Origin of the sequence: Cupriavidus pauculus, assembly GCF_008693385.1 — a bacterium.
In the GTDB taxonomy this organism is placed as follows: Bacteria; Pseudomonadota; Gammaproteobacteria; order Burkholderiales; family Burkholderiaceae; genus Cupriavidus; species Cupriavidus pauculus_D.
The window spans coordinates 1,638,964-1,695,447 of record NZ_CP044067.1 but is presented as its reverse complement, the minus strand read 5'-3'; the positions used below and the strand labels follow the sequence as shown (position 1 = coordinate 1,695,447).

Here is a 56,484-nt window from a genome sequence, read left to right as displayed (position 1 = left end):
ACCAGGGCATGCGCGTCTCGCTCGCGGCCAATGGCCAGCAGATGCGCGCGGTGCTGGACAAGGCCGCCGTGGACCTCGTCGTGCTCGACCTGATGCTGCCCGGCGAGGACGGCCTGCAGCTGTGCCGCGACATGCGTGCCGGGGAGAAGCGGCATACCCCGATCCTGATGCTGACCGCGCGCAACGAGGAGACCGACCGCATCCTCGGGCTCGAGATGGGCGCGGACGACTACCTCGTCAAGCCGTTTGCCGCGCGCGAGCTCCTGGCGCGCATCCGCTCGGTGCTGCGCCGCACGCGCATGCTGCCGCCGAACCTGCAGGTGACGGAAGCGGCCACGGTGCTGTCGTTCGGCAACTGGCGGCTCGATACCACCGCGCGGCACCTGCTCGACGATACGGACGTGATCGTCTCGCTGAGCGGCGCCGAGTACCGGCTGCTGCGCACGTTCCTCGATCATCCGCAGCGTGTGCTCAACCGCGATCAGTTGCTCAACCTGACGCAGGGCCGCGACGCCGAACTGTTCGAGCGCTCGATCGACCTGATGGTCAGCCGTCTGCGGCAACGCCTGCGTGACGATGCGCGCGAGCCGCGCTATATCAAGACCGTCCGCAACGAAGGCTACGTGTTCTCTTCCGCGGTCGAAATCCGTGAGGCCCGCTCATGAACCTTGCTGCCCGTGCAGGGAAGCTGTGGCCGCGCACGCTGTTCGCGCGCCTGATGGTGATCCTCGTGGTCGGTCTCACGCTGGCGCAGGGCCTGTCCTTCGGGGTCGTGCTGATCGAGCGCATGCAGGCGGCCAACAAGCTCATGCTCGGCAACCTCGAGCTCGACGTCGCGGGATCGGTGGCCATTCTCGACCGCCTGCCGCCGGCGGAGCGGCCGATGTGGGTAGAACGGCTCAACCGCGGCAGCTATACGTACCTGCTCGATGCCGGCACCGCCGGCCCCGCGCTCGCGTCGCCAATGTCGCAGCGCGCGGCCACGGCGATCGTCGGCGTGCTCGAGCCGCGCTACAGGACCGCCGTCAACGCGGTGCCCGGCCCAGGCGAACATTTTCAGGTGCATCTGACGCTCGCCGACGGCAGCCCGCTGACGGTCGATGTCAAGCCGAGCGGCATCGTGCTATCGACGTGGCTGCCTGTGCTGTTCTGCGTGCAGCTCGCGATGATCGGTGCCTGCGCGTGGCTCGCGGTCCGTCTGGTCACACGGCCGCTCAAGCAACTGGCTGCGGCGGCGGAAAACCTTGGCCCCGATCTCAAGGGCGACCGGATTCCCGAGCAGGGGCCGGACGAAGTCGTGCACGCGGCCACGGCGTTCAACGCGATGCAGGCGCGCATCGCGGGATATCTGTCCGAGCGCATCCAGATTCTCGCGGCGATCTCGCACGACCTGCAGACGCCGATCACGCGCATGCGGCTGCGGCTGGATCTGATGGAGAACTGCGAAACGCGCGCGAAGCTGCATGGCGACCTGCGGGAGATGGAGCATCTGGTGCGCGAGGGCGTGACCTACGCGCGCACGCTGCACGGTGGCGCGGAAACGCCGGTACGCATCGATCCCGATGCATTGCTGGACAGCATCGCCTGCGATTATCGCGATGGCGGGCAGCCGATCGCCATCGACGGGCACCTCGACGCACCCGTCGTCACGCGGCCGCAGGCCTTGCGGCGCATCCTGACCAATCTGATCGACAACGCGCTGAAGTTCGGCGGCGACGTAAGCGTGGCTGTCGATCGCACGCAGGACGGGCAGCTCTCGATCGCCGTGCGCGATCGCGGACCGGGTATCCCCGACGCGGAGCTCGAGCGCGTGCTGCAGCCGTTCTATCGGCTCGAAGCGTCGCGCAACCGTGGCACGGGCGGCACGGGGCTCGGTCTTGCGATCGCGCAGCAGCTTGCGAATGCACTGGGCGGCAAGCTCGCGCTGGCCAACCGCACGGAAGGCGGCCTGGAGGCGCGGCTCACGCTGCCGGCCTGAGTTTGTACACGGATGTATCAGGCGATTCCGCTGATACGTCGGCTCACGAAATCGCCGCGATGTCGATACGGGCGCGATACGTCGGTGTCATTAAATAGCTTCCATGGCGACGACGCACTGACCGAGTCGCCGAACCCATCGACCGAATATCAAGGATACGCATCATGAACGCCAATTTCGCCAAGCAAGTTGTTCTCGCCGTCGCGCTCGCCGCTTCCGCCGTCGCCGCCCAGGCAGCCGTCTCCGGCACGCGCGACCCGTACACCGACGGTGCCCGCTCGGTCACGGAACAGCGCAGCCCGTACTACGACGGCGCCCGCACCGTGAGCGAGCCGCGCAGCCCGTACTCGGACGGCGCGCGCAACGTGGATCCGTACTACGACGGCGCCCGCGCCGCATCGGTCGGACTCGTCGCCGGCCAGGACCACACCGGCGTGTCCGCGCCCCCGGCACGCAGCGTCGATCCGTATCTCGACGGCGCCTACGCCTGAGCTTCAACCTTTTCCAATACAACGAGGAGCACATCATGACCCGCATCGACAAAGTTCTTTACACCGCCAAGGTCCACACCACGTCGGGTGGCCGCGATGGCGAAGCACGTAGCGACGATGGCCGTCTGGATATCAAGCTGTCGTCGCCGGGCACGTCCGGCGCCGGCACCAACCCCGAGCAGCTGTTTGCCGCGGGCTGGTCCGCCTGCTTTATCGGCGCGATCGGACTGGCCGCCGCGAAGCAGAAGATCAAGCTGCCCGAGGACCTGAACGTGCATACGGAAGTGGATCTGGGCAAGAACGGTGACGCCTATCTGCTGCAGGCCCGCCTGAACGTGCATATTCCGGGCGTGGAGCGGGAAGTCGCGCGCCTGCTCGTGGATACCGCGCACCAGACCTGCCCGTATTCGAAGGCCACGGCCGGCAATATCCACGTCGAGATCAATCTGGTCTGAGACGACCCGAGGCCTCGATGAACAACGCCCCCTTGCGGGGGCGTTGTCGTTTCATGAGCGCCGGGGTTTGCCGGAGATGCCTTCCCCCGCCTCCGGCGACAGCGTCGCGAACATCGGCAGCGAGGCGAGGACCACCACCGCGATGGCGAGGAATGCGCATGCGAAGTCGAAGCGGTTCGCATGCGTGCGCCCGCCCCACAGCATCGTGATCTGTAGCGATCCGGCGGAGATGGCCACGCCGACGGCCTTCATCATCTGCTGCGCGGTGCCCTGAAACGAGGTGGCGGCCGAGAGGCGCGGCTGTGGCACGTCGGCAAATGCCAGCGCCCCCATCGAGGCAAAGCTTAGCGAGCGCGACAAACCGCCCACGAGCAGCAGCACGAAGATCGCAGCGGCCGGCCATGCTGGCGACAGCGTCGTGCAGGCGAGCAGTACCGCGCCAAACGACACGCTGCCGGCCATCAGCACGGTGCGCATCGACAGCCGTGCGAGCGCGAACCGTGTCATCGGGCGCATGCAGAACGAGCCCAGCGCGCTGGCCAGCGAAATCATGCCGCTGACCGAGGCACTGAGACCGAAGCCGATCTGCAGCGTCAGCGGCACGAGGAAGGGCAGCGCGCCGGCGCCCGCGCGGAACAGGCTGCCTGCGACGGTGGCGGCATGGAATGTCGGAATGCGCAGCAGCGAGAAATCGATGGCCGGATCGTCGCGGCGCTGGCAATGCCGGACCGTGAGCCAGAACAACAGCAGGCCGACCACGATGGCGGCCACGGGCAGGACGTCAGGGAGCAGGCCGCGGCCGATCGTTTCCACGCCCAGCATCAGCGTGGTCAGCGACGCGCCGATCAGCGTCATGCCGACGAGATCGGGCGCGGGCGGATGCTCGGGCGCGGATGGCGGGATCAGCCATGCCGTCAATGCGAGGCCCACGATGCCAACCGGCACGTTGATCCAGAACACCGCGCGCCACGACAGCGCGTCGGTCAGGAAGCCGCCGACGGGCGGCCCCAGCACGGGACCCAGCAGCGCTGGCATCGTCAGCCAGGTGGTGGCCGTCAGCAAATCTTCGCGCCTGACGCCGCGGAACAGGATCAGCCGGCCCACCGGCACCATCATCGCGCCGCCGATGCCTTGCAGGATACGCGCGGCGATCAGCGTGGGCAGGCCATTCGCGAGCGCGCACAGCACCGAAGCGATCGTGAAGGTGGCGATGGCCGCCATGAACACGCGGCGCGCGCCGAAGCGGTCGGCAATCCAGCCGCTGACCGGAATGAACGCGGTCAGGGCGATCAGGTAGGACGTAATGGCGCTGCTCAGGTGCACGGCGCTGACCTGCAGATCGCGTGCCATGCTGGGCAGCGCGGTGGCGACGACCGTGCTGTCGAGGTTCTGCATGAACAGCGCGCTGGCGACGACAGCGGCGGTGACGCGGAAATTGGTGGCGGTCGGCATCGCGAAATTATATCGGCCGACATTGCGTAATCCCCGCGCATGGGTTCCAATGTGCGCTCACCAGATGGAATTCCCCCGCAACGCATGGCACCCGAGTCTCCCGCATCCCGTCCGCCGATCCGCGCCCTGACACCGATCGAGGGCCGCGTGGTGGCCGTCTTGCTCGAGAAGCAGTACACGGTACCCGACACGTATCCGCTGACGCTGAACGCGTTGACGGCCGGCTGTAACCAGAAGACCGCGCGCTCGCCGGTGATGAGCGTCAGCGAGGACGAAGTGCTGACCGCGATCGATGGCCTGAAGTCGCTCAGCCTCGTGTTCGAAGGCAGCAGCAGCCGCGTGCCGCGCTTCGAGCAGAACCTCGGCCGCGTCATTGGCGTACCGAGCCAGTCGGCGGCTCTGCTCGTGACCATGCTGCTGCGCGGCCCGCAGACCGCGGCCGAATTGCGGCTTAACTCCGCGCGGCTCCATTCGTTTGCCGATATCTCGTCGGTGGAGGCCTTTCTCGACGAGCTCGCGGCCCACGAGCCGCCGTTCGTCGTCCGGTTGCCCCGCGCGCCGGGGGAGCGCGAAAGCCGCTGGATGCATCTGCTGTGCGGCGAGGTGGCGATTCCCGAGCAGGGCGCGGCCATGACGGGCGGGGCCGGCTCGTCGTCCGTCCCCCCGTCGGAGTTCGAGGCCCTGCGCATCAGCCACCTGGCGCTCACCGACAAGGTGGCCCGGCTCCAGGCGCTGGTGGAGGAAATGGCGGGTCAGCTCGGCATCGCCGTGCCGAAGGACGGCGAGTAGTCGGCGGCGGCGCGCGCCAGCGGGACGTTCGAGTACCGTAATCGGCATATTTTCCGTCCCTCCCTAAAGCTTCCTCTTCCCCGCACCGTTAACCCTCGCGCCCGCTCATTCCCCAAACAGGCGCGGATTTCCCTCCCTTTTCCTCCTAATGCCCGCCCCGCCGGGATTTGATAATTCACGCTAACGAAGGGCCGTCCGCGCGCTTCGTGTCTGACGTCGTAGGAGCGTGAGTGTCCGAGGAAAGCGATCTCGAGAAAACCGAACCCGCCACAGCCCGGCGCCTTGAAAAGGCGCGCGAAGAGGGCCAGGTGGTGCGTTCGCGCGAGCTCGGCACGTTCATGATGCTCATGACCGGCGTGGCCACGCTGTACCTGTTCGGCGGCACGCTCGGCCGTCAGCTCAACATGGCGATGCACGCCGGACTGGCGTTCGAGCCGGCAACCGCGTTCGATACCCATCGCATGCTCTCCCAGTTCGCCGTGATGGTCTGGGACTGCCTGCTCGTGTTCCTGCCGATCCTGCTGATTTTCGGCGCGGCCGCTCTCGTCGGGCCGCTGGCGCTGGGCGGCTGGCTGTTCTCGACCAAGTCTCTGGCTCCCGATTTCTCGCGCCTGTCGCCGCTCAAGGGCATCGGCCGCATGTTCTCGTCGCAGTCGCTCGTGGAGCTCGCCAAGGCCATCGCCAAGTCGCTGCTGGTCGGCGGCGTGGCGTCGTGGATGCTGTGGCGCCGCCTGCCGGAGGCCATCGCGCTGATGAGCGCGCCGGTCAACGAGGCCCTGCTGCACATGGCCGAGCTCGTGCTCTACGTGTGCGCCGTGGTGGCCGGCTCGCTGCTGCTGGTCGCGGCCATCGACGTGCCCTGGCAGTTGTGGACCTTCTACAAGAAGCTGCGCATGACCAAGGAAGAGGTCAAGCAGGAAATGAAGGAAAGCGATGGCGACCCGCATATCAAGGCGCGTATTCGCCAGCAGCAACGCGCGATCGCGCGCCGCCGGATGATGGCCGAGGTGCCGAAGGCGGACGTGGTCGTGACCAACCCGACGCACTTTGCCGTGGCGCTCAAGTACGAGGAAGGCCGCATGAGCGCGCCTCGTGTCGTGGCAAAGGGCGCAGACGAAGTGGCTGCTCGCATTCGAGAGCTGGCCGCCGAGCATCGCGTGCCGATTCTGTCCGCGCCGCCGCTGGCGCGCGCGCTGCATCGGCATGTGGACATCGGCCGGGAAATCCCCTCGGGCCTTTACACCGCCGTGGCCGAGGTCCTGGCCTGGGTCTTTCAACTCAAGAACTGGCACTACACCAACGGTCCGCAGCCGGGCGGCCCGACGGAACTGTTTGTGCCCGATGAACTCGCCGTACCGGAAGCCCGCGCATGAACGCACTGACCAACTTATTCAACATGCCTGGCGTCCGATCGGGCGCGCAGATGAAGGCGCTGGCCGGACCGCTGCTGATCGTCATGATCCTCGGCATGATGATCCTGCCGCTGCCGGCCGTCGTGCTCGACCTGCTGTTCACCTTCAATATCGCGCTGTCGATCATGGTGCTGCTGGTGGGCATGTACACCCAGAAGGCGCTCGACTTTGCCGCGTTCCCGGCCGTGCTGCTGTTCACGACGCTGCTGCGCCTGTCGCTGAACGTGGCGTCCACGCGCGTGGTGCTGCTCGAGGGCCATACCGGGCCCGACGCGGCGGGCAAGGTCATCGAGGCGTTCGGCCACTTCCTGGTCGGCGGCAACTTCGCGGTCGGTATCGTGGTGTTCGCGATCCTCGTGGTGATCAACTTCATGGTGATTACCAAGGGTGCGGGCCGTATTGCCGAGGTGGGCGCGCGCTTCATGCTCGATGCGATGCCCGGCAAGCAGATGGCCATCGACGCGGACCTGAACGCGGGCCTGATCAACGAGGAAGGCGCGAAGAAGCGACGCGCCGAAGTGGCGCAGGAATCGGACTTCTACGGTGCGATGGACGGTGCCAGCAAGTTCGTGCGCGGCGATGCCGTGGCGGGCCTGCTGATCATGTTCATCAACATCGCCGCGGGCATGGTGGTGGGCATGGTGCAGCACGACCTGGACTTCTCCACCGCCGTGCGCAATTACACGCTGCTGACGATCGGTGACGGTCTGGTGGCGCAGATTCCGGCGCTGATCATCTCGACCGCGGCCGGTGTGATCGTGTCGCGCGTGTCGAACGAGCAGGACGTGGGCCAGCAGCTCACGGGCCAGCTGTTCTCGAACCCGCGCGTGATGTTCCTGACGGCCGGCATCATCGGCATGATGGGCATCATCCCGGGCATGCCGCATTTCGCCTTCCTGCTGCTGGCCGGTTCGCTCGCCTGGTTCGGGCGCTATACGATGCGCCGCGACGCCGCGGCCGCGCAGACGCAGATGAAGCGCGACGAGCGCGCGCCGACCGTCGCGCCGGAGACGACCGAAGCCACGTGGGACGACGTGACCCTGGTCGACCCGCTCGGCATGGAAGTGGGTTACCGCCTCATCACGCTGGTCGATCGCGCGCAGAACGGCGAACTGCTCGGCCGCATCAAGAGTATCCGCAAGAAGATCGCGCAGGACATCGGCTTCCTCGTGCCGGTGGTCCACATCCGCGACAACCTCGAACTCAAGCCGAACGCGTACCGCATCACGCTCAAGGGCGTGGAGATCGGCCAGGGCGAAGCCACGCCGGGCCAGTGGATGGCGATCAATCCGGGCCAGGTCACGGGCACGCTGCCCGGCGCCGCCACGCGGGACCCCGCGTTCGGCCTGCCGGCCGTGTGGATCGATGCCGGCCTGAAGGAACAGGCACAGGCCTACGGCTACACGGTGGTCGATGCCAGTACGGTCGTGGCCACGCACCTGAACCACCTGATCCAGCTCCACGCTTCGGAACTGCTCGGCCGCCAGGAAGTGCAGTCGCTGCTGGACCGCATCGCGAAGGACTCGCCGAAGCTGACCGAAGACCTCGTGCCGAAGACGATCTCGCTGACGGGCCTGCAGAAGGTGCTGCAGAACCTGCTGGACGAAGGGGTGCCGATTCGCGATATGCGCACGATTCTCGACGTGATTGCCGAACATGCGCCGAAGATCAGCGATCCGACCGAACTGACCGCGCTCGTGCGCATGGCACTGGGCCGCGCGATCACGCAGCAGCTGTTCCCGAACAACGCCGACCTGCAGGTGATCAGCCTCGACGCGGGTCTCGAGCGTGTGCTGACGCAGGCGTTGTCGAACGGCGGCGGCATCGAGCCGGGACTGGCCGATGCGCTGCTGCAGCAGGCGCAGGGCGCCGTGATGCGCCAGGAGCAACTGGGGCTGGATCCGGTGCTGCTGGTGCCGTCGCCGCTGCGTCCGCTGATGGCGCGCTTCCTGCGCCGGACGCTGCCGCAACTGAAGGTGCTGTCGCATGCCGAAGTACCGGACAACCGCAATATCCGCATCACCGCGATGATCGGCGGCGCTGCCTGAGGAACCTACGAACATGAGCGTGGCAAAGTTTGTGGCGGCGAATGGCCGCGAAGCGATGCGCAAGGTGCGCGAGGCCATGGGCCCTGACGCCGTGGTGCTGTCCAACCGCACCGTCGAGGGCGGCGTGGAGATCGTCGCCATGCGCGATGCCGATCTCGGCGCGGTCTCCGCAACCGCCATCCAGTACGTCGATCCGACGCCGGTCGTGGCGCAGCCTTCCGCATCGCTGCTCGCCACCGCGCCGCAGGACGGCGCCGAGCTCGGCGATCTGCGTGGCGAGCTGGCGTCGATGCGCGCGATGCTCGAGCGTCAGTTCGCGGGTTTGTCGGGCGGCGCCCCGGGCGTATCGGGCGTATCGGGCGTATCCGCGGGCGATCCGCTGCGCGAATCGCTCTTCGAATGGCTGGTCAACGCGGGCTTCTCCGGCCAGCTGTCGCGCACGCTGCTCAGCAAGCTGCCCGTCGGCTACGATCGCCCGGCCGCGATGGGATGGATCCGCCAGGAACTCGCGCGCAAGGTACCGGTGCTGTCCGACGAGGACACGCTGTTCGCGCAGGGCGGCGTGCTTGCGCTGATCGGCCCGACCGGCGTCGGCAAGACCACGACGACGGCCAAGCTGGCCGCGCGCTTCGTGCTGCGCCATGGCCCCGAGCAACTCGCGCTGCTGACCACCGATAGCTTCCGGATCGGCGCCCACGAGCAGCTGCGCATCTATGGCGACATTCTCGGCGTGCCCGTGCACGCGGTGAAGGATGCGGCCGACCTGCGCTTCGCGCTCAATGCGATGAAGGACAAGCACCTCGTGATCATCGACACGGTGGGCATGAGCCAGCGCGACCGCAGCCTGTCGGACCAGATCGCGATGCTGGCTGGCGTACAGGCCCCCCTGCAGCGCGTGCTGGTGCTCAACGGCGCGAGCCATGGCGACACGCTCAACGAGGTCGTGCACGCCTATCGTCACGATACCGCCCCGAACGCGGGTGCCGGCCTGGACGGCTGCATCATCAGCAAGCTCGACGAGGCCACGCACCTGGGCTCCGTGCTCGACGTCGTGATTCGCCATCGCCTGCCGGTGTTCTATGCCTCCACGGGCCAGCGCGTGCCCGAGCACCTGGAACTCGCGCAGGGCGCGGCGCTCGTCGAGCGCGCGTTCCTGACGCCGCGCCGCGGCTCGCTGTTCGCGGATGCCGATGCCGCGCGCCGTCAGGCCGCCGCAGCCGTGGATGAAGCGCGCGCGCCCGCCGCCCCGCAGGGCGGTGCCGACGACATGCTGCGTTCGCTGACCGACAGCGCCAACGCGGTTGGCGTCTGCGTCGAGGAACTGAACGCCGCGCAATACGGATTCGAACTCGCGCGCTCGCTGTGGCAGCAGCGCGCGGTCGGTGGCCCGGCCCTGCGCCAGGCCGCGCAGCAGGTCCGCCTGACGATGTGCCGCGACGCCGCGCGCGCGTGCGAACGCTATGTGCTCGCCGTGACCGGCACCACCACGCTGCCCACGCAGGGCCGCCGGGCGCCGCAACTGCTGCAGCAGACGCTGTGGCTCGCCGACCGTGACGGCATGCCGCTGGCCACCACGCTCGTGCCGTCGTCGCGCACGCGCCAGTCGCTTGCCGAGGCGGAAGCCGAAGCCGAAGCCGCCACCGTGCGCGCGACGCTGGCCGCCGCACGGACGGTCGTCAACCTGCATGCGTCGCTGCCCACGACGACCACGCTCGCGCGCTGGCAGCAGACCGGCGAACGCTGGGTGGCCGGCATGCGCAAGACCACGCGCGTGATCGCCAACGGCGTGGCCAACAAGCTCGACACCATCGCCGACACGCTGACGTTCCACGCGATTGGCGAACAGCAGTGGCGCGACCGCGATGCCGTGCAATGGCTGGGCCACTGCATGGTGCGCGTGCCGGAAGGCCAGGTACGTACCGCCGCGCGTGTGCGTACCGACGGTTCGGAAGCCGGCATCGAGGCTTGCCTCGTGGTGTCGCGTCTGGTCGATCGCGCTACCGGCGAGATGCTCGCCACCGAATATATGCTCTGCGACGCCGCACTGGCCGGTGACGCGGCGCGGGTCGCGCGCTGGTCGCGCTGGGCCGATGCGGCCGAGGAGCAGTTCCGTACGTTGCGCCACGCGGTGGAACACTTCGCGCAGGAAGCGGGCCGGGGTGGCGACGCCGCCGACGGCTCCGCATCCGATGCATCGACCTATGGTCACCTCGTTTCGATCCAGCTGGGCCTGACCACGCTGCGTCTGCAGCATACGCCGAGCCCGACCGCGCCCGCATTCCTGTCGCGTCTTGCCGGCCGCGCGCTCGCGCGCGTCAATGCCCCCGTGCAGGGTTCCGTGCTGAACGAAGGCATGGGCCGTCTGCTCGCGCTGCTCGACGTGCTGGAGAACTATCCGGGCCGTTCGATGGCGGCGACCGGCGCGCCCGCGAGCGAGCCTGCCCCGCAGTCGACCGCACTGGCCGCAACGCAGTTCGCCCGGTCGATGGATGCCGAATCGGCAGATGCCATGCAAATGGCATCGATGGGAGAGTAAGCCTTGTCCATCCTCGGTTCCGATCAGGCCGAAAGCCTGCGCCGCATGCTGGCACCGCGCGTGACGCGGCGCATCGCGGTCGTGGCCAGCGAACCCGGCGCGGGTGCGACAACGGTCGCGCTCGGCTTGTCGAACGCGCTCTCGCTCCAGGGCGAGCGTGTGCTGCTCGTCGATGAAGACCGGCACGGCGCGCGCGCCACGCGGCTGGCCGGGGCCACGCCCCACGCGTCGCTCGCCGACGTGCTTGCCGGACGTACGGCGCTGGCCGAAGCGCTGGGCACACGCCCCGCGAGCGGACTGGCCGTGTTACCGGCGGGCAGCGTGGCGGCCGGCGTCGGGTTCGATGGCCGGGCACTGCCCGACGTGCGCACGGTAGTCATCGACGCGCGCGCCATGCAGGACGGTTCGCTGTCGCCGCTGGCGGGCGCGGCCCATAACTTCGTGATCGTGATGCGGCCCGGTGCCACATCGATCACGGCCGCTTATGCGTGCATCAAGCGGCTGCACCATCTTTATGCGTGCCGGCGCTTCCATCTGGTCGTCAACATGGCGACCAGCGAAGCGGCCGTCGCGGCAATCACCGGGAACCTGGCGCGCACGGCGGGCCAGTACCTCGGTGTGGAAGCGAGCAGTGCGGGCGCGTTGCCAGTCGATCCGCTGGTCGTGCGCGGCCTGCACCTCGGACGCTGCGTGGTGGAGGCCTTTCCGGCCGCCGCGGCCACCACGGCGTTGCGTCGCATGGCCGGCGCCGTCAATGGCTGGCCCCTGCGCGCGGACGCGGCAGCATCGCGAAGCATGGCTGCCGCCATGCCCGCGTAAGTACGACAGCAGTCAACAAGCAGTCAACAAGTAGTCAAGAAAGAAGTCGACAAGAACAAGACCGACCAAAAGCCAGCCGGTACTTCGAACAACGAGGCGCCGGCAGAGTAACCAGCATTAACCGAGAGTTCCACCATGTACACGATTCAGGGAAAGCTCGAACAGGCAGACGTGGTCAAGACACATGCGCCTCTGGTGCGACGCATCGCGTTGCAACTGGCGGCCAAGCTCCCGGCCAGCGTTCAGATCGACGACCTGATCCAGGCCGGCATGATCGGCCTGCTCGATGCGGCCAAGCGCTACGAAGACAACCATGGCGCGCGTTTCGAAACCTACGCGAGCCAGCGCATTCGTGGCGCGATGCTCGACGAGGTGCGCGCGAACGACTGGCAGTCGCGCAGCCTGCGGCAGTTCACGCGCCGCATCGAACGCACGCAGCGAAGCCTCGAGCAGAAGCTCGGCCGCACGCCCGTGGATTCCGAAGTGGCTGCCGAAATGGAATTGCCGCTCGAGGAATATCAGCAACTGCTCAACGAGGTGTACGGCTGCCAGCTGCTGCACTACGAAGACTTCGAGCGATCGGGCGAGGAAGATTTTCTCGACCGGCATCTCGGCGTGACCGACGATGCGAATCCGCTCACGGTGCTGATGGAAAGCGGCATGCGCGAGGCGCTCATTCGCGCGATCGAGAAGCTGCCGGAGCGCGAGAAGCTTGTGCTGTCGCTGTGCTACGACCAGGAACTGAACCTGCGCGAGATCGGCGCCGTGCTCGAGGTGACCGAGTCGCGGGTCTGCCAGATCCGCAGCCAGGCCATTACGCGCCTGCGCAACCAGCTGCGCGGCCTGCTGTGATGCGGCGGCCGGCTCCTGCACCCGCGCTTCTTTGCGCGGCCGTGCTGGCCGCGGCAGCCTCGGCTGGCGCGCTTGCCGCCCCGCCCGACGGCATGACCCGCACCACGCTCGAACTCGGATCGCGCCACGCGTGGAATGCGTCCGTCGTCGGCCCGACCATCACCGGCCGCGGACAGCGCACGCTGTCGGCGCCGATCCAGCCTAGTGGCATGATGCCGCAATCGGAGGGCGTGATCACGTCGGTGCGATGGCGCTACAGCTTCGTGCGTGTGCCGCCGGTCGATCTGCAAGCGTATCTCTGCAATGCCGAGCGATGCGTGCTGCTGTCTTCGCCCGAAGGGAAGACCGATGCATTCCGCGGCGACGATGCGGCGAAAGGGTTCGTGTTTGCCTTTCGCGTCCCCGGACAGGGCATCCTGCCGGCGCTGCAGGGGCGCAGCAACGAGGTCACGGTCAACTACCGCTGATCCAGCGTCATTCGAGCTGTCCTAACGGCAGCGTCAGTCGTGCCTCGAGACCGCCGGCGTGGCGGTTCTCGAGTTGCAGGTCGCCACGCATCGCCAGCGCCAGTCTGCGCGCGATCGCGAGGCCCAGCCCCGTGCCCGGCACGCGTGTGGCCGTCGCCGGCGCGCGATACCACGCGGCAAACACCGCTTCCATTTCCGCGGGCGCGATGCCCGGCCCCGAATCCTGGACGGCAAACTCCAGGCCTCGCGCGTTCACGCGCACGCACAGCCTTACGTGACTGCCGTAGTGCAGCGCGTTGTCGATGAGGTTCACGAGCACACGCCGCAGCGCGTGCGGGCACGTGATCACGGGTTTGCCGACGCGGCCATGCAGTTCGACGACGCGGCCCGTATCGCGATAGTCCTCGACGAGGCGGACGATCAGGCCGTCGGCATCCACGCGGCGCATCGGTTCGGTGGTGCTGCGGCGCAGCCGCGCGCAGGCGAGGCTGGCCTCCACGAGGTCGCGCATCTCGATCAGATCGCGCGTCATCGCGCGGTGCATGTCCTCGTCATCGAGCAGATCGCAGCGCAGCCGCATGCGCTGAAGCGGGGTACGCAGGTCATGCGCGTAAGCGGCCAGCACCTCGAGCAGTTCGGTCTCGCGCTGCGCATTGCGCGTGCGGCAGCCGTTGATCGCGCGCGCGAGCCTGGCCACGGCGGTCACGCCCGTATCGGGCAGCACGGGCGGGCTGCCCTCGCCGCCGTGCGCTTCGATGGCCTTGGCGAGCCGCACGATCGCCATGTGCTGGACGAATGCATGCATCGCGGCGAGCACGCCCAGGCCAGCCAGCGCGGCCAGGATCATGCCCGGCAGGTCCGGATGGAATGTCATGATGGTCTCCTCGTGCCGTAAACGGATCAATCGGATGGATCAATCGGCACGGTAGCGATGACACCACGGGACGCGGCGACGCACCAGCAAACGAGGGTTCGGAGACCCCTTACCAAAGTGTGAGGGCGCTAGGCGGGAGGTCGGAACCCCAGACCGAGCAACTGCATCTTGTGCATGAGATCGGCCACCGAGCAGGCGTCCATCTTGCGCATGGCTTGCCCGCGATGAAGCTTGGCCGTAATCAGCGCGATGCCCATGACGTCGGCAATCTGCTTGTTCATCAGTCCCTTCGCCACGAGTTCCAGCACCTCGCGCTCGCGCGGGGTCAGCGATTCCCAGCCCGCGCGCAGGTCCTTGAGCGAGCGCTCGACCTCGAGGCGCGCCGCATCGCGTTCGATCGCCGATACCACGGCATCGATCATGTCCTGGTCGCGGAAGGGCTTGGCCAGGAAGTCCACGGCCCCGGCCTTCATCGCCTTGACGCTCATCGCGATGTCGCCGTGGGCGGTCATGAAGACGATCGGCATATGCGATTCGCCGCTGTCGGCCAGTGACTTCTGAAATGCAAGTCCACTTTGTCCGCGCAGCCGCACGTCGAGCACGAGGCAGGATGGCGCGTCCGGATGGCGCGGCGCGGCCAGGAACTCCTCGACGGAGCCGTACGCGCGCACTTCCAGGTGGATCGATCGCAGCAGGCTGCTTAGCGCGCCGCGCACGAGCTCGTCGTCATCGACGATATAGGCTACCCGGGCCTCCGCCTTTTCAGGCGTACCGGCCGCGCCGCCCGTGCGGCGGGTGATGCTCCCCGCGGGGCGGGGCGACGGTGCGTGGGTCATGGTGAGAGGAATCAATGCGTGAGGGTGTGAGTGGCAACGGTATCAGAAAGCGCGCCCGGCGGTCACGTCAGGTGTGCGGGCCGTTGCCTGGGCAGCGAGACCGTCGCGCGCGTGCCGCCGTGCTCGCGCGGCACGAAGGCGAGCAGGCCGCCGTGCGCATCGACGATCGAGTTGACGATGGCGAGTCCCATGCCCATGCCATTCTGCTTGGTCGTGAACAACGGCTCGAGCAGGCGGTCCGCGATGGCAGGGTCGATGCCGCACCCGCTGTCCTCCACGATGATGCGCACGACCGCGTCGCCGCGGGCATCGGTGCCGGACACGCAGGTGAGCGAGAGCCGCCGGGCATCGCGGGGGATGCCGGCCATCGATTCGGCGCCGTTCATCAGGAGGTTGATGGCCACCTGCTGGAGCTGGATGCGGTCGCCATGCACGGTCAGGGGCGGCTCCGGGATATGCAGGCTCAGCAGGACACCGAGCGCTTCGAGCGGGCGCGCGACGAAGGTGATGGCCTCATGCAGGGCGTCGCCGAGGTCGATGGGCTCGAAATGGGGCGCCGTCGTGCGCGATTTCGCGCGCAGGTTCTGGAAGACGGCGTTGGCGCGTGTCGCGCTCGCACCGATATGCGCGAGCATCTGGCGCGTCTCGACGATATCGGGTGGATCGTGGTCGAGCCACCGCAGCGCCGCGCTGGCGGAGGTGCTCACGGCGGCCAGCGGCTGTCCCACCTCGTGCACGATGGATGCCACGAGTTCGCCCATCGCGCGGAGCCGGCTGGCGCGCTCGAGCTCGTCGAGCGCCGTGCGCAACTGCGCCTCGGCCCGCGTGCGTTGCGCGTTCTGCTCGAACAGGGCCTCGTAGAGCCGCGCGTTCTCGAGCGCGAATGCCGCCTGCGACGCGATGACCTCGAGCACGCCGGCCTTGGCCGCGGTGAAGACGTTGGCCGCGAGGTTGTTCTCCAGATACAGCACGCCGACGAGCGTCGCGTAGCGCATCAGCGGCACGCACAGGATCGAGCGGGGCTGATGGCGGCGGAGGTACGCGTCCTGCGCATACGTGGACGCATGCGCGTTGGCATCGCGCACGTCGTCGATGACGAGGCGTTCGTGGGTCCGCGCGACGGCCTGCACGATCGATACCGGCAGCACGTCGAACCCCAGCACGGCGGGTTCCTGCGTGACGACGATCGCGCCATCGACCACTTGCGCGCGCGCGGGAACCTGCCACACGCCGTCGCGCACGAGCACGAGCACGCCCTGTTCGGCACCCGCGCTTTCCAGTGCCGTCTGCATCAGCGTATCGACGAGCCGCGCGGGAACGATATTGCTCGCCAGCGCGGTGGAGATGCGCAGCACCGCCTGGACGTCGAGTTCGCGCAGGCGGCCCGCGCCCGGCGTGCCCGTGTCGGTATCGAACAGCCCCGGATGGCGCATCTCCAGCTGACGTACCTTCGCTGTGGCGCCCCAGCGCTCCCATGCGCCGCGCGCGTGGCGCAGATAGGCGTGCGCGGCAATCTCGTCGCCACGGTGCGCATGAAAGTCCGCGGCGAGTTCCGCCGCCAGCGCTTCCACTTGCGTGAAGCCGTGCCGGCGCGCGTGCTGCACGGCGCGCGCATAGGCGTCGCTGGCATCGCCGGGCCGGCCCTGCAGGCGCGAGAGCTGCGCGCTGACGAGCTCCTTGCGCGCGGTGAAATTGTCCGGGCATGCGTGCGCCCAGCGGGACAGGTCGGCGATATGGCGCTCCAGCGCCGCTTCCTGATCCGGATGGCGGAAAGGCAATGCGAGCAACGCCAGCGCGCCATAGAAGGGCAGGTCGCCCGTCTCGACGAACGCACGCGCGGCATCGCCGCACGCTTCCGCGCGGATGCGTGCGGCAAGGGCGTCATCGAGGTCGCCGAACAGCAGGCCGACCTGTAGCCGATGGACCCAGTACGCGCAGTCGACGAGCGTGGCGGGCTGGTCCATGGGCGGTTCGGGCGGCAGCGGTTCCTCGTTCGTGACCGCGTCCTGCAAGCGGCCGAGCAGGGCCCATTGCGCGAGCAGCGAGTTCACCACGAGCTGGAAGTTCGCGTCGCGCGCGATTGCGAGTCCGCGCACGACCGTCGCGCGGACGTCGTCGAGCGCATCGCCCGCGAACAGCATGACGCTGGCCTCGTTGCGCGTGCAGTACACCGCGAACGTATGGTCGCCGCTTTCCACTGTGATGTCGTACGCGCGGCGGATGTAATGGCATCCGGCGCGGGCGGGCATGATCCACGGCACGACGAGCGCGCCGAATGCCATGTACACGCGACCGCGATAGCGCTCGAGGCGGCGCTCGTCGACCAGGTGCAGCGCAAGTTCGCCGAATGCGCGCGAGGCTGCGTAGTCGTCGTAGCGCATGCCGACGATCATGTTCATGCAGACGTAGACGTACGCCGATCCGTCGCAGTGTCCGTAGGCGATGGCGAGGTTGACGCCACGCAGCAGCAACAGGTCGAACATGCGTTGGTCCGTGAACAACGCGGCGGGAACCAGGTCGGCGACGATATCGGTCAGCGCATGCCGTAGCGGGTCGGTGGCCACAGGCAGCGCGCGCAGTCCATGGATGCCGTGCCGGTCGAGCCAGCCGCGCAACTGGGCATGTTCGCGCGCGACGTCGTCGTCGGCAGCCTGCGGCGGCAGGTGAATGCCGGCGCGCGCGAGAAACGCCTGGCCGACGCACAGGGCCATCTCGTACGCGCCGAGCGTCGTGTACAGCGCCACGCGCAGGCGCGCGAGGCCGGCGCCGAATACGCCGTCGCCGGCCGCGGCTTCGAGCGCGGACAACCGTGCCTCCGCGGCCGCGAGCGCACCGGTCATGAATTCTGCTTCGCCGCACAGCATGCGCGCGGTCAAGCCGTCCTCGCTCGCGTCGTCTTCGCCCAGAAAGGCGAGTGCCGTGCGGAAGAATGCGAGCGCCGAATGGTGGGCCGTGGCGGCTTTCGCGTGCAGGCCCGCATCGATGTTGAGCCGCGCGAATGCGCGGCGTTCGTCGGGATCGTCCACGACGGATCGTGCGAGACCGACCTGCGTCGCCATCGAGAAGACGTCGGCCTGCGAGACGGGATGGGCGAGCAGCCGTCGCGCGATGCGCAGATGCCAGGGCGCGCGGGCCTCGAGCGGGATCGAGGCGTAGGCCGCTTCGCGGATACGGTCGTGCGCGAACACCCAGTCGCTGCCATCGCGGTGGATCGCGCCGGCCTCGGCCGCGATGCGCATCGCGCGCTGCGTGGCGGCGGCATCCAGATTCGCGGCGATGGCGATCGTCTCCGTCGATGCGCGATCGCCCAGGCAGGCCAGCAGACGCAGCATGCCCTGCGCGCTGGTCGGCATTTGCTCGAGCCGATGCGCGAGCAGTTCCAGGACGGTGCCGATGCCTGGGTGCGTGACGATCCGATCGAGCTGCCAGCGCCAGCTGGCCGATGCCTCGTCGAACGTCAGCAGTCCGTCGTCGGCCAGCAGGCGCAGCAGCTGCAGCACGTAGAACGGATTGTGTTCGGTCTTGCGGCCGATCTCCTCGCTCAGCGATGCCAGATTGCCGGCATCGTCCATCGCATCTTCCGTTGCGTCACGCGCGTCATACCGCAACGCGCTCGCAAGCCACGCGAGCAGCGCGGGTGGATGCAGCGGGCCGAGCGCGACGCGCACACCGTAGTTGGCCAGCACGCCATTGCGCAACAGATGCTCGGCGCCGACCTCCCGCGCTCGAAAGGCGCCGACAAGCAGCAGCGGCATGGCCGTGGGATGCTGCACGAGCCGTTCGAGTACCTGCAGCGTGCCCACGTCGGCCCATTGCAGGTCGTCGAGCAGCAGGACCAGCGGCCGCGCGCGCGTGGCAAAGCAAGCGAGGAGCCGGGCGATACCCTGCTGCACGCGTTCGCGCTCGATCAGCGGCGATCCGTCCGGCGCGTCGAGCGCATCGGGCATCGGGCCCAGCACGACGGTCAGCGCGGGCAGCAGGGTAGCCAGCGTACGGCCGACCGGCGCCGTGGCCTGGCGAATGCGTTCGCGCCACGCGGCATACTCGTCGTCGGGACAGCCGAGCACGAACTGGAGCAATGGTTCGAGGGCTCGCACGAGGAGGCCGTAGGGCGCACCCCGCCGGCCTTCTTCGCTCTTGACGCTGGCAAGCAGCGGTGTGTAGATGCGGCGCAGGCGCGTGGCGGTCTCGTTGAGCAACGCGGATTTGCCGATGCCCGCGTCGCCGGAGATCCAGACCACGCGCATACGCCCATGTGCCGCGACATCCGCGTAGGCGTCCATCAGTGTCGCCGCTTCCTGCTCGCGGCCGAAGACGCGTTCGGCGTGGCGCAGCCGTTGCAGCGCGGCCTGGCGATCGAACGTGACCGGCGGAATATCGCCGTGCCGGCGTCGCAGCGTGTCGCACTGGCGCAGGTCCGAGAGCAGCTCCATGGCGTTCGCATAGCGCTGGTCGGGGGCCTTCTCGAGCAGCTTCATGACGATGCGCGATAGCGGCTCGGGGACATGCTGGGCAACCGCATGGAGCGGCGCGGGCCGTTGCGTCGCGTGTGCATGCACACATGCGGCGGTATCGGGGTAGTCGAACGGCGGGGCGCCGACGAACAGTTCATGGAGGATGCATCCGAGGGCGTAGAGATCCGCCCGCGCATCGATGCGGATGTTCATGCGGCCCGACAGCTCCGGCGCCATGTAGCGCAGCGCCCGATCGTCCCATTCCTCTTCCGGCTTCGCTTCCGCCTTCCCGTCGCCATTCGCCTGCACGCCGCGGCCACCATCGCCATCGTGGCGGACGGCTGCCCCGAAGCCCGTCACGCGTACCGGCGCATCGGCGTCGCCACCAACGGCCAGGAACCGCCCGGGCGTGAGCGCGCAATGCACGAGCCCCGCCGCATGCATGGCGGCGATGCACGTCACGAGTCGAATCGCAAGGGAGAGTTGATCCGGCAGTAGCCGCGCGGCCGCAAGGGCCAGCGGCTCACCACCGGGGTCCGCGAGCACCAGCACCGTGGTGTCGCCATAAGGCACGAGCGCGCGCGGCAGCACGGCCCAGCGCTCGTCGAGCTGATCGCGCAACGCATACTCGCGCTGCAATGCGTCCAGCGCCCGGTCGCCACGTCCCGCCACCAGCAGGGACGGCGCCCGCGCAGCCGCGGCGCGCTCGAGGCGCGGCGTGCCGCGATACAACTCGATGAAGCTTCGGCTGGAAAGATCGATCATGGGCGCAGGCCGCGTGCAGTCTGCGCATTATAGCCGCGCCACCTACGACACCCGCGCGCTCCCGTCCGGAGCGGACAGCCGAGAGACGGCTTAACCCGCCGCGAGCTGTACGCCCGCGGCCGCGTTCTGCGACTTGCCGTCGCGGCCGTACATCTCGTTGGGATCGGCGCCGCCGTTGCGCAGGACCTGGATGGCTTCCTGCGTGAACTCGAGGTGCGCGTTGACGATCGCGCCGTTGACCTCGTTCGATTCCTTCGCCTTGTGCGCGAAGAACACGATCTTGCGCCATGCGTCGGTCACGGCCGGATCGACCGGGCGGCCGATCAGCAGGCCGCCGGGACCCACGCGCAGACCCAGCGCGATCATCTGCGCCTCACGCGCGGCAGTCTCGCGCGTGAGTGCCTGAGCCAGTTCCACTTTCCGGCTGAGCAGTTCGCTCAGTGCCTGGAAATCATTACGCTTCAGTGCGTCCCGCTCTTCGGCGAGGGCACGGCCAAATGCCAGGATGGCATTGGATTCACGCTTCAGTGTCTGGATCAGGGCTTCTTGGGTCATGTCAGCTAGGTTGTTGAGTGTCGCCCTGGGCGAGCTCACGCAGAGACGCGAGCAACCCGTCGGCGATCTTGCTGGGATCGATCTTGATCCGGCCTTCGGCGATGGCCTGGCGGATCTCCTCGACCTTGGCGGTATCGATATCGTCGTCGGTGTCGTTGACCAGGCGATTGCCGATCTCGCGCACTTGCGCGGCCAGCGGGCTCACGCGCACGCCGCTCAGCGCGGCCGGATCCTGCGGGGTTGCCGCGGCGGCCGCCGGACGGGCAGCATCGCCGGCAGCGTTGTCCGCCGGCCTGGTCGTGGTGGATTGATTGATCTTCACGGGGTGTTCCTTGCTGGTTTCCTCTGACTTAACGGACGGCCGATCCCCAAACTTTAGGGGTTCGATGTGCCTGAACGTACGCTTTCCCACACTTTTTGGGGGAGAGGTCCCGGCATTCTCGCACGCCCCTCCAACGCCGTCCCAACATCGGGGATCCCAACAGCTACTTCAGCCTTCTTCGTACAAATTCGTTAGAACGGTCACTGCTGCAAAACGACCGTATCAGCGTTGCGGACCATCCCGCTCACGACCTGACCGTTGCGCAGGCGCACCTGTACAGACGTGCCCGGCGCGGCATCCGCCAGCACCTTGCCTTCGCTCGTGAGCTGGAACGCATCGCCTTCCACCGCCACGGTCACGGTCTGGCCGGAGCGGACCGCAATCGCCTTCTTCATCAGATCGGTCCGCATCGGCGAACCCGCGGCGATACGGTTGGCCGCCACGGCGCCCGCTACCTGCGACGGATCGGTGACCACCGCGCGCGGCAGCGCGGCCAGATCGCCCTGGCGCAGTTCGAGGTCCGCCACATCGATGGGCTCGCCCGGCGCCATCGCGCGCGCGGCCACGTAGTAATCAGTCAGCACGGACACCCGTGCCTGGATATAGCGCGTCCATGGACGGTCGCCGCCGCAGCGCACGCCGACATTGACGCGGCCCCACGGCGCGGAGCCCGCGGGCAGGAACGGGTCCGGCGCCACGCAGTCGGGCGCACGGCCGCCCGATGGCGGAATCACCTGCACGCTGACCTTGCCGGGCAGGCCGATGGCCTGGCGCAGCAGGAACTGCTCGACCGCGGCGCGAACGGGATCTTCCGGAAAAGGGTTGACGGCCGGTGCAACCTGAACCGGCGTGACCTGCGCCGGCGCGGCCTGCGCGGGCGGGAGGAACGACAAGGCGAGCCCGGCCAGTGCTAGCAGCCGGGCGGCCTGTTGGAAACGAGTCATGAGCGACATCCAGCAAGGATGGGAAAAAACAACTCGACATGGCAACGGTTGCGCGGGCGGGCCGTGCGGCGCCCCGTGAAAGCGCCGTGCGGCCTGATGGCGGGCGCGAACGGCATGCCAGTCAGTGGAGCCCATTGTAGGCAGCCTCGCGCGAGAGCGCGGCGCGAATTGCGCGGATTTCCCATCCCTATTCGGACGATTGGCTCGACAACCCGGCACCTAAGATGGCAACCCTGAAGAAGCCCCATTAGCAGGAAAGGCAGACAGACATGATCGACAGACTCGATGCGGCATTGCGCTTCCAGCAGGATGCGCTGAGCCTCCGTAGCCAGCGGCAATCGGTGATTGCTTCCAACATCGCCCACGCGGATACGCCGGGCTACAAGGCGCGCGACTTCGATTTCGCGAGCAAGCTGAGCGAATCCGTGGAACGCGGCAAGCGCAACGAAGGCCTGTCGCTGTCGACCACGCAGACGCGTCATCTGCCTGCACAGGCGGCCGCGTCGAACGACGACGACCTGCAGTACCGCATTCCGCTGCAGTCGAGCATCGACGGCAACACCGTGGAAATGGATACCGAGCGCGTGGCGTTCGCGGACAACACCGTGCACTACGAGATGGGCCTCACGGTGGTCAGCGGCAAGATCAAGACGATGCTTGCGGCAATCCAGAGCTAAAGACGAAGCCAAGGAGCCAGACCATGCCTTCGATGAGCATTTTCGACGTATCGGGTTCCGCGATGGCGGCCCAGTCGCAACGCATGAACGTGACGGCGTCCAACCTCGCCAACGCGGACAGTGCCGTTGCACCGAACGGCCAGCCGTACCGCGCCAAGCAGGTCATCTTCGGCATGGCGCCGACGCCGGGGCAGACCGACGTGGGCGGCGTGCAGGTGGAGGGCGTGATGGAAGACCCATCGCCGGCGCGGAAGGTCCACAACCCCGCGCATCCGCTGGCTGACGCCAACGGATACGTGACGATGCCGAACGTGAACCCGGTGGAAGAGATGGTGAACATGATCTCCGCCTCGCGTTCGTATCAGGCCAACGTCGAAGTGCTCAACACCGCGAAGACCATGATGCTCAAGACACTGACCATCGGTCAGTGATGTGAACGAAATTCTCTCCAGGACTAGCCGGAAACCACAATGACTTCGACCTCGAGCGTCAGCAACGACAACTCCGCCCTGAACAGCGCCCTCGCGGGGGGCAGTGCAAGCGCGTCCGACATCCAGAACAACTTTCTGAAGATGCTGGTCACGCAGCTGAACAACCAGGACCCGCTCAACCCGATGGACAACTCGCAGCTGACTTCGCAGCTCGCGCAGATCTCCACCGTGAGCGGTCTCCAGAACGTGAACTCCACGCTGAACGCGCTGCTGTCGCAGACCGCGGCCAGCCGCGCGATGGACTCCGCGAACCTGATCGGCCGTACCGTGCTGGTTCCGGGCAGCGCCGTGTCGGTGGACGCGGGCGTGCCGGGCAAGATCGCCATGGACATCCCGAGCACGGCCGATGCGGTGCAGGTGCAGGTGCTGGACGCGAACGGCAACGTCGTTCGCACGATCGACATGAAGGGCCAGACCGCGGGCGTGCACGACATCGCCTGGGACGGCAAGAACGACCAGGGCGGCGCGGTGCCCGATGGCGACTACAAGTTCAAGGTCACGGCCACGGCCGCGGGCAAGGACGTCGGTCCCGTCGCGCTCGTTACCGGCAAGGTGCAGGGCATCAGTGGCGACAGCACCGGCGTGCTGGTCAACCTCGAAGACGGTACCACGGCCAACGTCGACGACGTGCGCCGCATCTCGTAAGTCGGATTCGAATTCTTCACCCGGTCCGCATACGAGTGCGGGCAAATATCGAAAGACAGCCTTAAAAGGGGAAAGTCATGGGTTTTGGTCAAGGGGTAAGCGGTCTGAACGCCGCGGCGTCCAACCTGGACGTGATCGGTAACAACATCGCCAACGCGAACACCGTTGGCTTCAAGGCTTCCACGGCGCAGTTCGCCGACGTCTACGCAGGCTCGAAGATCGGCCTGGGCGTGCGCGTGAACTCGGTGGTGCAGTCGTTCGGTAACGGCAACATCGCCGCATCGGGGCGGAACCTCGACACGGCCATCAGCAACGGCAACGGCTTCTTCCGCCTCGTCAACGAACAAGGTCAGGTGTATTACTCGCGCAACGGCCAGCTGCAGCAGCTGCCGGACGGCCGTCTGGTCAACGCGAGCGGCCTGCAGGTGACGGGTTACGCCGCCGGCCAGACCACGGGCGTACCGCAGCCGATCACGATCAGCAACGCCCAGCTGCCGCCGCAGGCCACCACGCAGATCACCGCGCAGTTCCAGCTGGACTCGCGCAGCACCGTGCCGACCACCGCGTTCGCCACGACGCCGGCCGCGCCGCCCGCACCGGCCGTGCTGCCGACCAAATCCATGTACAACTACACCACGCCGATCACCGCGTACGACTCGCTCGGCAACAAGGTGCAGCTGACCGCCTACTTCTCGAAGTCGGGCGCGGCCCCGACGGTCGCCGGCGGTACCGACTGGACCATGCGCGTGCTGGACGCCAACGGCAATATCGTGGGCGGCACGCCCGTGACGCTGTCGTTCGACAACGCCGGCGTGATGCAGTCCACGACGCCCGCGAACCCGGCGCTGACGCTGCCGGCCGGCAATGGCGCCGCCGCGATGAACATGACGCTGAACCTGACCGGCACCACGCAGTTCGGCGCCGACAACGATCCGAAGTCGATCGTGCAGAACGGTTTCGCATCGGGCTCGCTGCTCGGCTTCAGCGTGCAGGAAGACGGCACGATCCTCGGTTCGTACTCGAACGAGCAGACCCGTTCGCTGGGCACCATCGCGCTGGCCGCATTCGCCAACGCCGAAGGCCTGAAGCCGGAAGGCAACAACGTGTGGTCCTCGACCGGCGCGTCGGGTCCGGAACTGCTCGGCTCGGCCGGCGGTTCGATGGGCACGCTGCAGTCGAACGCGGTGGAGCAATCCAACGTGGACCTTTCGGGCGAACTGGTGAACCTGATCGTCGCGCAACGTAACTACCAGGCGAACGCACAGACCATCAAGGCGCAGGACACGGTCCTGCAGACCCTGGTGAACATCTGACGCGCGCTGACGGACCGCCATGGACCGCCTGATCTATACCGCCCTGTCGGGCGCCAAGCAGATACTCGACCAGCAGGCCGCGGTATCGAACAACCTGGCCAACGCTTCCACGCCGGCCTTCCGCGCGCAGATCAACATGTATCGCGCGGTGCCGGTGGTGGGGCAGGAAACGCAGACCCGCTCGTTCACGCTGGCGTCCACGCCGGGCGCGGACATGAAGGCGGGCCCGCTGACCTACACGGGCCGCGACCTGGACCTCGCGTTCACCGGCAACGGCTGGCTGGCAGTGCAACTGCCGGACGGCACCGAAGCCTATACGCGTGCCGGTTCGCTGCAGGTGTCGGCCGACGGCCAGCTGCAGACCTCCACGGGCCTGCAGGTGCTCGGCGAAGGCGGTCCGATGGCGGTACCGCAGAACGCACAGCTGACCATCGGCAACGATGGCAGCGTGGTGGCGCGTGGCCCGGGCGACCAGCCCAACGGCCTCGCGCAGCTTGGCCGCATTCGTGTGGTCAATGCGCCCCCAGATTCGCTCGCGCGTGGCGACGACGGCCTGTTCCGTCTGCGCCAGGGCGCGGAGCCGCTGCAGGCTGACCCGAGCGTGAAAGTCATTTCGGGCGCGCTGGAAGGCAGCAACGTGAATCCCGTGGAAGCGATGGTGGACATGATCGCCAACGCCCGCCGTTTCGAGATGCAGATGAAGATGATCTCCGGCGTGGATTCGAACGACCAGCGCGCGAACGCGTTGCTGGGCAACAACTGAAGCGCGCAGCACCCGTCACGCTCACAGCAGATACAGAAGGAACAACATGATCCGCTCTCTTTGGATTGCCAAGACCGGTCTCGATGCGCAGCAGACGCAGATGGACGTGATCTCGAACAACCTGGCCAACGTGTCGACCACGGGCTTCAAGCGCAGCCGCGCGGTGTTCGAGGAACTGATGTACCAGACGATCCGCCAGCCCGGAGCGCTGTCGTCCGACCAGACCGTGCTGCCTTCGGGCCTGCAACTCGGTACCGGTGTGCGTCCCGTTGCCACGGAGCGCATCCACACGCAGGGCAACCCGCAGCAAACCGGCAACTCGCGCGACGTCGCGATCATCGGCCAGGGCTTCTTCCAGGTGACGATGCCCGACGGCACCACGTCGTACACGCGTGACGGTTCGTTCCAGGTGGACCCGAACGGCCAGCTGACCACGTCGAGCGGCTTCGTGCTGAACCCGGCCATCACGCTGCCGGCCAACTACACGTCGCTGTCCATCGCACGCGACGGCACGGTGACCGTGACCACGCCGGGCCAGACCAACGCCGTCAACGTCGGCCAGATCCAGCTCGCCACGTTCCCGAACCCGACCGGCCTCGAAAGCCTGGGCGAGAACCTGTACGCGCAGACCGACGCCTCGGGCGCGCCCAACACGTCCGTGCCCGGCCTGAATGGCGCCGGCACGCTGCAGGGCGGCTACGTGGAATCGTCCAACGTGAACGTGGTGGAAGAACTGGTCAGCATGATCCAGACCCAGCGCGCTTACGAGATCAACAGCAAGGCCGTGCAGACGTCTGACCAGATGCTGCAGCGCCTGACCCAGATGGGATGACAGTGATGAGTCAAGCCACCCAGGTGTCCCGCATGGGCACGATCGCGCTGTATTGCCTGACCGGCATCGCCGTGCTGGCCACCGGTGGCTGCGCGCTGATTCCCAAGGAGCCGCTCGTCCAGCTGCCGACCACCGCGCGCGCGGAACAGCGCAACGTGATCTCGCCGTCCGGCTCCATCTTCCAGGCGTCGTACGCGGGCAACCCGCTGTTCGAGGATCGCCGTCCGCGCAACGTTGGCGACATCCTGACGATCGTGATCAACGAGAACGTCAACGCCACCAAGGCATCGGGAACCAACGCAAGCCGTACCGGCAACACCAATCTTGCCTTCAACGCGGTGCCCAGGGCGTTCGGCGGGCTGTTCAGCTCGTCCCAGAACGCGGACATCAGCGGCGCCAACGGGATGAAGGCCAGCGGCGGTGCATCGGCCGCGAACACGTTCAACGGCACCATTACCGTGACCGTGCTGGAAGTGCTGCCGAACGGCAACCTGGTGGTATCCGGCGAGAAGCAGATGGCCATCAACCAGGGCGCGGAATTCATCCGGTTCTCGGGCGTGGTGAATCCGCGCACGATTACCGGCGACAACGCCGTACCGTCCACGCAGGTGGCCGATGCGCGCATCGAGTACACCGCCAAGGGGTACATCGACGAAGTGCAGAACATGGGCTGGCTCCAGCGCTTCTTCCTCAATGTCTTACCGTACTGATCCCGCCATGCTTTCGCCTTCGAATACTCATCCGAACGTTCGGGCGTCTCTCGTAGCTTCGCTCATCAGCGTGCTGATCTTCGCGCTGATGGTCGCGCTCGTGCTCGGCGCCACCGTGGGCAGCGCACGCGCGGAGCGCCTGAAGAACCTGGTCAACTTCCAGGGCGTGCGAGACAATCCGCTCGTGGGCTACGGCCTCGTCGTGGGCCTCGACAACACGGGCGACCAGACCACCCAGACGCCGTTCACGACGCAGAGCTTGACCAACATGCTCTCGCAGCTCGGCGTGACGCTGCCCGCCGGCCGCAACATGCAGCTCAAGAACGTGGCCGCGGTGATGGTGACCGCCACGCTGCCGCCGTTCGCGCAGCCGGGCAGCCAGCTCGACGTCGTGGTGTCGTCGATGGGTAACGCCAAGAGCCTGCGCGGCGGCACGCTGCTCATGACGCCGCTCAAGGGCGCCGACGGCCAGGTCTACGCGATCGCACAGGGCAACCTGCTCGTGGGCGGCGCCGGCGCCGCGGCCAATGGCAGCAAGGTGCAGATCAACCAGCTCGCGGTCGGCCGCATCGCCAACGGTGGCGTGGTCGAGCGCGCGGTGCCGTCGTTCCAGCCGGAAGGCGGCTACCTGAACCTCGAACTCAAGGACACCGATTTCGGCACGGCCGAGCGCGTGATCGAGGCCATCAACCGCACGATGGGCCCCGGCGTGGCACAGGCCGTCGATGGCCGCGTGGTGCAGCTGCGCACGCCGCAGACGCCCACCGAGCGGGTCAACTTCCTCGCGCGCATCGAGAACATCGACGTGACGCGCGCACGGGGTCCCGCCAAGGTTATCCTCAACGCGCGGACCGGTTCCATCGTGATGAACCAGGCGGTGACGGTGGAAGACTGCGCGATCGCGCATGGCAACCTCTCCGTGGTCATCAACACGCAGCCGGTGATCAGCCAGCCCGCGCCGTTCAGCGGCGGCCAGACTGTCGTGGCGCCGGTGTCGCAGATCGACCTCAAGCAAGGTGGCGGTTCGCTGCAGATCGTCAAGGCGGGCGCTTCGCTCGCGGCCGTGGTCAAGGGCCTGAACGCGCTCGGCGCGACGCCCGCGGACCTGCAGACGATTCTGGAAGCGATGCGCGCATCGGGCGCGCTGCGCGCGGAACTGGAGATCATCTGATGGCGCTGGACACCTCCGCTGGCGACATTTCGCAGCGCTTCGCGCTTGACACGCAGGGCTTCGAGGCGCTGAAGAACCAGGCGCGCGCCGGCAACAACGAGCAGACACTCAAGAACGCGGCCAAGCAGTTCGAAGCCGTGTTCACGCAGATGGTGCTCAAGAGCATGCGCGATGCCACGCCGCAGGATGGCATGTTCGACAGCCAGCAGACCAAGCTGTACATGTCGATGATGGACCAGCAGCTCTCCCAGCAGATGTCCTCGCGTGGCATCGGCCTCGCCGACGTGATGTACCGCCAGCTCGCGCGCGCCGCGGGTGTGCAGGTACCGCAGGCGATGCCCGGCGTGACGGGCGCGCAGGCCGCCGCCAGCGCGCAGAACGCGCAACTGGCCGCGATGCTCGACAGCCGTGGCGCCACCGACGCCGATGGGCCGCCGCCCGTCGGCACGGTCGTGCAGGGCGGTTCGTGGAGCCCGGGCACGGGCGTGCGGCAGTATCAATCCGCCAGCGAGTGGCAGGGCGGACAGACCGCGCTCGGCCAGTTGCCCGAGGACTCGCCGGCCCATATCAGCGAATTCGTGAACCGCATGGCCGCGCCGGCCATGGCGGCGTCCCGCGCCACCGGCGTGCCGGCCAAGCTCATCGTCGGCCAGGCCGCGCTCGAGTCGGGCTGGGGCCGCCGCGAGATTACGAACGCCGACGGCAGCACCACATTCAACGTGTTCGGCATCAAGGCCGGCGCGAACTGGCGCGGCCCGGTGGCCGAAGTCATGACGACGGAATACGTCGATGGGCAGCCGCAAAAAGTTCGCGCTCGCTTCCGTGCGTACGGTTCCTACGACGAGGCATGCGCCGACTACGCGCGCCTGCTGACGACCAATCCGCGCTATGCGGGCGTGGTCGCCGCCAACAACGCCGACGAGGCGGCGCATGGCCTGCAGCGCGCGGGCTACGCCACCGATCCGGCGTATGGCGAGAAGCTTGTGCGGATCATGAAGAAGGTATCGACGTAGTTTCGGCGGCCTGCGGCCCCCGCGTCGATGGCGTGCCGCCCGTCCCTCGCTCCGCGCGGGGCGGGGTTCAACACGTCCGTATCTTCGGTGAACGCGTCTCTAACCTGTAATAAAACCCAATAAAAGCCCAGTAAAGCCGAACGAAGCGGGATGGAATGCGAAGCTAAAGTCCCGCCGGGTTTCTGCCGTTATCTAGCACATTCACCGCCCTCGGCCGTGTGCCGAAGGTAGCCAACTGATCCGGGGTCAGAGCAAATGTCTCTCTTCAATATCGGTCTTTCGGGGCTCAACGTCGCGCAGAACGCGCTCTCGACGGCTGGCCACAACTTCGCGAACGCCGCTACGTCCGGCTATACGCGCCAGAACACGATCATCGCGTCGGCCGGTGGCCAGATGCGCGGCTCCGGCTTCTATGGCCAGGGCGCCAATACGCTGTCCGTGCAGCGCGTCTACGATTCGTTCCTGACCAATCAGCTGCGTGGCGCCACGTCCGCCAGCGCGCAGCTGTCCACGTACTCGGACCAGATTTCCCAGATCGACGATCTGCTCGCCGACCAGAAGGGCGGTCTCGCGCCGCTGATGCAGAAGTTCTTCGCTTCGGTGCAGGCGGTGTCGGACACGCCGTCCGATCCGGCAACGCGTCAGGGCATGCTGTCGGCCGCGCAGGCGCTGGCTGGCCAGATCAAGTCCGCCAGCAGCTATTTCAAGCAACTGCAGGACGGTGTGAACCAGCAGATCTCGACCACGGTCGATCAGGTCAATACGTACACCGCGCAGATCGCGAAGCTGAACACCGAGATCACGCGCATGAGCGCGCAGGCCGGCGGTCAGCCGCCCAACGACCTGCTGGACCAGCGCGACCAGATCGTCCAGCAGCTCAACGGCCTCATCGGCGCCAAGGTCGTGGTGCAGGACGGCGGTACCTCGTACAACATCCTCACCGCCAACGGCCAGCCGCTGGTGATGGGTTCCGATTCGTACAACCTCAAGGCCGTGCAGTCCGCTTCCGACGGCAGCCGTACGGAAATCGCCTTCACGCTGCCCAATGGCTCCGTGCAGGAAGCCGATGAAGGCGCGATCAACGGCGGTTCGCTCGGCGGCCTGCTCCAGTTCCGCAGCGATTCGCTGGACGGCGCGCAGAACGCGATCGGCCGCATCTCGATCGCGCTGGGCCAGACGTTCAACGACCAGCACAAGCTCGGTCTCGACCTGAACGGTGCCGTGGGCACCGACATGTTCGCGATCGGCGGCCCGACCGTCTACGGCAAGCAGGGCAATACGGGCACCGCGACGGTGTCCGCGCAGATCACGAACGCGGGCGCGCTGACGACCAGCGACTACACGCTGAAGTTCGACGGCACCAACTACTCGCTGCTGCGCAAGTCGGACAACAAGGTCGTGGCGACCGCGGGCGGTCCCGCGCCGATGACGCTCACCGCGGACGGCGTCAGCATCAACGTGGGCGCCGGCATGGCCGCCAACGACTCGTTCGAGATCCAGCCGACCCGCAACGCGGGCTCGAGCTTCGACGTGCTGATCAGCGACCCGGCCAAGGTTGCCGCCGCGTCGCCGGCGCGTGCCGATGCCACCACGACCAACGTGGGCAACGCGGCTGCCAAGCTGACCAACGTCGCGCAAGGTTTCACGCCGTTCGCCAGCAAGATCACGGCCACGTGGAGCAGCGCGACGTCGAGCTACACGTTCACCGATGCCGCCGGTACGCCGCTGGCGCCGCAGCCGACCCCGACGCCCAACGGCGCGAACGTCGACTACACGATCAACGGCATGACGTTCAGCTTCAGCGGCACGCCGAGCAACGGCGACAAGATCACGCTGTCGAACAACTCGGGCGCGGTGTCCGACAACGGCAACATGCTCGCGCTGGCCAAGCTGCAGACGGCCAAGACGATCAACGGCGTGGCGAGCTTCAACGATGCCTACGCGCAGCTCGTGAACGACGTCGGCAGCAAGGCGCAGTCGGTCAAGATCCAGTCCACGTCGCAAGACAGCGTGACCACGCAGATCTACAACGCGCAGCAATCGGTGTCCGGCGTGAACATGGACGAAGAAACGGTCAACATGCTGCAGTTCCAGCAGCTGTACCAGGCCAATGCGCGCGTGATCCAGACGGCCAGCACGATCTTCGACACGCTCATCAGCATTGCCTGACGACAGAACCCAAGGAACTGAAGGAAACTCGCCATGATTACCCGCGTAGCCACTTCCACCCTGTACACCCAGGGCGTGTCGTCGATGAACAACCAGCAGTCGTCGCTGCTGCACGTGCAGCAGCAGCTGGGTACCGGCCGCCGCGTGCTGAACCCGTCGGACGATCCGGTTGCGGCCACCCGCATCCTGGGCATCAAGCAGGCCACTTCCGTCAACGCGCAGTACACCACCACGCGCAGGCAGGCGGACTCGACGCTCGGCCTGGCGGAGAACTCGCTCAAGACGATCACCACGACCATCCAGAACATTCAGACGCTGCTCGTGAACGCGGGTAACGGCACGATGTCGGACACCGACCGCGCGTCGCTGGCCACGGCCCTGCAAGGCCAGTACGACCAGTTGCTCGGTCTGGCCAATGCCGACGACGGCAATGGCAACTACCTGTTCGCGGGCCTGCAGTCCAGCACCGCGCCGTTCACGAAGAACGCCTCGGGCGGCGTGGTGTATCAGGGCGACACCGGTCACCAGCTGCTGCAGGTCGACGTCGCGCGCCAGATGCAGGCCACCAACAATGGCGCCGAGATCTTCCAGAGCGTGACGGCCAACGCTGGCTACGTGCTGCAGGGCAACGCGGGCAATACGGGCAATGCCACGTACAGCGCGATCTCGGCATCGGATCCGACGAACGCCGCTTATGGCCACTCGTTCACGCTGAACTTCGCGCCGGACGGCACGGGCCGCATGCAGTATTCGATTACCGACAACAGCCTGCCGACGCCGGCGGTGGTGGTCGGCCCGGTCAACTACAACGAGAACGAAGCGATCTCGGTGGGCGGCGTGACGTTCTCCGTCAAGGGCACCCCGGCCAACGGCGACACGATGACGATCAAGCCCGCGCAGCAGGCCGGCGCGGACATGTTCGCCAACCTGCAGAACGTGATCGACACGCTCAAGCAGCCGCTCAGCAGCGATAGCGCCAACGCCAACCTGCAGAACGTGCTGGCCACGGGCATCCGCCAGTTCTCGAACTCGCTCGACAACGTCCTGACGGTCCGCTCGTCGGTCGGCTCGCGCATGCAGGAACTGGATGCGCTGGACACCATCGGCACCAACCGCGACCTGAGCAACGAAGCCGTCCGCTCGAACCTCGAAGACCTCGACTACGCGTCGGCCATCGCCGAGTACTATCAGCGCTCGACGGCGCTGCAGGGCGCGCAGCAGTCGTTCATCCAGATCCAGGGCATGAACCTGTTCAAGTTCCTGTGACGGTATGCGGGCCTGCGGACCCGCCTTGCTGTGCCGCTGAGCAATTAAGTGCGTCAATCTCCCACAATAAAGCGAGGCAGGCTGAACATCGAGCTGACGGCGGGTCCTTGCCTAGCGAGGATCTGCCTCAGTTTATTGTCGGTGCCGACGTGTCAGCAATATCTCCACAGAAAGACCGCTGAGTCTTGAAAACTGTTGGATTCGTTTAAAAAATCCCTTCTCGACGGTTGTTCTAACTGTCAAAACACACCTACTCTGCTACCTCACACAAATGCGATGCCACGCGCTCGACTTGAGCGTAAATCGCATGGCAGCAACAGCAGTCGAAGGCCGCGAGCAAGGGGACGTTCATTCCACTGCGCTTCGCCGAAGGCGAAGCGTTCTGCAACGAGGTGTCTGCTTCGTATTCCGTCCGCCGATCGGCAAGAGGGGCATGTACGCGGAGTACGGTCACATCGGTCAACGCGGCGATCGCGAGTACAGCAACCTGGAGCGCGTCACCAGCGTATTTGCCGGCGACTCGAGATCTCCAGATAGCGGCGAGCGCCGCGAAGGGTTAGCTCCCGCGAGAATTCAGGCCTGCAAAAACCATCCGGGTAAACTGCTCGCCGTTGAAGACGAAATTTCCCCATTTGTCATCGAAGGCAGCTGTCGGTCGAGCAGCAACGATTTCGTCGATGTTCTTGCCCTGATGTTTTAGCGCTGCCACATTTGCGCGGACGGTGACGAGCATATCGCGGAATGCGATCAACTGAGCGCGAGTACCCACCGCGCCGTGACCGGGTACCACGATCGTGTGGTCCGTCGTCCGAGCGACGGCTTCGCTGGCCCATTTGATGGCGCCGTCGATGCTGCCACCGTCCTCGTTATCGATGTACGGATAGAAGCCGTTCCAGAAGGTATCGCCAAGCGCCAGAACATCGGCATCCTTGAAATAGACCCACAAGTCGCCGTCGGTATGGCCGTATCCGAAGTTCTCGACATCAATCGTGGTGCCTGCGAAGTCGAACTCCTTTCTGTCGTCAATCAATACGGTCGGGCGTGCCGCCGCGGGGACGGGATCGAAGGTCCAATTCCACGCGTTCACATGCGTCGTCTCGGTCAAGTGCCGCGCTGTATTCTCATGGGCAACAATAGTGGCCCCGGCTTCATGCATCCACGCATTGCCGTCGGTGTGGTCCCAATGCCAATGCGTGTTGACCACGTAACGGATCGGTGCGTCTCCTAGCCGATCGAGCGCGGCCCGAACCTTCTCATGCTTCTTGCTGATGCCAGCGTCAACGAGGAACTTGCCGTCTTTGCCCGTCAGGACGGTAATGTTGCCGCCGGAACCCATCAGGACGGTCACACCGCCGCGCAGCGGCTTCGCGACGATGTCTTCATCGGCACGGCGCAGATATCTGGCGCCGGCTCCGGTATGGAAGTAATCATCCGGTGCGGCGGCCGCGTACGCATGTGAAGCGCCAAATGCAAGCAGCACCAGTGCCCGTGCGGCGGATAGCTTCAATTCGGACATTTTGGTGGTATTGAGACGAGACATGAGGCACTTCCTTGCGGGAATGATGAATAGCAGTGAGCATAAGGATCTCCGGGCTGCGTGGATATTCCCCAGATCCGCAATCCATCCCTGCGAAAATGCACAGATGATCGATTGGGAAAGCATGCGTTACTTTCTGGCCGTCGCTCGCCTGGGAACGATGTCAGGTGCGGCACGCTACCTCCAGGTTGATCACGCCACGATCAGCCGTCGTCTCGGTGTGCTGGAGGCGAAGATCCAGGCCCGTCTGATCGAACGGCTGCCCAGGGCGTGCAGGCTCACGCCGCTGGGCCAGCGCATATACGAACTCGCGCAGGCGATGGAAGAGGGCGCCTACGCTATCGAGCGACTACTGGATGCCAGCCGTAGTCCGCCCAGCGGCAAGGTAACGGTGAGCGCGCCGCCCGCGCTGATAGCCAGTCTCCTGTTAAAGCACCTCGCAGCTTTTCGGCGCTCAAATCCCGGCATTCAGCTATCCATTTGCGGCGAGGCGCGGCAGGTGTCTCTGAGCCGTCGGGAAGCGGATGTCGTCCTGAGAATGACGCGTCCGGAGGAGCCCGCTAGCGTTGTGCGAAAGCTGGGGCGCGTGTCGTTTGGCTTGTACGCGAGCAAGGACTATCCACATTTGCACGACCCATCCGCGTGGGAGTTCATCGGCTACGACGCGGGATTCACTGGCGTGCGGCAACGCGCTTGGCTGACGGGGGTTGCAGAGGGAAGACCCATAGCCTGCGAGATCAGCGATATCAACAACCACCTGGTAGCAGCGCGAGCAGGCGCTGGTGTGGCGGGTTTGCCTGACTTCCTGGCGGAGCGCGATGCGACGCTACAGCGCCTCTCGCACAATGGCGAAGCGTTCTTTCAGGACATCTGGATGGCGGTGCATCGCGACCTGCGCCATTCACCCCAGATACGCGTCGTTATGGATTTTCTGCTGCGCACCTTTGCCGATCATCCGGCTCTCACGTGGGAGCTCTCCAGTCAGAGAAACCCGGGGGAATCAGATCTCCCAGCGGGAACTTAGGATGACCCGGCAGAGATCGACGCGCCGGAAGCTGGGATCCTTGTGCGCCAGGAAGTCGTCGTTGAACGTGCCGAAGGTGCTGGCCGGACGGTGCGCCATGCCTGCGTAGAACGTATCGATCATGCGTGTGCCGAAGCCCTCGCCGCGCGGGTAGGCGGACACCACTGCATTGCGCTGTGCTTCGGTGAAGTCCTCGTAGCCGCGCCCGGCCACATCCATGCCGGCGCCAGCCTGAAGGAGGGCGATTTCGGGATGCAAATGCTCAGGAATGCCGGGCGTGGTGTGCAACGCGATGGCCAGCCATACCCTCTCGACGTCCGCCTCGGGAATGCCATGGCTACGCAGGAAATCGCGCGCCGCGTGTGCACCATCGACTTCGAAGCGCAACTGGCTGTCGCGATAACGGGCGGTGAGGCCGACGTCATGGAACATAGCCGCGATGTAGAGCATCTCGGAGTCGAAGCTCAACGCGCGGCGCGAGCCGATCATGGCGCCCCACAGGTAGACGCGCACCGAGTGAGCAAACAGCATCTCGCTCTCGGTATCGCGGATCAGCTGGTTGGCGGCCTTGACAAGAGCGCTGTCGGGGATGTCAATGACGGGCATGATGGCAACAGCCTATCATCGGGCGCACAACGTGGGGCGTAATGCGGCACGTCGGAAACCGACATGCCGTACGGAATCGGACGCTCGCGCCTACTCTGCAACTAGCGCTCGGTACACAGCTCGATCGGCGCCACCGTCGCAAATGTGTCTAGGGCGGTCTCAGATGTCGGAGCCCGCAGCAGAATGTTGGCACGGACGTTGCCGCAGGGCGGTGGCGCCGGACAACAGCGGCCGAGTCCACGGGTAGGGCGGGGGGGCGCACGCCGATTGGCTTCGTAGCACCGGCTTTGAGGGCGAGCTGGCCACGACCGGATCCTGGCCGGGAAACCTGGACGTCGGCGTTGCCCGCAGTCGCGACCGTCGCGGAACGATCCTGGGCAGCCACTCCCACTGTCCTCGGTGAATCTCCGAAATCTCGCTGGAGGCGCCGGTCACTTTTAACCGTCCGTTATGGCGTAGAAGCGATAGAAGTCCGAAATGGGTGCCTCGACTGCAAGCGCTTGTAACGGGAACGCGAGGTGCAAGTCTCTCGTGTCCGAAATACCAGCCAGTGCGCTTTCAAATTCATGCACGCCGTTTCGGCGGAGCATGCCACTGCGATCGAGAAACTGGCCCCAAAGCGATACATGTCGAAAGCGCGGCGACGTCAGTTGGGCGCTTGCGACGTAGGAGTCAGGAAAGCATCGCTGATAGGCGGGTAAGTTGTATAGCCACGACGTCCCGACCACTCGTGTTGCTCCAGGCGTGTTCCGCTTCACGTGCTCAAAGATTGACCGGAGCTCGGCGAGTCGCGCGTGTAGCTGCTCGGCACCTAATGGAGATGCGACGGAACCTTTGACGTTTCGAAAGTGAATCCGTACGCATTCGGCATTTTGCATTGCATGGGAGAAACATCCAGAGGCCGCCGCAGGCCGTGAGTCTTCTCCTTGAGCAACGTAGAAGCGATAGGTCCAATCGTAGAGGTCATCGGCGCGAACTAGTCCTTCGATGTAGCGGCGCCAGGTGGGATGGGCGTGTGAAAAGTCCCGGCCAAGCCCAAAACGGATATATAGGTTCGTATAGTCGAGAAGCGCCCGATCGAGCGGCAATCTCGCGAGCTTGGCCACGGTGCGTGCAAAATCAATCTGCAATGCGAAGAATTCCTTGCTGTAGATCACTAGTGTTCACCGCTTACGGCTTGATAGATTGAAGACCGCATTCTATTTCGACGACCGCTCCGAATGGGTGTCGGCTAGCGGAAGGCCAAGTTTCGACTGTCTCAAAATGGCTGATCTGAGACGCCCACGGGCGGGGTATGATCACGGGTCGACGCCGCTAGCCCACCGGCAGCAATCGACCCATCTGAGCCGTTGAAGACCCCCGCCATCTGTGTCAGCAATCTGACGCAATGCAATCTTCCGTGCCCAGCCGTAGGTCCATGAGCGAGGTGGATTTGCAGGATTCTATTGCTACGGGACACCCAGCACTCGAAGGAGCTGGAGCAGGAGAACAACAAGCGCAAGCGCGGTTGCTGGCAGGGTCAGTGCGCGACTTTTGTCAGGACGTCGTTGTCAGTGTGGACGAAAGGCTTTCCGTACACGAACAACGACGTTTCATATCTGTACTTCAGTGTGGAACCCGAGACGTCGAGCGTGACCTTGACCGAGTTGGTCGCGTCGTTTCGGATCATATATTGCGCCTGCGCGATCCCCTGGCTACGTGTTGTTAAAACCAGGGGCGAGGCCGGGCGTCCTTCCGCCACAAAGCACACGGACCTTGGTATGCAAGAGGTGTCATAGATAAGGTTGTTTGTCTTGTCGTAAGTGAGATAGCCGATCTGATCGTGAAACCAGTGATTGTTGCTCTTCCTGTAGATCGCCTGGTGGTAGGAAAGCGAGATAAGGGACTCCGAACTATTGTTGGTGTCGGGGATGTTGGGCCGGAACGTAATGATCTCGTAAAAGGGAGAGCTGGCCTTGCCGCCTTTCCCGACGGCAGACCCCACCTGTCCGGGAGCGACATCCAGCCCCGCTCCGGGTACGGATTTCCAGGTGCCAATCAGCGGCGTGAGGGGGCCGTAGTCCTGGACCTTGCCATTGATCACGATCTTCGGTGACACACCGTGGGCAAATGCAGTCGTGCACACAGACAGCGCGAGAGCCGCGGTGACGAGGCCAGACAGGATCTTGAGTTGCGGTTCCATGAGTGCTGCGGCGCGCCGATGTTTGGATAACCTCCACTATCGAAGGCGTGCGACGTCCGAAGGGTTACCGGCTCATTACAAAGCTGTCAGCAAGTGTAGAGCGGCGCACCGCCAATCGCAGAAACTCGAACAAGCCTAAAGGTCCCGTATTCCCACACCGTAATAGTGGGTATCCGGCGGCTTTGCCACTCGGCATGCCGAGTCGGGCCATTGAAGAGGCTTACATCGTTGCAGAACAATCAACCTGTCACCAAACGCGAATTCGAACTGCCAGACAACGCGACGCTGATGTCGACGACCGACACGCGTAGCCACATCACCTACGCGAACAGCGCCTTCGTCGAGGTCAGCGGCTTCGGAGCCGACGAACTTCAGGGCAAGCCGCACAACATCGTGCGCCATCCCGACATGCCCGAAGAAGCTTTCGCCGACATGTGGTCCACCCTCAAGGGCGGGGAACCCTGGACCGCGCTCGTGAAAAACCGGCGCAAGAATGGTGATTATTACTGGGTGCGCGCCAACGCCGTTCCCGTCATTCGCGATGGCCAGCCAGTCGGTTATATGTCCGTACGGACCAAGGCGACAGCAGCAGAGATCGAGCACGCCGACACGCTCTATCGCCGCTTTCGCGAAGGCAACGCGGGCCACATCCGCTTTCACAAGGGCCTGATCGTCAGGGCCGGCCCCACGCGATGGATGTCCGCACTCCAGACGATGAGCGTGCGCTGGCGGATCCGTTCTGCCCTCATGATCATGGTCCCTTCGATCGTCATCAGCGCGTGGGCACTTGGCATCGCCGGTGTCGCCCTCGGAGGCCTGGCCGCTGTGGTGACCTTCGTTGCGCTACTCGTTTCCATGTGGCTCGAAGCGCAAATCTCGCGGCCGCTCGAGCGGATGCGGGACCAGGCGCTGCGGGTCGCATCGGGGGAAAGCCAGCAGGTCGATCCCCTCGATCGCGTCGACGAGATTGGCATGACGCTGCGGACCATCAGTCAGCTGGGTCTGATGTTCCGCTGGCTGATTGACGACGTGAGCGGACAAGTCTTCAACGTTCAGTCGGGCAGCAACGAGATCGCACAGGGTAACAACGATCTCAGGTCGCGCACCGAGCAGGCGGCGACGAACGTGCAGGACACCGCATCGTCCATGACGGAGATGACCGCGACCGTTCAGAGCAATGCGGAAACCGCGATCCAGGCAACGCAGCTGTCGGAGGCGGCGAGCGTGGCCGCAGCCAGGGGCGGGCAGGCGATGTCCGAGGTCGTGACCACGATGCACGAGATCACGGCCAGTTCGCAAAAGATTGCCGACATCGTCGCCATCATCGATGAAATCGCCTTCCAGACGAACATCCTCGCGCTGAATGCCGCGGTGGAGGCAGCGCGTGCCGGTGAGCAAGGACGAGGCTTCGCGGTGGTCGCCGGAGAAGTTCGCGCGCTGGCGCAGCGTAGCGCCGGGGCGGCGAAGGAGATCGCTGCGCTGATCAGCAAAAGCGTCGGAAAGGTCGACTCCGGTGCAAAGCTGGTGGATGAGGCCGGCAAGACGATGGACGATATCGTTGTTCAAGTGAAGCGCGTCTCCGATCTGATCGCCGATATCAGCGCGGCTACCAACGAACAAAGCAGCGGTATTACGCAGGTCGGTCAAGCCGTCAGCGAACTGGACCACATCACGCAACAGAACGCGGCGCTGGTCGAGGAAAGTGCCGCCGCGGCGGAAAGCCTCAGGCAACAGGCAACTCGGCTGGTGGAAGCCGTCAGCGTTTTCCGCTGAAGAACTTGCCCTCTCGTGCTATCCCGAGCTAACTCGAGGTAGCACGCGGAGCACCCATCGCAGCGATCGAACGCCGGTATCCCTCCGGGAGATTGCCCGGCAAAGCATTCGGCGCGAACAGGCCGACGCGCTTGTGTTCGCTGCTTAGAACGGGTTCGAAAGCTCCCTGGAGTACGCAGGAGTAGGTCGCGATAAAGACGTGCCTGCCGGGGATCACCTCGAAGAGATAGGTATCGACAACGCCGCCAACGACTACCTGCAGACCCAGTTCTTCACTGATCTCGCGCGCGAGGCAGTCCACTGGAGTTTCCCCGACTTCGATGCGTCCGCCAGGCAGTTCCCACTCGTCGCGTTCGTTCATCAAGAGAACGACGTCGCCCGTAGCGGTCGAGATCACGCCTTTCACTGAAACTGGATACATCGGATTCCTGGATGGACTAGAGAAAGCGACCGAGTCTATACCGGAGCTGTGACTGCCGCGAAGTATAGGAATAGGACGCCAGCAAATCAGTCATCGGTGCCAATCGAACCATGATCATTGCCCAGTGATCCTGACTGGAAACCGGATGCGATCTCAGCAGCAAGCCGTGAGCAAGGTTTCCTCGACCGTGAGAGGATACTGGTCTTCATCACCAACCAAGGGACCACGAAATGACCACCAGACAGGAAAGGGCGATCCTCGCAGGCGGCTGCTTTTGGGGCATGCAGGACTTGATTCGCCGTTACCCGGGCGTGATCTCGACGCGCGTGGGCTATAGCGGTGGCGATGTTCCGAACGCGACCTACCGTAATCACGGCACGCATGCCGAGGCGATCGAGATCCTGTTCGACCCGGACAAGATCAGCTTCCGTCAGATCCTGGAGTTCTTTTTCCAGATCCACGATCCGAGCACGCTGAATCGCCAGGGCAACGATCGCGGCCTGAGCTACCGATCGGCAATCTTCTATACGAGCGACGAGCAGAAGAAGGTCGCCGAACAAACCATCGTGGACGTCGATGCGTCAGGTCTGTGGCCGGGCAAAGTGGTGACCGAACTCGCGCCCGCTGGCCCGTTCTGGGAAGCCGAGCCGGAGCACCAGGATTATCTGGAACGGATCCCCGATGGCTATACCTGCCACTTCGTGCGCAAGGATTGGCAGTTGCCTACCGCCGTCAAGCCGGTTGCGTGAGGGGCTCGTTGTCACCGCCTGGAGAAGCGCTTTCTCCCTTACTTGCCGTGGCACTTCTTGAACTTTTTGCCGCTGCCGCAAGGGCACGGGTCGTTGCGGCCGGGCTGGTCGCCTGACACCACGGCCTCCACGCGCGGGCCCAGGCTCTTCCAGATCTGGCGCAGGTCGTAGATCGCCCAGATCGCCTCTCCGAAGGTTTCCACGCGCGCCATGCTCGTGCTGGGCGGGCCGTCCTCGCTGTACATGCAGACCTCGGGCTCGCCGGTATCGTCCTCGGCGAGGGCGACGATGCACTCGAGCGCCTCGTCCAACCACCGGGCGACCTCCTTGTCGCGCGGGGCGGCCCACTCCTCGGGCCAGTTCTCCACCACGAACATGAAGCCTAGCGCCCACACCTGGCCGAACGACGGGATTTCCCGCCCGTCCATCTCGGCGCGCTCTTCCTGAGGCAGGCTCAAGATGGCGCCGCGCATGTCCATGGCCTCGGGATGGAAGGTGCGTTCGTCTTCCAGCGTCTCCACGGGCTGGTCGAGCTGGTGCTCCACCTCGTTCCATCGGCGCTCCCACAGTTCCATAAAGCGGGCCTGCTGGGCCGCGTCACGGAACGCGGGCAGCAAAGGCAGCGGGCCGCCCTCGGCCACCTCGAGCGCCGCGCCGTCGCCCAGCAGCATGGGCAGATAGTCGGCAGCGGGGATGCGACGGCGCGTGCAGACGAGGGCCGTGAGAAAGCCGTCGCAGAATTCCCATTGCGGGATTTCGTCCGCGCGCTGGCGGAGGTCGTCCAGCAGGTCGTCAAGCTCGTGGAGTTCGTCGGGGGTCAGTTCGGTGGCTTCAGTCATGCTGCGGGTTCTCGTGGTGCGGGGTGGGGATGCGCTGCACGCATCGCCGCGAAGTATAACGCTAGGAAAGATAGCGCCAGGAAGGATAGCGCCACCCCCGGCAGCGGTGCGAAAGGGTGAATTTCTCCGCGAACAAGAGTGAAACGCTCTCTACCGTTCGGTTTCGAAAGAACGGCTCGAAGTCACTTTCTATACTCGGGCTTCGCTTCGGGGATGCCGAAGCACCGACGAAGGTGACAACGTTTGAACGATCTCTCGCAAGAACACTTCGCATCCGCGCTCGCCGATCTGAAGACGACGATCGCGGCACGTGCCCACGACATCGAGCGGGCGCGCAATATTCCCGGGGACGTCTTCGCGCAGATGCGGAGCGCGGGCATCTTCAGGATGTTCCTGCCCAAGGCGTACGGCGGTCTGGAACTCGACCTCCCGGCCATCATCGACGTCATGCGCGAGCTGGCCCGGTGCGATGGATCGGCCGGATGGATCACGATGATCGGCGCGGGATCCGTACTGTTCTCGACCATGCTGCCGCGGGAAACGTTCGACCGCATCTACCGGAGCGATCCCGATGCGTTCGTCGCGGGCACGACCCAGTTGCTCGGCAAAATAGCGCGGCACGAGGGGCGATGGCGCGCGCATGGTCAGTGGCCGTTTGCCAGCGGATGCCGCCATGCCACGTGGATGCTCGGCTTCTGCCGGTTCGTGCCGGACGGCTGGCAGGAAGGCGATCGACCCCAGGTCCGCGTCGTCCTGCTGCCGGCTGACCGCTGGACCATCCTCGACACGTGGCATGTGTCTGGCCTCAAAGGAACGGGCAGCGACGACATCTCGCTCGACACGTTCATCGACCCGCATGCGGACATGTTCGACCTCTCCCAACCCGTCCGGTGGGCCACCGAGCCGTTGTACGCGGGCGTGCCGCAGATGATTGCGCTCATGCATGCTTCGATCTCCGTCGGGATCGCGGAAGGTGCGCTCGACGACCTTCTTGCCATCGCTGCCAGCGGCCGCAGGCAGGAGCGCGCCACGGCACCGATGCGTGACACGGAGGCCTTCCAGCGCGATCTCGGTGCGGTGCACGCCGATATCCGCGCGGCCAGGGCCGTGTTGACGCAGCAGACGCAAAGCCACTGGCAACATGCCATCGATGGCACGCTGGGAACGGATGCCAAGCTGGTAGAGGGCAGCCAGACCGCGATCTGGACCGTCGCGACGTGTCGCAATGCCGTGGACAAGTGCTTCGCGCTGGCCGGAAGCACGGCCTTGTACGAGCGCTCGCCGCTGCAGCGGCGGCTGCGCGACATCCACGTGGCGGCACAGCACAACCTGATGCAGCCGAGGCATTACCAGAAAGCGGGACGATTGCTGGTCGACCACGGCAACTGACCGCTATGCGAGCTGGCACGCCTCGTCGAACATCAGCCGCGGGTCGCGCGGATGCAGCTTCGTATCGTCGCCATACCCGAGCGTGCAGATGAAATTCGCCTTCCACGTGGTCCCGCCAAAAAACGCCGCGTCAAGCAGGGCGTTGTGGAAGCCGGACATGGGACAGACATCGAGGCCCAGCCCGCGTGCCGCAAGCATGAGATAGGCGCCCGTCAGGGAACTGCTGCGGTACGCGATGGACTCGGCAAACGCGGCATCGGCGTCGGACATCGGCTTGACGTTCATGCGAGGGAACAATCGGGGCGCGTCGTCGAAGAAGCGTTCGTCCTGCGCGACGATCACGGTCACCGGCGCCTCCTCGACCTGGCGGCGGTTGCTGCCCATCCCTTCCAGCGCGGGATAGAGCTTCCGGCGTCCCGCCTCGGAGCGAACGAAAACGAGGCGCGCGGGTTGGAGGTTACCGCTTGTGGGTCCCCACTTGATCAGCTCGTAAAGGTGACGCAATGTGTCGTCGGCCACCATGCGGTCCGTCCAGTGATGATGGGATCGTGCGTCCGTGAACAGTTGTGCAAGGGTGGAAGGGGGCAGGGGTTGGCGGGCGGACATGAGTGGTCTCCTTACATCTTGCCGATTCGGCCTTCCCGAAGCAGGCGGCGTCCAATGGCGTCGATATGATCCTCGCCGATGCGCAGCGCGGATGGCGAGGTGTGCACGGAGTAATAGCCGAGGGACAGCGGGAATTCGTGCGGCACGGCGGAGCCGAGAATGAACTGCGTATCGGTGACGGCTTCGAAGTCCACCTTCCGATGCGACCGTTCAAAGGCGATCAGTTCTTCCGCATGCAGCGCCTCGCCGTTAGCGAGCAACTGTCCTTCGGCCGGCGATACCCACAGGACGGTTTGTCCGGGTGGCGGCTGATAAATCCACCGCTCTCGGGCCTTCAGCGTCACGGCAAGCACGTTCATCGGCGATGGTGCGGCGATGGCGCTGTGCGCATGGCCGTAGCTGCCCAGCAACACGCGCGCCGGTCCCTCGCTGGCGATGTCGCCGGTCGCCTGAAACGCTGCAACCGTGGGGCCGAGTTCGAGGTTCGGCGGCAGCGCCACCCAGAGCTGGTATCCGCGCACGCGGCCGTGATCGGAGTCGCCCACGCTGCCACCGTGCCACATGCCCTTGCCTGCCTGCATCCATTCGATGCCACCGCTGGGCAATATCACCGTATTGCCGTCGGGATCGATGAGGTCCATGCGTCCGTCGATCAGGAACGACAGCGTGGCGATACCCGAATGCGGATGCAGCGGCCCGACGAATGGCGGCCCCTGCATGTCGAAGAAATCCAGAAACACGAAAGGCTTCAGGAACTGCCCCAGGTCCGACGGGCTCATCAGGCGAATCGCGGGTCCATTCTTTCGGCCATGCGTGCGATGCGCGATGGCTCGGCGTTGTACGTGGTTCGCGTCAGCGGTGAGTGACATGATGGCGATCTCCTTACGCTGCGTGGAGGCGCGCGGTCTTTAGCGCGGTGCTCCACCACAGCAGGTCGTCCACCATCGCCGTGGCGTGCTCGTCCTTTGCCTTCAGGGTGGCGGCAATCTGCTCCGTGTTGCCCTGGAAGTGGGCGAACACGGCATCGACAGGCAGGTGAACCGCATGCCGGATCGGGGCCATCTGCAGTTCGATGGAAATCTCGCGCAGCTGTTGGACCGCACGCGCGCCGCCCACACTGCCCCAGCTCACGAAGCCGATCGGTTTCCGTTGCCACTCGGCATATACCCAGTCCAGTGCATTCTTCAGGACGGCCGGCGGCGCAAAGTTGTACTCGGGGGTCGCGACGATAAAGGCGTCGGACGTACCGATGGCCTCGGTCCACCGCCGCACGGCCTCGTGATCGTATGGCGGGCGGCCCGGGATGCCGGGGAGCATGGCGCTATCGAAAAACGGCAGGGAGAAGTCGCGGAGGTCCAGAATGCGGGCCGAGACGCCTTCGCGCTGGTCCAGATGCGCCTTGATCCAACGCGCCGGTGCGTCGGAGAAGCGATGCTCGCGGGTGCTGCCGATGATTACGGATACGTTGGTCATGCTGGGCTCCTTTGGTTGGCATGTGGCGCCGCGGTGCGCCTGGAGCCCAATGTATGAAAATGCCCGCTATAGAAAAATCCGGCACAATGAGATGCACTCGTGCATTTTTGTGGGTAATCCAATGGATCTCAACGATATCGCGCTCTTCGTCCATGTCGTCAGGGCTGGCAGCTTCGCGGAAGCGGGCCGGCGGCTGGGCATGCCGCCGAGTACCGCAAGCCGGCGTGTGCAGTCGCTGGAAGCGGCGCTGGGCACGCGGCTGATGCAGCGTACGACGCGGCGGCTGGCACTCACGGACGCAGGCCGTAACTTCTTTGCCGAATCCGCGGATCGGATCGATGCGCTGATGCGCGCGGCGGGGCAGGTGGCCGAGGACGCCAACGACATTGCGGGGCGGGTACGCGTCGCCGTTCCAGCGGACTTCTTCGAGTGGTTTCCAGCCGATGCGCTTGCGCAATTCGCCGCGGCGAATCCTCGGGTGCGCTTCGAGTTCGAACTCAACGATGCGCGGGTGGACCTGCTCGGTGAAGGCATCGACGTTGCGCTACGCGGGGGCGATCAGGATCCCTCGCTGTTCGCGCGCAAGCTCGGAACGAGTTCGGCCATCCTCGTGGCAAGTCCGGACTACCTCGCGCGGCGTGGACGTCCGGCCGAGCTTCGCGATCTTGCAAAGCATGATTGCATTACGTCGCCCTCGCGCGGGGGGCCGCGCAGCACATGGCGGCTCGGTGCGCGGGGCAGGGCCATGGCTTCGGTGGAGGTCGATGGGCCGTTCCAGGCCAACACGTCGTCGGCGCAGCTCGCCGGGGCGATGGCTGGCATGGGAATCGCGCTGCTGCCTGCCGCGCTGACCGTGCCGCTCGTCGAGAGCGGGCGCCTGCGCCGGGTGCTACCGGAGTTCTCGTCCGGCGTCATCGGGGTCCATCTGGTCTATCACAGCCGTCGCCAGTTGCCACGGGCCGTATCGGCCTTCATCGAGTTTGCGGCCAGCACTATTACGGAGCTGGGATTGATACCGCCGGAGCGCGCGCCGTCGCGACATCGGAAGCGAGCCGGAATGGCGGCGAAGTAATGAATCAACACTTCGGGATCAAAACTTCGGGATCAAAACTGCGGGGGATCCAGAACTGCGGGCGATCCAGAGATGCGGACCGTTGCGCGCGGACGGACATTGCGTTGTCCTTGCAGACGTGAGGGCAATGCGGGGCGATCGTTGCCCTAATAATCGCGAAACAGCGATTTCTGTGAAGTGCTGAACATGTGAACCTCGTACTCCATATGCAAGACGCCCACAGGAGTGCTCACATGTTGCCACCAGCGAAGCCGTTCCCAGACACCTATCCCGAGATCGTCCCACCGGACTTGCAGGAACTTGCCGCGTCGCGCGCGGACTATCGGCATCGCAAGGCCGCGAGTGCGTCGGAACTGGTGAGCTTGTGGAAGGCGGAGGGCGCATACCCTTTCACTGGCGATGCATCCGACGCGGTGGAGGCAGCGCGGCGAGAGGTCTTCGACATCTGCGCGCTGAGTGTGCATCAGTACCTCGACTCATTTCGCACCGGAAAATCCAAGGACCGGCAATTCACGCTGCGGATGCTCAAGACCGCGCTGGACGAGAGCCCCGAGTCGCTGAAGAAGATTCTTACCGAGGTCCTGGGCCTGCCGAAGGACAGGCAGACCGAGCTCGTCGATCTGCTGCAGTACACCACGCTGTCCTCGATCATCGAGGCGAGCAAGATGGTTGCCGACAGGCTCCAGTTTCTCGCGGGGCTTCAGACATTGTTGTTTTTGCCGGAAAGCAAACGTTCCACGAAGGAACGTGTTCAGCTGCATCGGATGCTGGAAGGCGAAACGTGGATCTTTGGCGAGGAGTATCTGCTGACCAGTAGCGACGAGAATCTGACCACCGTGCTGAGGAAGCACCTCGCGTTGCTGCGGCCGGAGGCGGCCCGCGGAAGGCAGGCGCGGGTCGTTCGCGACAATGGCAGCGAGGCCGTGATCGATCTGCTGCTGGGCAGGGAGGTGCCAGCTTACGCGACGACTCGCCGCGAGTATCTTGTCGTCGAACTGAAGCGCCCCGCTCAGCGTATCGATCTTGCGGTCAAGGCACAGGTCGAAAGCTATGCGATGGCCGTCCGCCGGGACGAGCGATTCGACAAGGCCAACACCCACTGGACCTTTCTTGCGGTCTCCAACGAGATGACGGACGACGCGGCCTGCACGCTGCAGCAGCGCGGAAAGGTATTCGGTTATTTCCACACCGAGCCGCAGTTTCGCATCGGCCTGGCAACGTGGAGCGAGATTCTGGGCGCGTCACGCGCGCGGCTTGAAGCCTTCCGGGAGAAGCTGGGGTACACCGCGACCCGGGATCAAGGGGTCGCGCGGTTGCATCGGACGTATGCACAGTACCTGCCGGAGACGCTCGGCTGACGCGTTGCCTCAATCGAGATACGTACTTGAAGCTGGCGGCCGTGAGCGCTATCGTCAGTGCCTGGTCGGTGCCTATACAGCGACGTCACCATTCGACACGTCGAGAGTGGCCCCGGCGACGCAGATTGACGATGGGAGCGACAATATGCCAGTTCGCGTTGCGGTGCTCTGTCTGTTGCTGTCCGGCGCGGCGGTCGTGCATGCCGACGAGGTTCTTCAGAACCGCGGCAACGATCCCTTCTTTCAGATTTCCTCCGCCATCCCCAATTGCCCCGAACCCGCCGGTCCGCGCACGACCGAGGCCGAGTGGATTCGGGAGTCGCATCATCGTGTCGAGCATGGCAACCACTGCTGGATCGAAGGCCGTTGCCGGTTGCCGAATGCCTTTGCCTACGATCAGGAGATTGCCGATACCGCGCGCCGGCGTCTGCAATGGCTCACCATCCATATGCCCGAGTGGAAGGACAGCACATTGTGGGTGACCGTCTGGCAGCGGTGGATCCTTGTGCAGGGCTGCGTGGGCCCGAAATTTCCGACCGCGACATTCATGGCGGCGATGCGCGAGGTGCCCGATGCCGAGCGCGTGGCCGATCAGACCACGCGCGATCCCTCCCGAAGCGTGCCGTATGAGCGCTTTACCAAAACCCCAGCACCTTCCACCACGTCCCCCCCACCACCGCAAACACCAGCAACTCCAGCACACACATCACCGCCCCGGCCCGCCACCACTGTCCCATCGTCACATACCCACTCCCAAAAATGATCGGCGAGGTGCCGGTCGCATAGTGGGTCAGCGTCATCATGATGGCCGAGCCGGCGGCCATCATCAGCAGGAACGGCGGGACATAGGGCGGCGGAATCAACTGGACGCCCACGGTCAGGAAGGCGAGCATCATCGCGCTGATATGCGCGGTGGTGCTGGCGAACAGGTAGTGCGAGAACACGAACGCCAGCACGAGCACGCTCGCGATGGCGGGCCAGTCCATGCCGCTGGCGGCAATGGCGTCGCGCATGTCGGCCGAGAACCATGCGATCACGCCGAGCTTGTTGAGCTGCTCCGCGAGCATCACCAGGGCGCCGAACCAGATCAGCGTGTCCCATGCGCTCTTCTCGGACAGCACGTCGTCCCAGTCGATCGTGCCGGTGATGATCAGCGCGAAGAGGCCGAGGAATGCGACCACGGTCGGGTCCAGCGTGTAGGCGTCGCCGAAGATCATCGCCGGCAGGTTCGCCCAGAGCAGCAGCATCAACGCGAACACGCCCATCATCACGCGCTCCTTGCCGCTGAGCGGGCCCATGCGGGCCAGCTCGCCGCGCGCGTAGTCGATGGCATTGGGCGTGGCCTTCAGCTCGGGCGGGTTCAGCAGATAGATCACCAGCGGCATCAGCAGCAGGCAAAGCAGGCCGGGCAGCAGCATGCATAGCGCCCACGTGGTCCAGGTCAGATGCAGCGACTGACCGCTCGCGCGCGCCACGTAGTCGACGACAAGCGGGTTCGGCGCGGTCGCGGTCACGAACATGGCTGATGTGATCGGATTGGCGTGATAGTTGACCAGGGCGAGGTATGTGCCGACCTTCCCCTGCGTTCCCTTCGCGGGATCGGAGTCGAATGCGCCCGCGATCGACCGCATGATCGGATGCACGATGCCGCCACCGCGCGCGGTGTTGCTGGGCGTGAACGGCGCCAGCACCAGTTCGCAGATCGCGAGCCCGTAGCCGATGCCAAGCGTGCGTTTGCCGAGCGCCGCGATGAACATCAGGCCGATGCGATTGCCAAGGCCGGTTTTCTTCAGCCCACGCGAGATCAGGATGGCGACGACGATCAGCCAGATCAGCGGACTCGAGAAACTGCTCAACGCGTCGGCAATGGCGCCCTTCGACGAGTGGGAGGTCACCTGCGCCAGCGAGACGATGACGATGGCCATCATCGCCATGACGCCGATCGGCATTACCTTGAGAATGATGGCCACGATCGTGGTCAGGAAGATGGCCACCAGCGTCCAGGCATCGGCTTTCAGCCCCTCGGGCGCGGGAAGCAGCAACAGCGTGACAAGCACGACCGTGGTGACGATCGCCGGACCCAGCCGGAACGGCACCACGGACACGAAATACCGGTACATCGCCGCGATCTTGCCCAGCATCTTCCCGCCTCCCTTTCGACATCGTCGTTCATCCAACCCTCGCCGCATGGTGACCGATGCGCGCCGGGAGGGGAAGTCAAATTTTTCGAAGCGAGGTTGAAGAGAATTGGCGGTCTAGCGCTGTCGGCTGTTACGGCTTCTGATGTGCGCGGCCATCTCCGCCAGCTCCCGATCATCGCCGCGCCGGCCGTCGTGCGATGAGAGATAGCCTTCGTACGTCTCGAAGTATTTGTCCACACTCGACTTGATCGGCCGCCAGGGCCCACGCGTGCCGTGCATCGGAAACAGCTTGATATGCGCGTGGTCCACACCAAAGCCTTCCATGATGGCACCCGTTCGCCCGACCCCGTCCAGGGATCTGTCCAGCAATCGGCCTACTTCTCTCGCGGCCAGCGTCAGACGCTGAAGCGTGGCGGGCTCGAGGTCGAAGAGATAGCTTGGATGGTGGGCTTTGGTGACAACGACGGTAAAGCCCGGCGTATTCGGATAGATGGAAAGAAACGCGAGGTGACGTTCGTCCTCCCAGATCGAATGGCAAGGCGACATGCCAGCCACAATTTGGCAGAATATGCAGTTGTCAGTCGCACCACCGATCATTTGTCCTCCGCCGCGAATCTGGTTGCAATGTCCCCACTTCGGTTCGCCATATAAGCACCGCCTTAGCGAGAACAATTGTCCCGAAGCGCGGTGATACGTCCACGAACAGAGGAAGCAAACCAAAGAGGTACGCGAGCCCAGTATATGGGGCGATCACGACAAAGAAACGAAATCGGCAATATTCAAGAGAACGGCGACGTGACGGTTTGGCGGAGACCAGCGTCGCGGCCCGCGACCCCGGGGCGCGGCCTCTTGGCACCTCCGTTTGCAACCAATCAGAACCCCAGCCGCCCAAGCGACGCGCCGCCATCGACGTACAGCGTCTGCCCCGTCATAAAGCCGGCCTCCTCCGATAGCAGAAACGCAATCGTCGCCGCGATCTCGTCGGGTTTGCCGAGGCGGCCCAAGGGGATTGCCGACAGATAGCGCTTCTCCCCCGCGCTGCCGACCGGGTTGTTGGCACGGAACAGCTCGGTCTCCGTCGGACCTGGTGCGACGGCATTCACGGTGATGCCCGTGTCCGCGAGTTCCAGTGCCCACGAACGCGCAAAGCTCACCAGCGCCGCCTTGGCGGCCGCATAGGCGGTGCGGTCCGGCATGCCGAGGATCGTCAGGCTCGAGATATTGACGATGCGTCCCCACCCACGCTGCCGCATTCCGGGCAGCAGCGCCTGCGTGGTCTGCACGGCCGGATGAAGATTCAGCCGGAGCACGTCGTCGAGCGTGCCCAGATCGATCTGGCCGATACGCTGCGGCTTCACCAGACCCACGTTGTTGACCACACCGTCGAAGGCGATGCGGCCGGTCAGTGCCGCGAGGGCCGCCTCGGTGGCGGCGCGGTCGGAGAGATCCACGGTGACGAGTTCGCCCGGAAACTTGTTGCCCGCGGCGGCCTCGCCGCGCGCGAGGCCGACCACATGGTGACCCGCGCGCAGGAGCCGGTCCGTCAGCGCGCGGCCGATGCCCTTGGTCGCGCCCGTAATCAGAAACGTGCGTTGTGTCATGGCGTGATCCTCCGGTTAGCGCCGTGCCGCGGCGGCGCGCTCGAGCACCGGCAGCATATCGGCCGGCTCCGGGCGATGCGTGTAGTCGGGGTTGACCTCGGCGTACCGCACCACGCCATCCTGTCCGATGACATAACGCGCCGGCATCGGCAGCGTCCATGAGGGGTCGTCGTTGAAGGCCGGCAGGTCGTTGCCGAGTGTCTGGTACAGCGCGACCAGATAGTCGGGCAATGCGAAGCGCAGGCCGAACGCCGCGCCCGTTTCTCCGCGCACGTCGCTGAGCACCGGAAAATCCAGCTGGTTCTGGCGAACCGACTTGCGGCTGTTCACGGGCTTCTGCGGCGAGATGGCGACGATGTTCGCGCCCAGCGCGCGGAACTGCGGTAGCAACTCGTTCAGCGCCTGCAGTTCGATATTGCAGTAGGGACACCAGACGCCACGATAGAACGTGACGATCAGCGGACCTTGTGCCAGCAACTCGGCCGACGACACTGTCCGGTCGTTCTGGTCCTGCAGCACGAATGCCGGTGCGCGGTCCCCGGCATGGATCGCGCGCTCGGCCTGCCCGCTCGCGAACAGCGCGGCGGTGGCCCGTTCCATGATCGGATGAATCTCGGGCGGAGCGTTGTAGGGCGGCTTTCCGCCCTTGAAGTCGGCCTTGAATGCGTCGAGTCTGGCTTGCAGCGTCATGATGGATCCTCCGTGGGGGCGTGTGACTCAGGCCGGCAGCTTCGGCGCCGTGGGGAAGTCCACCGGTACCTGCGTGGTGGCATGCAGGTAGTTGGTCACCGTCTTGTCGCCGATGACGACGATCGCATCGACGAGGTTAGCCTGGGTCCAGCCCGCCGCGAAGAATGCATCGACGAGGGCCTGATCGGCGTGGCCGCGGTTGAGGGCGATATTGCGCGTCAGGCGTGCCAGCGCATCGAGCTTCGCATCGAAGCCGGCCGTGCCGCCGCGGACCTCGAGCACCTGCTCGTCGGTGAAGCCGTTCATCTTGCCGATGACCGTATGCGCGGCCAGGCAGTACTCGCAGCTGTTGACCTGACTGACGACGAGGTTGACGACCTCGCGGGCCTTGCCGGTGATCGAGCTCTTGCCGTTCTGGAAGGCGAGGTAGTTGCCGAGCGCGTGCTCCGAAAGGGCGAGCGTGGCGTAGAGGTTGGGCACCATGCCGAGGCTGCTCTTCAGCTTGTCGAAGATGGCCTGGTTGGCGGGGGAAACGTCTTCACGCGTGGGTACGTTGATCTTGTTCATGATGTGACTCCAGTTCAGGTTAAGGACGCTGTGTGGTGGAGCGCGTCCGTTGGGGTGACTGAACTATCGTTGATTCCTGAACGGAGATTCAGACGGGGATCGGTCATATCATTCATTCTTGTGAGGAATGAAATGACTCGCCATCGGGAGCGAGTGCATGGTCGCCGTATCGAGTGGGGCGCACCGTTTGCATCACAATCTTCGGCACAATTGCTATCCTGCAATGAAGCCCCCAAATCCAGGAGACGCCCCCATGTGCCGTTGGCTGGCCTATTCCGGCCGTTCCGTCCCGCTCGAAGCGGTCTTGTTTCAGCCGGAACATTCCCTGATCGACCAGAGCCTCAATGCGAGGCTCGGCCATACCACTACCAATGGCGACGGATTCGGCGTCGGCTGGTATGGCCGGCATTCGGAACTGCCGTTCCGCTATCGCTGCCTGCATCCCGCGTGGAGCGATACGAACCTGCGCGAGACGGCGCGTGCCGTCAGGGCGCCGCTGTTTGTCGCGCATGTGCGCGCGGCCACGGGGACGCCGACGCAGGAAACCAACTGCCACCCGTTCCGCTTCGGCCGCTGGCTATTCGTCCACAACGGCCTGATCCGCGAGTTCCCGCTGCTCCGCCGCGACCTGATGATGGCCGTGGCCCCGCATCTGTTCCGCTGGATCGAAGGTTCGACTGACTCCGAGATCATGTTCTTCCTCGCGCTGACCTTCGGCCTCGAGCGCGACCCGCGCAGCGCGCTGGAACAGATGGCCGGCTTTATCGAAGAGGTGGGCCAGCGCTACGACGTCCAGTTCCCGCTGAATATGACCGTGTGCGTCACCGACGGCCAGCAGATCGTGGCCGTCCGCTACTCGAGCGAGAACGAATCGCGCTCGCTGTTCCACAGCACGTCCTTCCGCCAGCTTCGCGCCCTCTATCCCGAAGACCCCCGCATCATCGCCGCCGGCGACGATGCGTTCCTCGTGCTCTCGGAACCGTTGATCGACGTGCAGGGCGTCTGGGAAGAAATCCCCGAGGCGACGATCCTGATGGCAAAGGGCGGCGAAATCGAACAGGGGTGTTTCGTGCCGAGGATGCCGAAGGTGGGCACCTAGCCCGGATTCACGACTGATTACGGGCGCGACCGACTTTGCGCAGCGCTGCTAGCATCGACATCCCCCACGGACCAGTGCCGCTTTCTGAGTGGCGCCTTTCCAAGCCTCGGCGCGGACGCCAATGGCCTCGGCTTCGGCCAGATTCACGAAACGCCGATTGTTCGGGCTTTTGCACCGTGTGAACCTTGGTCTCCGTACACCCGTACACGCCGCGCGTTGCCGCGGAGGAGACCAGGCCATGGACGAGTCGAAACACGCATCGAACCACACATCGAACCACACATCGAACCACACATCGAACCACACATCGAACCAAGATTGCATCTTCTGCCAGGTGGTTCGCGGGGCGGCGCCCTGCCACACCATCTGGGAGGACGCGCATCATGTCGCGTTCCTCTCTATCTATCCATACACCCCCGGCTTCGCGGTGCTGGTCACCAGGGCGCACCACCCGAGCAATCTCTCCGAGCTCGATCCGGTGATCGTCGAGCGGTTGACGGATGCCGCCGGGGAAGTCCGCCGCATGCTCGATCGGACGTTCAGGGATGTAGGTCGGACCGGCTGCGATATGGATGGGTTTGGCGTGGACCACGCGCATGTGAAGTTTTTCGTGACGCATGGCATGGCCACCGCCGAATGACCGGTTGGCCGGGCCCGCGCCGAAATCCAACACGCTGCCTTATTGTTTCCTGAATTTCCGATATTTTTCAGCAACTCAAGCTGCCTGCTCCTCATTAACATAGCAACCATTCCCGCCTATCGAGCAACCCATCCCTCATCCTCGCCATGCCACGGCCGATCTCCGCCACGATTCACCTCTCCGCGCTGGAAAACAATCTCGCCGTCGCGCGCCGGCTCAGTCCCGCGTCGAAGGTGTGGGCCGTGGTCAAGGCCAATGCCTATGGCCATGGCATCGAACGCGTGTACCCGGCGCTCTCCGCGGCGGACGGGTTCGCGTTGCTCGACCTCGACGAGGCCGTGCGGCTGCGGCAGCTCGGATGGGACAAGCCGATCCTGCTGCTCGAAGGGTTTTTCGACGAGAGCGATGTACCGTTGCTTGCATCGTTGCGGTTGACCACCGCCGTCCATGACGAGGCGCAGCTGCGCATGCTCGCGCTCGCCTCGCGCGAAGGCCGGCTGCCGCGAGGGTCCATCGACGTTTTCCTGAAGCTCAACTCGGGCATGAACCGGCTCGGCTTTGCGCCGGAGCATTACCGCGCCGCATTCCGGCGCGCGCAGGAGATCGAAGCAATCGGCACGGTCGGCCATATGAGCCACTTCGCCGATGCCGATACGGAAACCGGGATCTCCGCGCAGTGGGAATGCTTCCGCACGACGACGCGTGAACTGCCCGGGCCCGTCTCGCTGGCCAACTCCGCCGCCACGCTCTGGCATCGCGAATGCCGCTACGACTGGGTGCGCGCGGGGATCATGCTGTACGGTGCCTCGCCCTCGGGCCACGCACGCGATCTGGCCGGCACGGGACTGCAGCCGACGCAGACGCTGGCCAGCCGTATCCTCGGTGTGCAGCAGATCGAGCCAGGGCAGGCCGTCGGCTATGGCTCCCACTACGTGGCCACACGGCGGCAGCGCATCGGCATCGTGGCATGCGGGTATGCCGACGGATATCCGCGCGTGGCGTCGTCGCATGCCGGACACTTCGCGCCCGTACGCGTGGGCGATCGCATGACGCGCACGCTGGGCCGCGTGTCGATGGACATGCTGGCCGTCGATCTCGATGCGTGTCCGGAGGCGAACGTCGGAACTCCGGTCGAACTCTGGGGGCGGCACGTGGCGATCGACGACGTCGCCGCCGCGGCCGGCACCATCGGGTACGAGCTCATGTGCGCGGTGGCACCGCGCGTGCCGGTACGCGTCGAACCGTGAGCGTCGCGCGTCGCATACCGGCAACATCGTCACGCCTGCGATCATCACAGCCGTAACGATTCCGCGCGGGCCGATCCGCAATCTGGATCGCGCGTGAAACCCGCGCGTGAATACCATGCGCGTGCGAACGCGCCAACCCTCTCTTCGCATATTCAAGCGCCCGCTTGGCCGCGGTCCCGGTCACATCGCTGACATATCGCGTTCCTAGACTGCGCTCTCTTTCGCCGGCCCCCCCGGTGGAGGGGTGCCCGGTCTGCATGACCCATTCCAGAAACCATCATGGCCGAGACCGGCCGGGCATGTTCGACGGCGCGCGCCGGCTCGCGCTCGGCCAGTTGCGCGGATCATGACCCATGACAAGAAAAGGTACG

General features: G+C 65.3%; 53 protein-coding genes and 1 pseudogene (2 of these 54 cut by a window edge). 33 read left to right on the top strand and 21 right to left on the bottom strand.

Features of this window, described 5'->3' with window-relative positions; genetic code table 11:
* The 4 genes from FOB72_RS25900 to FOB72_RS25885 all read left to right on the top strand — a co-directional run.
* A protein-coding gene (locus FOB72_RS25900) for a response regulator (RefSeq protein WP_150375613.1) crosses the window boundary here: on the top strand, positions 1-665 show its 3' portion. It extends 76 nt beyond the left edge of the window; only the last 665 of its 741 coding nucleotides appear in the window; its start codon lies off the left edge, out of view; the stop codon is at positions 663-665.
* Positions 662-1,978 carry an ATP-binding protein gene (locus FOB72_RS25895; RefSeq protein WP_150375611.1) on the top strand — a complete coding sequence of 439 codons (1,317 nt, stop codon included), beginning with the start codon at positions 662-664 and terminating at the stop codon, positions 1,976-1,978. Before FOB72_RS25900 ends, FOB72_RS25895 begins: the two co-directional genes overlap by 4 nt.
* A gap of 164 nt (positions 1,979-2,142) precedes the next feature.
* A complete protein-coding gene (locus FOB72_RS25890; protein WP_150375609.1) occupies positions 2,143-2,469 on the top strand; it encodes a hydroxyquinol 1,2-dioxygenase in 327 nt (108 codons plus the stop codon).
* Between the two features lie 35 nt (positions 2,470-2,504).
* Positions 2,505-2,924: an organic hydroperoxide resistance protein gene (locus FOB72_RS25885; RefSeq protein WP_150375607.1), complete on the top strand. Its 420-nt coding sequence runs from the start codon at positions 2,505-2,507 to the stop codon at positions 2,922-2,924.
* Between the two features lie 51 nt (positions 2,925-2,975).
* On the opposite strand, the gene FOB72_RS25880 is transcribed toward FOB72_RS25885, so the two are convergent.
* A complete protein-coding gene (locus tag FOB72_RS25880) occupies positions 2,976-4,376 on the bottom strand; it encodes an MFS transporter (protein ID WP_150375604.1) in 1,401 nt (466 codons plus the stop codon).
* An 84-nt stretch (positions 4,377-4,460) separates the two neighbouring features.
* On the opposite strand from FOB72_RS25880, the gene FOB72_RS25875 reads away from it, so the two are divergent.
* The 7 genes from FOB72_RS25875 to FOB72_RS25845 all read left to right on the top strand — a co-directional run bounded on the left by FOB72_RS25875 (position 4,461) and on the right by FOB72_RS25845 (position 13,299).
* On the top strand, positions 4,461-5,165 hold the full coding sequence (locus tag FOB72_RS25875) for a YceH family protein (RefSeq protein WP_150375602.1): 705 nt from the start codon (positions 4,461-4,463) through the stop codon (positions 5,163-5,165).
* 230 nt (positions 5,166-5,395) lie between these two features.
* On the top strand, positions 5,396-6,538 hold the full coding sequence (flhB, locus tag FOB72_RS25870) for a flagellar biosynthesis protein FlhB (RefSeq protein WP_150375600.1): 1,143 nt from the start codon (positions 5,396-5,398) through the stop codon (positions 6,536-6,538).
* Positions 6,535-8,625 carry a flagellar biosynthesis protein FlhA gene (flhA, locus tag FOB72_RS25865; RefSeq protein WP_150375598.1) on the top strand — a complete coding sequence of 697 codons (2,091 nt, stop codon included), beginning with the start codon at positions 6,535-6,537 and terminating at the stop codon, positions 8,623-8,625. Before flhB ends, flhA begins: the two co-directional genes overlap by 4 nt.
* Before the next feature lie 13 nt (positions 8,626-8,638).
* On the top strand, positions 8,639-11,161 hold the full coding sequence (gene flhF / locus FOB72_RS25860; RefSeq protein ID WP_150375596.1) for a flagellar biosynthesis protein FlhF: 2,523 nt from the start codon (positions 8,639-8,641) through the stop codon (positions 11,159-11,161).
* Positions 11,162-11,164: 3 nt separating this feature from the next.
* Positions 11,165-11,980: a MinD/ParA family protein gene (locus FOB72_RS25855; protein ID WP_223851574.1), complete on the top strand. Its 816-nt coding sequence runs from the start codon at positions 11,165-11,167 to the stop codon at positions 11,978-11,980.
* A gap of 135 nt (positions 11,981-12,115) precedes the next feature.
* Entirely contained in the window at positions 12,116-12,832 is a 717-nt protein-coding gene (locus FOB72_RS25850; protein WP_150375594.1) for an RNA polymerase sigma factor FliA, read from the top strand.
* Positions 12,833-12,924: 92 nt separating this feature from the next.
* Complete coding sequence (locus tag FOB72_RS25845; RefSeq protein WP_150377421.1) at positions 12,925-13,299, top strand: flagellar protein FlhE; 375 nt, start codon at positions 12,925-12,927, stop codon at positions 13,297-13,299.
* A 7-nt stretch (positions 13,300-13,306) separates the two neighbouring features.
* Here FOB72_RS25845 and FOB72_RS25840 read toward each other — a convergent pair whose 3' ends face one another.
* From FOB72_RS25840 to flgA, 6 genes are all read right to left on the bottom strand, one after another.
* A complete protein-coding gene (locus tag FOB72_RS25840) occupies positions 13,307-14,173 on the bottom strand; it encodes a sensor histidine kinase (RefSeq protein WP_150375592.1) in 867 nt (288 codons plus the stop codon).
* A 128-nt stretch (positions 14,174-14,301) separates the two neighbouring features.
* Positions 14,302-15,009, bottom strand: a complete 708-nt coding sequence (locus FOB72_RS25835; protein ID WP_150375590.1) for a response regulator transcription factor — start codon at positions 15,007-15,009, stop codon at positions 14,302-14,304.
* A gap of 62 nt (positions 15,010-15,071) precedes the next feature.
* Positions 15,072-20,228, bottom strand: a complete 5,157-nt coding sequence (locus tag FOB72_RS25830) for an ATP-binding sensor histidine kinase (RefSeq protein WP_150375588.1) — start codon at positions 20,226-20,228, stop codon at positions 15,072-15,074.
* Positions 20,229-20,318: 90 nt separating this feature from the next.
* On the bottom strand, positions 20,319-20,783 hold the full coding sequence (locus FOB72_RS25825) for a flagella synthesis protein FlgN (protein WP_150375586.1): 465 nt from the start codon (positions 20,781-20,783) through the stop codon (positions 20,319-20,321).
* 1 nt (position 20,784) lies between these two features.
* The gene (gene flgM / locus FOB72_RS25820) at positions 20,785-21,105 is read right to left on the bottom strand and encodes a flagellar biosynthesis anti-sigma factor FlgM (protein WP_109585449.1); all 321 of its coding nucleotides are present in this window, start codon (positions 21,103-21,105) and stop codon (positions 20,785-20,787) included.
* 200 nt (positions 21,106-21,305) lie between these two features.
* The gene (gene flgA, locus FOB72_RS25815) at positions 21,306-22,049 is read right to left on the bottom strand and encodes a flagellar basal body P-ring formation chaperone FlgA (RefSeq protein WP_150375584.1); all 744 of its coding nucleotides are present in this window, start codon (positions 22,047-22,049) and stop codon (positions 21,306-21,308) included.
* 269 nt (positions 22,050-22,318) lie between these two features.
* On the opposite strand from flgA, the gene flgB reads away from it, so the two are divergent.
* The 11 genes from flgB to flgL all read left to right on the top strand — a co-directional run bounded on the left by flgB (position 22,319) and on the right by flgL (position 33,099).
* Positions 22,319-22,726: a flagellar basal body rod protein FlgB gene (gene flgB, locus FOB72_RS25810; protein WP_150375582.1), complete on the top strand. Its 408-nt coding sequence runs from the start codon at positions 22,319-22,321 to the stop codon at positions 22,724-22,726.
* A 23-nt stretch (positions 22,727-22,749) separates the two neighbouring features.
* Entirely contained in the window at positions 22,750-23,157 is a 408-nt protein-coding gene (flgC, locus tag FOB72_RS25805; protein WP_109585452.1) for a flagellar basal body rod protein FlgC, read from the top strand.
* Positions 23,158-23,196: 39 nt separating this feature from the next.
* Positions 23,197-23,862: a flagellar hook assembly protein FlgD gene (locus tag FOB72_RS25800; protein WP_150375580.1), complete on the top strand. Its 666-nt coding sequence runs from the start codon at positions 23,197-23,199 to the stop codon at positions 23,860-23,862.
* 77 nt (positions 23,863-23,939) lie between these two features.
* The gene (flgE, locus tag FOB72_RS25795; RefSeq protein WP_150375578.1) at positions 23,940-25,175 is read left to right on the top strand and encodes a flagellar hook protein FlgE; all 1,236 of its coding nucleotides are present in this window, start codon (positions 23,940-23,942) and stop codon (positions 25,173-25,175) included.
* Positions 25,176-25,194: 19 nt separating this feature from the next.
* On the top strand, positions 25,195-25,938 hold the full coding sequence (flgF, locus tag FOB72_RS25790; protein WP_150375576.1) for a flagellar basal-body rod protein FlgF: 744 nt from the start codon (positions 25,195-25,197) through the stop codon (positions 25,936-25,938).
* A 46-nt stretch (positions 25,939-25,984) separates the two neighbouring features.
* Positions 25,985-26,770 carry a flagellar basal-body rod protein FlgG gene (flgG, locus tag FOB72_RS25785; RefSeq protein WP_109585456.1) on the top strand — a complete coding sequence of 262 codons (786 nt, stop codon included), beginning with the start codon at positions 25,985-25,987 and terminating at the stop codon, positions 26,768-26,770.
* 5 nt (positions 26,771-26,775) lie between these two features.
* Complete coding sequence (gene flgH / locus FOB72_RS25780) at positions 26,776-27,480, top strand: flagellar basal body L-ring protein FlgH (protein WP_150375574.1); 705 nt, start codon at positions 26,776-26,778, stop codon at positions 27,478-27,480.
* Positions 27,481-27,568: 88 nt separating this feature from the next.
* Positions 27,569-28,651 carry a flagellar basal body P-ring protein FlgI gene (locus tag FOB72_RS25775; protein ID WP_223851800.1) on the top strand — a complete coding sequence of 361 codons (1,083 nt, stop codon included), beginning with the start codon at positions 27,569-27,571 and terminating at the stop codon, positions 28,649-28,651.
* Positions 28,651-29,664 (top strand): flagellar assembly peptidoglycan hydrolase FlgJ, encoded by a 1,014-nt coding sequence (flgJ, locus tag FOB72_RS25770; protein ID WP_150375570.1) that lies wholly within the window; start codon positions 28,651-28,653, stop codon positions 29,662-29,664. Before FOB72_RS25775 ends, flgJ begins: the two co-directional genes overlap by 1 nt.
* Positions 29,665-29,919: 255 nt before the next feature.
* The gene (flgK, locus tag FOB72_RS25765) at positions 29,920-31,833 is read left to right on the top strand and encodes a flagellar hook-associated protein FlgK (protein WP_150375568.1); all 1,914 of its coding nucleotides are present in this window, start codon (positions 29,920-29,922) and stop codon (positions 31,831-31,833) included.
* 33 nt (positions 31,834-31,866) lie between these two features.
* Complete coding sequence (gene flgL / locus FOB72_RS25760) at positions 31,867-33,099, top strand: flagellar hook-associated protein FlgL (protein WP_150375566.1); 1,233 nt, start codon at positions 31,867-31,869, stop codon at positions 33,097-33,099.
* A 556-nt stretch (positions 33,100-33,655) separates the two neighbouring features.
* Here the strand turns inward: flgL and FOB72_RS25755 are convergent.
* Positions 33,656-34,639 carry an MBL fold metallo-hydrolase gene (locus tag FOB72_RS25755; protein WP_223851573.1) on the bottom strand — a complete coding sequence of 328 codons (984 nt, stop codon included), beginning with the start codon at positions 34,637-34,639 and terminating at the stop codon, positions 33,656-33,658.
* On the opposite strand from FOB72_RS25755, the gene FOB72_RS25750 reads away from it, so the two are divergent.
* A complete protein-coding gene (locus FOB72_RS25750) occupies positions 34,638-35,660 on the top strand; it encodes a LysR family transcriptional regulator (RefSeq protein ID WP_317889543.1) in 1,023 nt (340 codons plus the stop codon). The two genes, FOB72_RS25755 and FOB72_RS25750, sit on opposite strands and share 2 nt — an antisense overlap.
* Here the strand turns inward: FOB72_RS25750 and FOB72_RS25745 are convergent.
* From FOB72_RS25745 to FOB72_RS25735, 3 genes are all read right to left on the bottom strand, one after another.
* Positions 35,637-36,266 (bottom strand): HD domain-containing protein, encoded by a 630-nt coding sequence (locus tag FOB72_RS25745; RefSeq protein ID WP_150375562.1) that lies wholly within the window; start codon positions 36,264-36,266, stop codon positions 35,637-35,639. The two genes, FOB72_RS25750 and FOB72_RS25745, sit on opposite strands and share 24 nt — an antisense overlap.
* Positions 36,267-36,703: 437 nt before the next feature.
* The gene (locus FOB72_RS25740) at positions 36,704-37,423 is read right to left on the bottom strand and encodes a hypothetical protein (RefSeq protein WP_150375560.1); all 720 of its coding nucleotides are present in this window, start codon (positions 37,421-37,423) and stop codon (positions 36,704-36,706) included.
* A gap of 362 nt (positions 37,424-37,785) precedes the next feature.
* A complete protein-coding gene (locus FOB72_RS25735) occupies positions 37,786-38,448 on the bottom strand; it encodes a heme-binding beta-barrel domain-containing protein (protein WP_223851572.1) in 663 nt (220 codons plus the stop codon).
* 228 nt (positions 38,449-38,676) lie between these two features.
* Here FOB72_RS25735 and FOB72_RS25730 point away from each other — a divergent pair, with 228 nt between their 5' ends.
* A complete protein-coding gene (locus tag FOB72_RS25730; RefSeq protein ID WP_223851571.1) occupies positions 38,677-40,221 on the top strand; it encodes a PAS domain-containing methyl-accepting chemotaxis protein in 1,545 nt (514 codons plus the stop codon).
* A 28-nt stretch (positions 40,222-40,249) separates the two neighbouring features.
* Here FOB72_RS25730 and FOB72_RS25725 read toward each other — a convergent pair whose 3' ends face one another.
* A complete protein-coding gene (locus FOB72_RS25725) occupies positions 40,250-40,642 on the bottom strand; it encodes an NUDIX hydrolase (RefSeq protein WP_150375558.1) in 393 nt (130 codons plus the stop codon).
* Between the two features lie 230 nt (positions 40,643-40,872).
* Between FOB72_RS25725 and msrA the strand changes: the two genes are divergently transcribed.
* Positions 40,873-41,391: a peptide-methionine (S)-S-oxide reductase MsrA gene (gene msrA / locus FOB72_RS25720; RefSeq protein ID WP_150375556.1), complete on the top strand. Its 519-nt coding sequence runs from the start codon at positions 40,873-40,875 to the stop codon at positions 41,389-41,391.
* Positions 41,392-41,429: 38 nt separating this feature from the next.
* On the opposite strand, the gene FOB72_RS25715 is transcribed toward msrA, so the two are convergent.
* Positions 41,430-42,230: a YecA family protein gene (locus FOB72_RS25715; RefSeq protein ID WP_150375554.1), complete on the bottom strand. Its 801-nt coding sequence runs from the start codon at positions 42,228-42,230 to the stop codon at positions 41,430-41,432.
* Between the two features lie 243 nt (positions 42,231-42,473).
* Here FOB72_RS25715 and FOB72_RS25710 point away from each other — a divergent pair, with 243 nt between their 5' ends.
* Positions 42,474-43,619: an acyl-CoA dehydrogenase family protein gene (locus FOB72_RS25710; protein ID WP_150375552.1), complete on the top strand. Its 1,146-nt coding sequence runs from the start codon at positions 42,474-42,476 to the stop codon at positions 43,617-43,619.
* Between the two features lie 3 nt (positions 43,620-43,622).
* Here the strand turns inward: FOB72_RS25710 and FOB72_RS25705 are convergent, their stop codons facing one another.
* The 3 genes from FOB72_RS25705 to FOB72_RS25695 are packed head-to-tail and all read right to left on the bottom strand — an operon-like array spanning position 43,623 to position 45,698.
* Positions 43,623-44,225: a malonic semialdehyde reductase gene (locus tag FOB72_RS25705; RefSeq protein ID WP_150375550.1), complete on the bottom strand. Its 603-nt coding sequence runs from the start codon at positions 44,223-44,225 to the stop codon at positions 43,623-43,625.
* An 11-nt stretch (positions 44,226-44,236) separates the two neighbouring features.
* Positions 44,237-45,094: a pirin family protein gene (locus FOB72_RS25700; protein WP_150375548.1), complete on the bottom strand. Its 858-nt coding sequence runs from the start codon at positions 45,092-45,094 to the stop codon at positions 44,237-44,239.
* 13 nt (positions 45,095-45,107) lie between these two features.
* A complete protein-coding gene (locus tag FOB72_RS25695) occupies positions 45,108-45,698 on the bottom strand; it encodes an NADPH-dependent FMN reductase (protein WP_150375546.1) in 591 nt (196 codons plus the stop codon).
* Here FOB72_RS25695 and FOB72_RS25690 point away from each other — a divergent pair.
* The 3 genes and pseudogenes from FOB72_RS25690 to FOB72_RS32690 form a co-directional block, all read left to right on the top strand.
* Entirely contained in the window at positions 45,697-46,770 is a 1,074-nt protein-coding gene (locus FOB72_RS25690) for a LysR family transcriptional regulator (RefSeq protein WP_223851570.1), read from the top strand. The two genes, FOB72_RS25695 and FOB72_RS25690, sit on opposite strands and share 2 nt — an antisense overlap.
* Positions 46,771-47,003: 233 nt before the next feature.
* Positions 47,004-48,128, top strand: a complete 1,125-nt coding sequence (locus FOB72_RS25685; RefSeq protein WP_150375544.1) for a hypothetical protein — start codon at positions 47,004-47,006, stop codon at positions 48,126-48,128.
* A gap of 145 nt (positions 48,129-48,273) precedes the next feature.
* Positions 48,274-48,777 (top strand): annotated as a pseudogene (locus FOB72_RS32690) (BON domain-containing protein); the annotation flags it as partial.
* Here FOB72_RS32690 and FOB72_RS25675 read toward each other — a convergent pair.
* The 5 genes from FOB72_RS25675 to FOB72_RS25655 all read right to left on the bottom strand — a co-directional run bounded on the left by FOB72_RS25675 (position 48,764) and on the right by FOB72_RS25655 (position 53,127).
* The gene (locus FOB72_RS25675; RefSeq protein WP_150375542.1) at positions 48,764-50,269 is read right to left on the bottom strand and encodes a DASS family sodium-coupled anion symporter; all 1,506 of its coding nucleotides are present in this window, start codon (positions 50,267-50,269) and stop codon (positions 48,764-48,766) included. The pseudogene FOB72_RS32690 and the gene FOB72_RS25675 sit on opposite strands and share 14 nt — an antisense overlap.
* 114 nt (positions 50,270-50,383) lie before the next feature.
* Positions 50,384-50,866, bottom strand: a complete 483-nt coding sequence (locus tag FOB72_RS25670) for an HIT family protein (protein WP_150375540.1) — start codon at positions 50,864-50,866, stop codon at positions 50,384-50,386.
* Between the two features lie 275 nt (positions 50,867-51,141).
* Positions 51,142-51,870: an SDR family oxidoreductase gene (locus FOB72_RS25665; protein ID WP_150375538.1), complete on the bottom strand. Its 729-nt coding sequence runs from the start codon at positions 51,868-51,870 to the stop codon at positions 51,142-51,144.
* A 15-nt stretch (positions 51,871-51,885) separates the two neighbouring features.
* Positions 51,886-52,560 (bottom strand): peroxiredoxin-like family protein, encoded by a 675-nt coding sequence (locus tag FOB72_RS25660; protein ID WP_150375536.1) that lies wholly within the window; start codon positions 52,558-52,560, stop codon positions 51,886-51,888.
* A 27-nt stretch (positions 52,561-52,587) separates the two neighbouring features.
* On the bottom strand, positions 52,588-53,127 hold the full coding sequence (locus FOB72_RS25655; RefSeq protein WP_150375534.1) for a carboxymuconolactone decarboxylase family protein: 540 nt from the start codon (positions 53,125-53,127) through the stop codon (positions 52,588-52,590).
* A gap of 253 nt (positions 53,128-53,380) precedes the next feature.
* Between FOB72_RS25655 and FOB72_RS25650 the strand changes: the two genes are divergently transcribed.
* The 4 genes from FOB72_RS25650 to FOB72_RS25635 all read left to right on the top strand — a co-directional run.
* Positions 53,381-54,226, top strand: a complete 846-nt coding sequence (locus FOB72_RS25650) for a class II glutamine amidotransferase (RefSeq protein WP_150375532.1) — start codon at positions 53,381-53,383, stop codon at positions 54,224-54,226.
* Between the two features lie 238 nt (positions 54,227-54,464).
* Positions 54,465-54,866: an HIT family protein gene (locus FOB72_RS25645; RefSeq protein WP_191002271.1), complete on the top strand. Its 402-nt coding sequence runs from the start codon at positions 54,465-54,467 to the stop codon at positions 54,864-54,866.
* Between the two features lie 146 nt (positions 54,867-55,012).
* Entirely contained in the window at positions 55,013-56,113 is a 1,101-nt protein-coding gene (gene alr, locus FOB72_RS25640) for an alanine racemase (protein WP_150375528.1), read from the top strand.
* A 353-nt stretch (positions 56,114-56,466) separates the two neighbouring features.
* Positions 56,467-56,484, top strand: partial view of a hypothetical protein gene (locus tag FOB72_RS25635; protein WP_150375526.1) — the start only. The gene runs 189 nt beyond the window's last position; 18 of the gene's 207 nt are visible here — the first part of the coding sequence; it begins with the start codon at positions 56,467-56,469; the stop codon falls past the right edge of the window.

Excerpts from the sequence above, each read along its gene's own strand:
- FOB72_RS25875 (WP_150375602.1), top strand. The coding sequence starts at position 4,461 with ATGGCACCCGAGTCTCCCGCATCCCGTCCGCCGATCCGCGCCCTGACA.
- flgH (WP_150375574.1), top strand. The coding sequence starts at position 26,776 with ATGAGTCAAGCCACCCAGGTGTCCCGCATGGGCACGATCGCGCTGTAT.
- FOB72_RS25895 (WP_150375611.1), top strand. The coding sequence starts at position 662 with ATGAACCTTGCTGCCCGTGCAGGGAAGCTGTGGCCGCGCACGCTGTTC.
- FOB72_RS25670 (WP_150375540.1), bottom strand. The coding sequence starts at position 50,866 with ATGATCGGTGGTGCGACTGACAACTGCATATTCTGCCAAATTGTGGCT.
- flgJ (WP_150375570.1), top strand. The coding sequence starts at position 28,651 with ATGGCGCTGGACACCTCCGCTGGCGACATTTCGCAGCGCTTCGCGCTT.
- FOB72_RS25775 (WP_223851800.1), top strand. The coding sequence starts at position 27,569 with ATGGTCGCGCTCGTGCTCGGCGCCACCGTGGGCAGCGCACGCGCGGAG.
- FOB72_RS25725 (WP_150375558.1), bottom strand. The coding sequence starts at position 40,642 with ATGTATCCAGTTTCAGTGAAAGGCGTGATCTCGACCGCTACGGGCGAC.
- FOB72_RS25650 (WP_150375532.1), top strand. The coding sequence starts at position 53,381 with ATGTGCCGTTGGCTGGCCTATTCCGGCCGTTCCGTCCCGCTCGAAGCG.
- flgF (WP_150375576.1), top strand. The coding sequence starts at position 25,195 with ATGGACCGCCTGATCTATACCGCCCTGTCGGGCGCCAAGCAGATACTC.
- flgC (WP_109585452.1), top strand. The coding sequence starts at position 22,750 with ATGCCTTCGATGAGCATTTTCGACGTATCGGGTTCCGCGATGGCGGCC.
- FOB72_RS25675 (WP_150375542.1), bottom strand. The coding sequence starts at position 50,269 with ATGCTGGGCAAGATCGCGGCGATGTACCGGTATTTCGTGTCCGTGGTG.
- flgA (WP_150375584.1), bottom strand. The coding sequence starts at position 22,049 with ATGACTCGTTTCCAACAGGCCGCCCGGCTGCTAGCACTGGCCGGGCTC.
- FOB72_RS25645 (WP_191002271.1), top strand. The coding sequence starts at position 54,465 with ATGGACGAGTCGAAACACGCATCGAACCACACATCGAACCACACATCG.
- FOB72_RS25655 (WP_150375534.1), bottom strand. The coding sequence starts at position 53,127 with ATGAACAAGATCAACGTACCCACGCGTGAAGACGTTTCCCCCGCCAAC.
- FOB72_RS25840 (WP_150375592.1), bottom strand. The coding sequence starts at position 14,173 with ATGACATTCCATCCGGACCTGCCGGGCATGATCCTGGCCGCGCTGGCT.
- FOB72_RS25850 (WP_150375594.1), top strand. The coding sequence starts at position 12,116 with ATGTACACGATTCAGGGAAAGCTCGAACAGGCAGACGTGGTCAAGACA.
- FOB72_RS25660 (WP_150375536.1), bottom strand. The coding sequence starts at position 52,560 with ATGACGCTGCAAGCCAGACTCGACGCATTCAAGGCCGACTTCAAGGGC.
- flgK (WP_150375568.1), top strand. The coding sequence starts at position 29,920 with ATGTCTCTCTTCAATATCGGTCTTTCGGGGCTCAACGTCGCGCAGAAC.
- FOB72_RS25735 (WP_223851572.1), bottom strand. The coding sequence starts at position 38,448 with ATGGAACCGCAACTCAAGATCCTGTCTGGCCTCGTCACCGCGGCTCTC.
- FOB72_RS25890 (WP_150375609.1), top strand. The coding sequence starts at position 2,143 with ATGAACGCCAATTTCGCCAAGCAAGTTGTTCTCGCCGTCGCGCTCGCC.
- flgB (WP_150375582.1), top strand. The coding sequence starts at position 22,319 with ATGATCGACAGACTCGATGCGGCATTGCGCTTCCAGCAGGATGCGCTG.
- FOB72_RS25745 (WP_150375562.1), bottom strand. The coding sequence starts at position 36,266 with ATGCCCGTCATTGACATCCCCGACAGCGCTCTTGTCAAGGCCGCCAAC.
- FOB72_RS25830 (WP_150375588.1), bottom strand. The coding sequence starts at position 20,228 with ATGATCGATCTTTCCAGCCGAAGCTTCATCGAGTTGTATCGCGGCACG.
- FOB72_RS25885 (WP_150375607.1), top strand. The coding sequence starts at position 2,505 with ATGACCCGCATCGACAAAGTTCTTTACACCGCCAAGGTCCACACCACG.
- FOB72_RS25705 (WP_150375550.1), bottom strand. The coding sequence starts at position 44,225 with ATGTCCGCCCGCCAACCCCTGCCCCCTTCCACCCTTGCACAACTGTTC.
- FOB72_RS25800 (WP_150375580.1), top strand. The coding sequence starts at position 23,197 with ATGACTTCGACCTCGAGCGTCAGCAACGACAACTCCGCCCTGAACAGC.
- FOB72_RS25880 (WP_150375604.1), bottom strand. The coding sequence starts at position 4,376 with ATGCCGACCGCCACCAATTTCCGCGTCACCGCCGCTGTCGTCGCCAGC.
- FOB72_RS25845 (WP_150377421.1), top strand. The coding sequence starts at position 12,925 with ATGACCCGCACCACGCTCGAACTCGGATCGCGCCACGCGTGGAATGCG.
- FOB72_RS25835 (WP_150375590.1), bottom strand. The coding sequence starts at position 15,009 with ATGACCCACGCACCGTCGCCCCGCCCCGCGGGGAGCATCACCCGCCGC.
- FOB72_RS25715 (WP_150375554.1), bottom strand. The coding sequence starts at position 42,230 with ATGACTGAAGCCACCGAACTGACCCCCGACGAACTCCACGAGCTTGAC.
- msrA (WP_150375556.1), top strand. The coding sequence starts at position 40,873 with ATGACCACCAGACAGGAAAGGGCGATCCTCGCAGGCGGCTGCTTTTGG.
- FOB72_RS25690 (WP_223851570.1), top strand. The coding sequence starts at position 45,697 with ATGCTGGGCTCCTTTGGTTGGCATGTGGCGCCGCGGTGCGCCTGGAGC.
- flhF (WP_150375596.1), top strand. The coding sequence starts at position 8,639 with ATGAGCGTGGCAAAGTTTGTGGCGGCGAATGGCCGCGAAGCGATGCGC.
- flgG (WP_109585456.1), top strand. The coding sequence starts at position 25,985 with ATGATCCGCTCTCTTTGGATTGCCAAGACCGGTCTCGATGCGCAGCAG.
- alr (WP_150375528.1), top strand. The coding sequence starts at position 55,013 with ATGCCACGGCCGATCTCCGCCACGATTCACCTCTCCGCGCTGGAAAAC.
- FOB72_RS25700 (WP_150375548.1), bottom strand. The coding sequence starts at position 45,094 with ATGTCACTCACCGCTGACGCGAACCACGTACAACGCCGAGCCATCGCG.
- flgL (WP_150375566.1), top strand. The coding sequence starts at position 31,867 with ATGATTACCCGCGTAGCCACTTCCACCCTGTACACCCAGGGCGTGTCG.
- FOB72_RS25825 (WP_150375586.1), bottom strand. The coding sequence starts at position 20,783 with ATGACCCAAGAAGCCCTGATCCAGACACTGAAGCGTGAATCCAATGCC.
- FOB72_RS25665 (WP_150375538.1), bottom strand. The coding sequence starts at position 51,870 with ATGACACAACGCACGTTTCTGATTACGGGCGCGACCAAGGGCATCGGC.
- FOB72_RS25750 (WP_317889543.1), top strand. The coding sequence starts at position 34,638 with ATGAGGCACTTCCTTGCGGGAATGATGAATAGCAGTGAGCATAAGGAT.
- FOB72_RS25755 (WP_223851573.1), bottom strand. The coding sequence starts at position 34,639 with ATGTCTCGTCTCAATACCACCAAAATGTCCGAATTGAAGCTATCCGCC.
- flhA (WP_150375598.1), top strand. The coding sequence starts at position 6,535 with ATGAACGCACTGACCAACTTATTCAACATGCCTGGCGTCCGATCGGGC.
- flgE (WP_150375578.1), top strand. The coding sequence starts at position 23,940 with ATGGGTTTTGGTCAAGGGGTAAGCGGTCTGAACGCCGCGGCGTCCAAC.
- FOB72_RS25685 (WP_150375544.1), top strand. The coding sequence starts at position 47,004 with ATGTTGCCACCAGCGAAGCCGTTCCCAGACACCTATCCCGAGATCGTC.
- FOB72_RS25695 (WP_150375546.1), bottom strand. The coding sequence starts at position 45,698 with ATGACCAACGTATCCGTAATCATCGGCAGCACCCGCGAGCATCGCTTC.